The sequence below is a fragment of the Sulfurimonas sp. genome, from assembly GCF_047622445.1.
In the GTDB taxonomy this organism is placed as follows: domain Bacteria; phylum Campylobacterota; class Campylobacteria; order Campylobacterales; family Sulfurimonadaceae; genus Sulfurimonas.
The window spans coordinates 1-57,671 of sequence record NZ_JBLHOE010000007.1 but is presented as its reverse complement, the minus strand read 5'-3'; the positions used below and the strand labels follow the sequence as shown (position 1 = coordinate 57,671).

Genomic DNA, 57,671 nt, shown 5'->3' with positions numbered 1-57,671 from the left:
TTTAGCAGATGACTCCAAAGAACTTGAAGCAGACATGTACACATGGCTTAATCAGTACTCACAAAGAGGTAAGATGGCAGAGTTAAAAGATCATTATTATAGTAATGTTCATTATTTTAACTATTATGATTATAAGATGCTTTATAAGAGAATTGAAAGTCGTTTACCAAAGTACAAAAAGTTTTTTGTAAATGCTGGATTAAAGTATGGCATACAATGGAAACTTTTAGCCGCTATTGCGTACCAAGAATCTCATTGGAATCCAAATGCAAAAAGTTTTACTGGTGTACGCGGGATGATGATGCTTACTAATGCTACTGCGAAACTTTTGGGAATTAAAAATAGAGTTGATCCAGAACAAAGCATTGTAGGTGGAACACGACATATTAAGCAGATGATTAAGTTTGTACCACAAGAGGTGCAAGGCGAAAATCGTTTGAAGTTTGCATTAGCCGCATATAATATTGGAATGGGTCATGTTCACGATGCGAGAAAATTAGCAAAGAGACTGGGATATAATCAAAATATATGGAGTGATCTAAAGCAGGTACTTCCTCTTTTGTCAAAGAAAAAATATTATAAAACTCTTAAGTATGGCTACGCACGCGGTGAAGAACCGGTGAAGTATGTTGAATCTATTTATGACTATAGAGATATTTTAGAAAATCATCCTAAAGATATAAAGTAAAAAGCTAAGTATTAATTATTCTTTTATATAATAATATATATAAAAAATATATATATAAGAATAATATGAACCTATTAAAACTAATCTCATTATCTTTGTTTGGCCTCGTTAGTGTATCTCATGCTGTTTTAGTAAATGAGAAAATTACATTAAAACCAAGCATGGAAGTAAAATACAATACTTTACCATCTTCTGTTGATTCAATCGGTGAAGTTTTTAGTGAGGGAATAATCTACGGTCGCCTCAGGACAAATGCTTTTTTATGGAACTGGAAAAATGAAGCTGGATTTGATAACAAAGCTTTAGGTCTAGGTGGTAGTTTATTCTATAAAACAGCCCCATTATCAGGAATAAGTGCTACGTTAGGCATTTACACAACACAAAATCCATCTTGGATGAGAGAAGATGCAAGTAATGTGAGTAGAGTAAAAGCTGGTAAAGATACATTTAGTCGTTATAGAGTTACGACTTCAGGGCAGTTTGGTATGAGTGTCTTAGGGCAGGCTTATTTACAGTATGATGTAAGTAAAACATCTATTTTCTTTGGTCGTCAAATGTTCGAATCAGTATTTACGAGGTCTAACGATACTAAAATGATTCCAAACACTTTTGATGGTCTAAGCGCTACGATAAAAGAGCTTCCAAACACTACGATTAGACTTGCATACTTAGATAAGCAAAAACTACGAGACCATACACTTTCTCATGATGTTATAGCTTTTGCTGGCGGCTCAAGCCCAGATAAATGGCTACAAAATGATGACTCAGGAGTGAATAGAAACTTAACTGTAGCGAGGATAGGAAATGATAATGAGCTACTTATTGCATCTGTTAAAAATACTTCTATACAAAATATAAAAGCACAAATTAGTTATGCGATGGTTCCTAATGTCTTAAGTAATCTAACACTTGAAACCCACTTGAAACTACCTCTCACAAAAGACTGGAGCCTTTCGGCAGGATTTAGGTATATGCAACAGTTTGATAACTTAAATGCAAACTATAATGTTTCAAATCTTTTAACGAGTCATGATGGGTACAAGGAGAATGCAAAAAAAAGTTTGGATACAAATCTTTTAGCACTTCGATTAGATTTGAAAAATCAAGCTTTTTTAGGACGTCTTGGTTATTCACATATTGCAGATAAGGCTGACATTGTAACTCCATGGAGGGGGTTTCCTACTGGTGGGTTCACTCGAGCAATGGCACAGTATAATTGGTATGCAAATACAAAAACATATATGGCGAGAGTAGGCTATTACTTTTCTAAGGCAAAGTTATTGGATGGATTTAGCATTATGGCTCGATATGCGATTCAAGATAACGATGATAAAAAAGCAGGTGTTCCAGGAGATTCTAATATTGTGCATATAGATGCAAGACAAAATCTTGGGGATAATCTTGAGTTGAAGTTAAGACTTGGATTTGTTGAATACAAAAAAGGGATACAAGATATTAATGGAGATACAAAGGCGGATTTGTCTTATAACGAATACCGCTTTGAGATGAACTACTTTTTTTAAATCATTTAGAATAAGATTGAAAAGAGAGATAGTTTATAAAACTATTTCACCCTCTTTACCTTCTGCTAAATCAGAAAGAAATTTTTCCATATCATACTTGATTCTATACTCTGGAGTCATTATATGAATAAGAATATCTCCTAAGTCAGCAACAATCCAGTCTCCGCTTTCATCTACATTGTTAAAGTTTTCTTCTGGTTTAAGTCCATTTTTTAAATGGTCTAACAATGCAATAGTATGACGAGGCCCAAGTGAAGATGCGATAATTGCATAATCTACAAAGTAATTCTTTTGACGTAAGTCAAAAACTTCTATTGCCTCAGCTTTATTTGTATCTAGTACAGAAGTGATTTTTTCTATTCTGGTATTCAATTTTTTTCCTTGTAAAATTTTATTATTTCGTTTGCATAGATATTCGATAGTTTGGTAGAGTCCATCATCTCTCTTAATTGTGAAGAGGATATATTTTCTTCTATATTAATCGCTAAAAAATTGTGAGGAACTTTTATATCATCTCTTGTTGCTATAACAAAAGTGACTAAATGTTCCAATTCTCTGTATCTTTCCCATTTATGAAGTGATTCTAAATTATCAGCACCTATAATAAGATATATCCTCTGATAGCTGTGTAAAAGATGCTGTACACTTTCTATACTAGGAACTTTCTTTTTTAAATTTACTTCAAAACTAGAGATTTCTACATTTTTTTCTTTTTCAAAGATACCTTTAAGCCACTTTAATCTTAGCTCAGATGGTGCATGAGATTGAGATTTGAAAGGATTCAAAAAGGTTGGCATAACGATAACTCTGTCAATATTATCAAGCTCTAGCACTTCTTTAACAATACATTCATGGCCTATATGCGGTGGATCAAATGAACCACCAAAAAGTGCAATCGTTTCCATATATAAAGCGAATTATAACCAAACTTTGGGTAAAATCATCCAATTAAATAATTATAGGGAATATAATGGCACTTAAAATAGCAATTAATGGATTTGGTAGGATTGGTCGTTGTGTCGCTCGTATAGCAGCAACACGAAATGATGTTGAGATTGTTGCGATAAATGATATGGCAAGCATGGATATGATGATTTACCTGCTTAAAAATGATTCTGTTCATGGAACTTTTAAAAGTGTAATTGATGAAATTGATGAAAATACAATTAAAATTGATGGCCATAGTATTAGAATATTTTCTGATCGTGATCCTAAAAATCTAAAGTTTGCAGATTGTGGTGCAGATATGGTTCTTGAATGTACTGGTGTATTTTTAACTCAGACGTCTGCTCAAGTTCATATTGACAATGGGGTAGAAAAAGTTCTTTTCTCAGCTCCTTCAAAAGACACTGCAACTGATACATTTGTAATGGGTGTCAACGAAGAGTTATATGCTGGACAAAAAATAGTTTCAAATGCTTCATGTACAACAAACTGTTTAGGCCCAGTAGCTCGCGTACTTGATGATGCCTTTGGAATTGAGAAAGGTCTTATGACTACTATCCATTCATACACAAATGATCAAAATATCTTAGATGTAAAACATTCTAAAGATAAACGTCGTGCTCGTGCAGGTGCTATAAACATGATTCCTACAACAACAGGTGCTGCAAAAGCAATTTCACTTGTTATGCCACAACTTAAGGGTCGTCTTCATGGACAATCTGTTCGTGTTCCTACACCAGATGTTTCTATGGTAGATTTAAATGTTGTAGTAAAACGCGAAACTACTAAAGAAGAAGTTACTCGTGTATTTAATGAAGCAGCAGATGGAAGACTCCAAGGCCTTTTACTTATGGATAAAGAGATGAGAGTATCTCAAGATTTTGTTGGTAGTGAGTATAGCTCAATTGTAGCTGAGGATTTAACACAGGTTATTGGCGGAGATATGGTTAAAATCATGGCTTGGTATGATAATGAGTGGGGTTATTCAATGAGACTTATTGATATGGCTATCCATATTTCAAAATAGGAATAGATTTGGAACTTTTAAATATAAAAAAATTAGATTTAGAGAAAAAAAAAGTTTTTATACGATGTGATTTTAATGTACCTATGGATGAATTTGGAAATATCTCAGACGATAGACGCATTCGTTCAGCATTGGCAACTATCAATTTCTGTTTAGATCAAGATTGTGCGGTAATCCTTGCCTCTCATCTTGGTCGTCCTGAAGGTAAAGTAAATGAGAAATACTCGCTTATTCCAGTTGCTCGTAGATTACACCAACTTTTAAAAAGGGATGTAATTTTTGCTAGTGATGTTGTTGGAGAAGATGCAGTATCAAAAGCGTCAGCTCTTAAGGCCACTGAAATTTTACTTTTAGAAAATATTCGTTTTGAAGCTGGTGAAACGAATGATGATGAAGAATTGTCAAAAAAATTAGCAGCTATGGCTGATGTATATATAAATGATGCATTTGGAGTTTCTCATCGTGCGCACTCTTCTGTGCATGGAATTACAAAATATTTTGATGATGAACATCGTGCAGCAGGATTCTTACTTGAAAAAGAGATCACGTTCTTTGGAAAACTTATCAACGAACCTGTTCGTCCATTTGCGGCTATAGTTGGAGGCAGTAAGGTTTCAGGTAAGCTTGAAGCACTTGTAAATTTATTACCTAAGGTTGATAAAGTATTTATTGGTGGTGGTATGGCATTTACATTCCTAAAACAAATGGGTTACAACATTGGTGCATCACTCGTAGAAGATGACTTACTTGATGATGCTCAAAAAATCATGGATGAAGCAAAAAAACTTGGTGTAAAATTCTACCTACCAGTAGATGTTGTTGCCGCAGATAAGTTTGCAGAAGACGCAGTAAGTAAACTTGTAACTGCACAAGAGATACCAGATGATTGGATGGGTCTTGATATAGGTCCCGCAACCGTTAGACTTTATCGTGAAGGTTTAAGTGATGTCCAGACAGTTTTATGGAATGGGCCAATGGGTGTTTATGAAATGGATAAATTTGCTCGTGGAAGTTCTAAGATTGCTCACTTCGTTGCTGATAGTTATGCTACAACTGTTGTTGGGGGTGGAGATACTGCTGACCTTGTTCAAAGAATTGGACTTGATGAAGAAATGAGTTTTATTTCTACTGGTGGAGGAGCTTCTTTAGAGTTACTTGAGGGAAAAATACTTCCAGGTGTTTTACCACTAATTATTCAATAATTTAGGGATTTTACTATGATAATTGCGGCAAATTTAAAAACAAATCTTACGAGAAAAGAAACTAGTACGTATATAGAAGAGTTAGAGTCATATATAAAGGCAAAGAATATCTTTCAAGAAGTTTTAGTTTTCCCTGCAACTTCAAGTTTAAATGAACATAATGGCAAGGTAATTATTGGTGCTCAAAATGCCTATGCTACTAAGAATGGTGCATTTACTGGTGAAATAGGTTTAGATCACCTAGATGAATTTGGAATTAAAACTATACTCATCGGTCATAGTGAACGTCGTCATACTCTAGGTGAAACACAAGAAGAACTTGTATCAAAGTTTAACTATTATAAAGAATTAGGTTTCAAAATAGTGTACTGTGTTGGAGAACCATTAGAAAAACGTGAAGCTGGTAAAGAGGTAATGATGGATTATATTTCTACGCAATATGAAGGTATTGACACAGAATATAAAAACCTTATAATTGCATATGAGCCTGTTTGGGCAATAGGCACAGGTCTTACTCCTACTTTAGAAGATATAGAAGCAATTCATACAGATTTAAAAGGAAAGTCTACAGCTCCACTTTTATATGGAGGTAGTGTTAAAGTTACAAATGCTAAAGAAGTATTAGAGCTTAATAATGTAGATGGCGTATTAGTTGGTAGTGCTGCACTATATGCTGAACATTTCTGCAGTATGATACAGTACGCTCAAGAAGTTTAAACTTTCCTCTGTTCCACTTTTGTATGGTGGGAGTGTAAAAGTTACAAATGCTAAAGAAGTGTTAAAGCTTAATAATGTAGATGGCATTCTAGTTGGTAGTGCTGCACTCAAAGCAGAAGACTTTTGTAGAATGATTGAATATGCACAGCTAACAAAAGCTTAACCCTCTAAAAAGAATCAAATATATAAGTTATTAATTTGATCACTTATTCCCCTTAGTACCCTTTAGAACAAGATACAATTTTTTTACAAACAAAAGTGGATTAAGTGTAGTGGTAACTTTACTAACGCTAACTACTACATACTTGGCTGAAAAAGTCTCTATATACTTTAAATTGATTGTATTCTATTGATATGATTAAAATTTAATCATATTATTGATTAAAATATATCTTATTGGAGTACAATTAACTTAGAAAACATGTCAATGGGGTTTTAAACCTCTACAACTAATAAGATACCTAGGGTTCCGGTAAAGAAATTTACGTCAGGACCGAGAGCTATCGACCTCTTGAGTAGAGGTTACACGGAGGGATAAAAGCCCGGGAGGTTTTCACCTTTTTGCCGTGTTTATATTTAATCTACTCAGGAGTTTCTTATGAAATCACTCTTTAATACAACATCAAAACTTTTAGTTGCCACATCATTGGTATTAAGTATAGGTACTTCATCTCTTATGGCTGAAGTTAAAGACAAGTTTACAGTTTCCTGGACCATCTATGTTGGTTTTATGCCATGGGATTATGCTCAGCAAACAGGTATTGTTGATAAATGGGCCAAAAAATATGATATCGAAATTGATTTAGTTCAAGTAAATGACTATATCGAATCAATCAATCAATATACATTGGGTAAATTCGATGCTTGTCTTATGACAAATATGGATGCGTTAACAATTCCTGCTGCTGGTGGTGTTGATTCTACTGCACTTATTATGGGTGATTTTTCTAATGGAAATGATGGAATCATTCTTAAAAATACGAATAAACTTTCTGACATAAAAGGTCAAAACGTTAATCTAGTTGAGCTGTCGGTATCTCATTACCTACTTGCACGTGGCTTAGAGTCTGTTGGCTTAAGTGAGCGTGATGTTAGAGTAGTTAATACATCTGATGCGGATATGGTTGCAGCTTACTCATCTAATGAGGTAACAGCACTAGTACCTTGGAATCCACAATTAAGTGAGATTATGAAATCAAAAAGTGCAAATCTTGTTTTTGATTCAAGTAAGATACCCGGTGAAATAATTGATATGCTTGTTGTTAATACTACAACACTAAAAGATAACCCTAAACTAGCAAAAGCTTTAACAGGTGCATGGTTTGAAGTTATGGAACTTATGAAAAAAGGTGATGAAAAAGCACTTACATTTATGGCTGAAGGATCAGGGACTGATTTAGAGGGTTACAAAAGCCAACTTAAATCTACAAAGATGTTTTATGATGCAAAAGAAGCAGTTGAATTTGCAGATAGTGAATCACTACCAGCGGTTATGAAAAAAGTGAGTGAGTTCTCATATGATCACGGTATTTTAGGTGAAGGTGCTCCTAATGCTGAATTTATCGGTATGGAATTTCCAGGTGGTAAAACTTTTGGTGACAAGAAAAATATAAAATTACGTTTTACAGACACTTATATAAAACTTGCTGCTGATGGGAAACTATAGGTAGAACTATGAAACGATTTATGAACCTCCGACCGTCAAAATTGACGGCACTCTTTTTAGGATTGTTACCATTTTTATTTGTTGGAATGTTCTATCTCGTTGCGTCAAACGAGCGTCTTACAAATAATCCAAATGATAAGCTTTTGCCATCAATGGCAAGCTTTTCACAAGCGATTAATCGTATGGCGTTAACGCCTAGTAAAAGAACTGGTGAAATCCTTTTCATAGAAGATACAACATCCTCACTAAAACGTCTCGGTCTCGGGATTCTAATAAGCGCTGCCTTGGCAATGCTTATTGGTATCCCTTTAGGTTTTTTACCCTTTATACGATCCGGATTTTCACCATTTGTAGCGGCAGTATCTATGGTCCCACCTATGGCAATACTACCCATACTCTTTATTGTTTTTGGCATGGGAGAGTTAGCGAAAGTTGCTCTGATTGTCTTAGGTGTCACACCTTTAATCATCAGAGATTTACAACAGCGTGTTTCTGAAATTCCAGAAGAACAGCTAATTAAGGCACAAACCTTAGGTGCTTCAACATGGACAATAGTCATTCGTGTGATTTTACCTCAGATTCTACCAAGGCTATTTGACTCGATACGACTTACCCTTGGTACGGCTTGGATATTTCTTATTTCAGCTGAGGCTATCGCGGCTACTGAAGGATTGGGATATCGTATTTTTTTAGTAAGGCGTTATATGTCTATGGATGTTATTTTGCCTTATGTATTATGGATAACTTTTTTAGCATTTTTATTTGACTACTTACTCAAAAATATGACCTATAAACTTTTTCCTTGGTACTCTGCAGGAAAGGCTGAAAAATGAGTTTAATAACAATAAAAAATCTTTGGAAACTCTATGGCGATAATGTTGTACTTGAGAAGATTAATCTTAACATCAAAGAAGGCGAGTTTTGTACACTTGTTGGTCCTTCTGGATGTGGAAAAAGTACATTTTTAAAGATGTTATTAGGTCAGGAGACACCATCTCGTGGTACTTTTTTACTCGATGGTAAACCTTTTCCTGAAGAACCAAGTATCGAAAGAGGGATAGTCTTCCAGCGTTATTCAGTATTTGAACACTTAACTGTTTTAGGCAATGTATTACTTGCTATTGAACTAAAATCTTCAAAATTGATAGGAAAGCTATTTGGTAAAGAACGTACTAAAGCCAAAAAAATGGCTATGGATATGTTGGACTCAGTAGGTTTAGCTGATTCAGTAAATAAATACCCAAGTGAACTCTCTGGTGGGATGCAGCAACGGCTCTCTATTGCTCAATCTTTAGTTAATAAACCCAGAATTTTGTTATTGGATGAGCCTTTTGGAGCACTTGATCCTGGTATTCGTGCTGACATGCATATCTTAATATTGGATCTATGGAAGAAAAATAATCTAACGATAGTTATGGTCACACATGATCTGCATGAGAGCTTTTATCTTGGATCTCGTCTCTTAGTCTTTGATAAAATTCGACATGATCCGCATGAGCCTAATGCCTATGGTGCTTGTATTACTTATGATATACCCGTAGGTGAAAATGAAGGAGCAAAAATGACAAAAATTGAAAATATAATAGATAAAGGAAAATCAGCATAATGATTACAGAACATAAAAATATTAAATCCGACAGTATTCTCCTAGATGAAGTACTTCCAGGTGGTGCGAAATGGTCAAAGATTATTAAACGTGGTGACAAACTACGTATAACAACTAAGGATGGTTTAGTATCCCTTTCAGCTATGTTTTACAATGCTGATAACACAGCAGAGCGTTTTAACTCAGCAGACACAGTAAAACTTCAGCATAATGCTTATTTTTGTAAAGGAAGAGTTCTTTATTCAGAATTAGGCCGTGTACTTTTATCAATAACAGAAGATACAACTGATGGATTTTTTGATGCAATCACAGGTATAAGTAATCCTCGTATTGTTAAAGAGAATTTTGGTGAAGGTAGTTTTGAAAGTCTCCGTAATCGTTATTATAAAAGTGACAGGGAAAACTTCTTAATCGAACTTGGAAAATATGGTATGGGTAAGCGTGATATGATTCCTGCTATCAATTTCTTTAGAAAAGTAGATGTTAAAGAAGGGAGTAAACTTGAACTATCTTCTACTCGTCCAAAACCAGAGAGTTACATTGAACTACGTGCTGAAATGAATGTTTTACTGGTTCTTTCAAATACACCTCATGTGATGGAAAAGGGTGAATATAACCCTAGTGATGTTCAGCTTACATTGCATAAAGCAGAAGCATTAACACAAGATGATTATTGCATGAATTTTAGTGAACAATCACAACGTGCTTTTATCAATAACGCACGTTATTTTGCCTAAGGAGAAACAGATGAGCAAAACAATAGAAAATGCAATTTATAATGAAAAAGTAGCCGCAGGCGTACCATGGAGTTATGTTGTAAAAAAAGGTCAGACACTACGTATAATTGATCTTGAAGGATGTCAAGCTGTAGATACACTTTTTTACAATGCGAATGACCATGAAGAACGTTACTCAGCTAATGATACTGTGAGAGAACAAGGAAGTATCTTTGTTACAACTGGTACAAAGCTGATTTCTACTGATGATAATGTCTTGATGGAAGTAACTGCAGACACTTGTGGTAACCATGATACAATTGGAGGTCACTGTAGTGCAGAAAGTAATACCGTTAGGTATGCTCATGATAGAAAGTATATGCATAGTTGTCGTGATAATTATCTCTATGAGATTGGTGAACTAGAGATGGATCCTCGTGATTTGACTAATAATATCAACTTTTTTATGAATGTGCCTATTGAAGAAGATGGTTATTTAATTATTGTAGATGGTATTTCTAAAAAAGGTGCTTATGTTGATATGAAAGCAGAGATGGATACTTTAGTATTAGTCTCGAACTGTCCGCAGTTAAATAATCCTTGTAATGCTTTTAATCCAACTCCTGTACAGATGATTATCTGGGAAGACTAAGATCATGAAAACTTTAAGCACTCTTTTGCGTTTTAATGATGCACTTATACCAAACTTAGTCGCATGGATTTATATACTTGTGGCATATATCTCAGGATTTGCTGGGATAATGGCAGATGGTATTGCATTTAATGTACTTGGGGTAATTTTACTTGCCCACAGTATGGTAATTGCAGCATATTTTATCCATGAATGTGCTCATGATTCACTGTTTAAAAAAAATACTCATAATAAGTACTTTGGTGAGATTTTAATGTGGATTACGGGTGCTTCTTACAATACGTATGAAGCGATTAGACATAAGCATGTGCGTCATCATGTTGATCGTGGAGATATCGTTTCTTTTGATTACAGAGAAAAACTATTAAAATATCCTAAAACATTGAAACTTATAAAGGCTCTAGAATACTTATATATTCCAGCAGTAGAAATAATGTTGCATGCTTTAGTTCTTATTCTTCCTTTTATAAAGCCTTCGCGTAAACAATATCGCTTACGTGTTGTTAGTGCTTTGGTTTTACGTATTACTTTTTTTGCTATTTTGGCAAGCTATTCACTTCAGGTTTTATGGCTATATCCTTTAAGTTATCTTATTTTTATGACTGTGATGCGTTTTATGGATGTACATCAACATACTTTTAATCTTCATGAAACGCTTGATATGAAAAGGGGAACAGATGTTGGATCGTACGATAGAGCTTTTGAAGCACGTAATACTTATTCAAATCTAATTTCAGAATCTTATCCGTGGTTGAACTTACTAGTCTTGAATTTTTCATACCATAATGTTCACCATGATCAACAGATTCAGCCCTGGTACCGTTTACCTGCTCTACATGAAAAGCTCTATGGAGATAATACACAACAGGTTTTACCCTTTAGTAATTTACTCAAAAGTTATCATGATTATAGAGTAGCACGTGTATTACATGCAGATCCGGTTGATTTTGATGTTAAAACAGATGAGGGAAGACATTTTATTGGTGTTGATGGTGCCTCATTTTTAACGGCATTTTAAGGAGTCTGTAGTGACACAAGTAAAGAAACTTTGGCCAATACTAACAGGAACGCATAGATATGATAAATCTCTTTCTACTAGAGGACATGGAAAAGGTACCCTTATAGATGTACCTCTCTTAGCTTACCTTATTGAAACATCTAATGGACGCATCCTTTATGATACAGGTTGTGATTACAATAAAATCGCCGACGAAGTAAAACGCAAACAATTTTACGAAAGTGAAGGTTTTGCTTTTGGAGCACCGAGTATGAATAAAGAAGATCGTCTAGAAAACCATTTAGCAGAATTAGGTCTAAAAAAAGAAGATGTAGATTTAGTCTTTTGTTCTCATCTTCATTTTGATGCTGCAGGTGGTCTAAATGAGATGAAGCATGCAGAAGTACATGTACATCAAAAAGAGTTGGATTCAGCTAAGGCTTTAGAAGATGAGGCCTATTTTGCAGAGGATTTTAATGGTCCTATAAATTGGCGTACTTATGATAAAGAGTATGAAATCCTCCCTGGTGTTCGTGCAGTTGAAACGCCTGGACATTCTGCAGGTCATGCATCTCTATTTATTGAACTACGAAAGGGCAAACCAATTTTACTCGCAGGTGATGCAGCAGATTTAATTGAAAATATTGAAAAAGAGATTGCTCCTGGTTTATGTTGGGATAACAATGAAGAGATTGCTCTAGAAAGTATTAGAAAGTTAAAAAGGCTTTCTGTTGAGACTGGATCAGAGATCTGGCCAAATCATGATATGAAACATTTTAAATCAAAAAAACGTGTTTCAAATTATTTTTCATAAGGAGGATTAGATGACGCAAGTAAAGAAGTTTTGGCCAATATTGACAGGAACCCATCGTTATGAAAAAACGCTCTCAACACGTGGACATGGTAAAGGTATTATTATCGATGCGCCTATTTTAGCTTATCTTATCGAGACAGCCAATGGACGTATTCTTTATGATGTTGGGTGTGACTATAACAAGATTGCGGATGAGATAAAACGTAAACAGTTTTATGAGCATGATGGATTTGCTTTTGGACCGCCAAAGATGAGTGAAGAACAACGTCTTACAAACCGTTTAGCAGAATTAGGTTTGCAAAAAGAGGATGTAGATGTAGTTTTTTGTGGACACCTGCATTTTGATCATGCAGGAGGACTCTGTGAGATGTGTCATGCTGAAGTGCATGTCCATGAAAAAGAGCTTCAAGCAGCCAAAGCTTTAGCTGATGAAGCGTACTTTGCCCAAGATTTTGATTGTCCGATTAATTGGCGTATTTATGACAAAGAGTATGACTTAGCGCCAGGGGTTCGAGCCATTGAAACACCAGGACATACAGCAGGTCATATGTCTATGCTTATAGAATTACCAAAGGGTAAACCAATCTTACTCGCAGGAGATGCAGCAGATCTGAGTGAAAATATTGATAAAGAGATTGCTCCAGGTCTGTGTTGGAAAGATAATGAAGCAATGGCAATTGAGAGTATTAGAAAACTAAAAGATATCTCTATTCGGGCAGGTGCTGAGATCTGGCCCAATCATGATATGCGTTTTTTTGAATCAAAAAATTGTTTTCCAAAGTATTTTTCTTAAGGTAGAAGACCTTAGATCTTCACTTCATAAGACGGCTTATGAAAGTATATCGCTCGGGACGGCCCGTAAACTAAACTCTAAGGACAAAAAATGTTTACTAAAGTATTAATCGCAAATAGAGGTGAAATTGCCTGTCGCGTTATAAAAACACTAAAAAAAATGGATATAACTTCTATAGTTGTCTATACTGCAGCAGATGCGGATTCATTACATGTGAGTCTTGCTGATGAATCTTACTATATTGGTCAAGGCTTAGCTAGTGAGAGCTATCTTGATACACAAAAGATTTTAGATATTGCAAAACAAAGTGGAGCTCAAGCTATCCATCCTGGATACGGTTTTTTAAGTGAAAATGCTGCTTTTGCTGATGAGTGTGAAAAAGAGGGTATTACTTTTATAGGTCCTCGCACCGAACATATGAAAAAGTTTGGTCTTAAACATACAGCCCGTGAACTAGCAGAACTCAATAAGGTTCCATTACTTCCAGGTTCGTCTATCCTCTCAGGTTTAGAAGAGGCAAAGCTTGAAGCTAAACGTATTGTTTATCCGGTTATGTTAAAAAGTACAGCTGGCGGTGGCGGTATTGGTATGCAACTGTGTTACGATGAAGCTGAACTTTGTGATGCTTATGAGTCGGTTAAACGTCTAAGTGAAAACAACTTTTCTGATGGAGGAATGTTCTTAGAGAAGTATGTCGCACTTGCTCGTCATATTGAAGTGCAGATATTTGGAGATGGTAAAGGTTTTATAGCAACCTTAGGCGATAGAGATTGTTCAGTTCAAAGACGTAACCAAAAAGTGATTGAAGAGACACCAGCACCTGGTATTAGTGAAGAAACTAGAATCGCACTTTATAAAGCAGCTAAAAGTCTAACAGCATCAGTATCCTACCTCTCCGCAGGTACTGTAGAGTTTGTTTACGACACGACTACTGATGAGTTTTATTTCCTTGAAGTCAACACACGTTTGCAAGTTGAACATGGTATTACCGAAGAGGTAACAGGTGTAGATTTAGTGGAGTGGATGATTCGTCAAGCTTATGGTAAAAACCCTTCTCTATATGAGTATAAACATGCTCCAAAAGGTCACTCGATTGAAGTTCGTATTTATGCAGAAGATCCGGCTAAAAACTTTCAACCATGTTCAGGTATCTTAACTAACGTAAACTTTGCTAAAGATATACGATGTGATACCTTTATCGAAACAGGGCTTGAAGTTTCTGCTTTTTATGATCCAATGATCGCTAAGCTTCTTGTCAAAGCTGACAACAGAAAAGAGGCTTTAGAAAAAATCTCTCAAGCTATTGATGAAACAGCTATAGACGGTATAGAAAGCAACCTAAGATATTTAGGAGCTATTGTTAGATCAGATGTTTATAAAAAAGGTGAACAGACAACGAAATATCTAAACAGTTTTGAGTATCAAGCAAATTCTATTGATGTTCTTCGTCCAGGTACACAAACGACAGTTCAAGACTACCCTGGTCGTACAGGTTATTGGGATATTGGGGTTCCGCCATCGGGTCCTATTGATAACTTTAGTTTTCGTTATGCAAACAAGATCGTTGGTAATAGTGACAAAGCATCGGGACTTGAGATTGCTATTTCAGGGCCAACACTTCGTTTTAATTGTAATACTGTTATCGCTTTATGTGGAGCAGTAATCGATGCTTCTTTAGATGGTGAAGTTATCAATATGAATGAAGCGATTACAATTAAAGCAGGCTCTACATTAAAACTAAAAAAAGTTCATAGTGGAGGCTTTAGAACCTATTTAGCTCTTCGTGGTGGTTTTGATTTACCCCAATATCTTGGTTCATGTGCGACATTTACTCTAGGTCAGTTTGGAGGTCACGCTGGACGTACTCTTATCTCTGGGGATGTTTTACACCTTGGAACACAAACAGAAGGTGAAGTAGTAACAAAAGCCACAATACCTCACAAAGAATATGCTAACACTTGGAAAATTGGTGTTCTTTATGGACCTCATGGAGCTCCTGACTTTTTTACTAATGATGACATTAAAGCTTTTTTTGAAGCTGATTGGGAGATCCATTACAATTCAAACCGTACAGGTATTCGTCTGATTGGTCCAAAACCTCAGTGGGCGAGAACTGATGGTGGTGAAGCAGGACTTCACCCTTCAAATATTCATGATAATGCGTATGCTATTGGTGCAGTGGACTTTACTGGAGATATGCCTGTAATCTTAGGCCCTGATGGTCCAAGTTTAGGTGGTTTTGTTTGTCCTGTTACGATTGTCAATGCAGAATTATGGAAGATGGGACAACTCAGAGCCGGAGATAAAGTAAAATTTATTCCAATAGAACATGAGACAGCTAAGCAAATGATTGTCGCACAGGAAAAGGCTCTGTCTACGCTAACAACGTATGACGAGACGACTTTTTTAAATTCAAAACCCATAGGAACACCGATTTTATATACTGATGAAGGTGAAGAAGATCTTCCTTCTATTGTGATCCGTCAATCAGGCGATAGTAATATTCTTATTGAATATGGTGAAATGCAGCTAGATATTGAGTTACGTTTTCGTGTACATGTACTAATGGAAGCGCTTAAAGAAGCTGCAATTGAAGGTGTAACAGATATCACACCGGGTATTCGTTCTTTACAAATTCACTTTGAACCAAAAATATGCGACAGAGCAGATCTTATCGAACGTATTAAAAAGGTGGAACTTACTCTTCCTTCAACAGACGATATAAAAGTACCTGCTCGAATTGTACACTTACCATTATCATGGGATGATGAATCTACCCGTGTTGCGATTGACAAGTACATGAAAACTGTACGTTCAAATGCTCCATGGTGCCCAAGCAATATAGAATTTATACGTCGTATGAATGGACTTGAGAGTATAGAAGATGTAAAAAAGATTGTTTTTGATGCAAACTATTTAGTCATGGGTCTCGGTGATGTTTATCTGGGAGCTCCAGTAGCTACACCACTTGATCCAAGACATAGATTGGTCACGACTAAATATAATCCTGCCCGTACATGGACACCTGAAAATGCTGTAGGTATTGGTGGAGCTTATATGTGCGTATATGGGATGGAAGGTCCTGGTGGTTATCAGTTTGTCGGACGTACTGTACAGATGTGGAATCGTTACCGTCAAACAGCTAACTTTATTGAGCAAAAGCCATGGTTACTTCGTTTCTTTGATCAGATTAAATTCTATGAAGTAGACGCCGATGAGTTACATAAAATGCGTGAAGACTTTCCTCGAGGTCGAGTAGAATTAAAAGTCCAAGAGACAAGTTTTTCACTTAAAGAATATAAAGCATTTCTTGATACAAACGAAAGTTCTATTAAGAGCTTCAAAAAGACTCAGCAAGATGCTTTTGAAGAAGAACGTCAGATGTGGGAACGTACAGGACTTGCTAACTTCACAACTCAAAGTGCAGATGTTCAGACAGAGAAAATAGAAGTGATTGAAATTGGGGGTAATGCTGAAGCTATTGAGTCTCCGATTCAAGGAAGTCTTTGGAAAGTGATTGCTAAACTCGGTGATGTAGTTGAAGAAGGAGAAGTTCTAGCTATTGCAGAAGCGATGAAGATGGAAGTGGATATTGAAGCTCCAGAACATGGAAAGATTACTCAAGTACTTTGTAGTGAAGGTGAAAATATCTCAGCAGGAAAGATGCTTTTTGTTATAGAACCGATTGAGAAGGAAGACTAATGAAACTCGAAAATTTTAAAACAATGTGGGGTTTCGAAGGAAACTTTGAAATAGCTTGTATTGAAGCTAAAGAAGCTGGATTTGAAGGTATTGAAGGACGCGCACCTTTGGATCAAGATCAACGAGATTACTGGAAGCAATGTCTTGAAAAATATGAACTTGCATTTATTGGTGAAATAGTCACAGGGGGCGATTTTGTACCTTTACGCCATCACAGTGTAGAAGAACATATTAATGATGTTGCAACAGGTATAAACAACTCACTAGAACTTAACCCTCGTTTTATGAACTGTATGGGCGGCTGTGATGCTTGGAGTGAAGAAGATAGCATTATATTTTTTAAAGGGGCTATTGAGATTGCTGAGTCTTTTGGTATTGAAATCTCATTTGAGACACACCGTAGTAGATCACTCTTTACTCCATGGGTAACTAAACGTATGGTAGAAGCAGTCAAAAATATGAAATTAACTTTAGATATCAGTCACTGGTGCGTGGTCTGTGAACGCTTAATGGATACAGAGCTAGATACTATTAAAGCAATTGCCCCTCATGTACACCATTTTCATGCCCGTGTAGGTTACGCTCAAGGAGCACAAGTTCCACATCCTGCTGCACCTGAATATCAAGAAGCACTGCTTTCTCATCAAGAGTGCTGGGAGATTGCATGGGATTCACAAAGGGCCAAAGGTATGAATATTATAACTATGACACCTGAATTTGGTTCAGATGGATATCTACACACACTCCCATTTACCAATGTCCCTGTAGCAGATCTTTGGGAGATAAACACATGGATGGCAAAAACTGAAAATACTCATTTCAATGATTATCTTCAAAAGCAGAACTAAGATGCAAGAAAAACTTCCTATTTTTGCTTTAATTGGTGCTTCTATACTTTGGGGATTATCATGGTTACCTTTAAAGGGAATTAATGAGATGGGTATTGATGGAATAGCACTGATCTTTTGGGCATATGCTCTTTTAAGTTTAGTGATTACGCCTTTACTTATTAAAAATTTCTCTATCTGGAGAGAACATATAAAAATGATGCTTCTCATTGCATTTTTTGGTGGTGGAGCAAATCTAGCCTTTACCTATGCCATAATAAATGGAGAAGTTATTCGTGTGATGGTACTCTTTTATTTACTCCCTGTATGGGGTGTTGCTGGTGGACGTATTTTTCTTAAAGAACATATTGACAGATGGAGATATTTAGGTGTCTTTTTAGCTATAAGTGGTGCTTTTTTAATTCTTGGTGGTTTTGAGGCACTTAATGCCGTTCCATCATGGATAGACCTTATTGCCTTAGTGTCAGGACTTTTCTTCGCTATGAATAATCTTCTTTTTAGAGCTGCTCAAGCTATACCCGTAAGCTCCAAGTTAGGAAGTATGTTCTTTGGCTGTTTCACACTTGCTACATTATTTTTACTAGCAGGTGTAGAACAGTTTCCTACAGAAGTTGAAGATAATGCATGGCTTATGCTTTCACTTTATGCTTTGTTATGGCTTCTTGTAGCAAACATTGGATCACAATGGAGTGTGACACATATGGAAGCAGGACGTTCTTCAATTATTATTATTTTAGAGCTCATTGCTGCGGTAATTTCAGCGACACTTATTGCAGGTGAAATCATGACACCTCTTGAATATATGGGTGGAGGACTTATTATGACGGCAGCTTTTATAGAAGCTTTTCGCACCAAAAATGATGACGCACCAGTGACAACACTTAATTAAAGGACAGATAATGAATATTTCAGACTTAAGAAAAGCCTATAAAGAGAAAAGCCTTACAGCGAGATCTCTAATAATGCAGATCAAAGAACGTATTAAAATACATGAAGATAACCCTATCTGGATTTATACTCTTAGTGATAGTGAATTAGAGCCTTACCTAACACGACTTGAAGAATGTGAACCAAGTTCTTTACCTTTATATGGGATTCCATTTGCTATTAAAGACAATATTGATCTTGAAGGTATTCCGACAACAGCAGGGTGTCCTGATTATAGTTATGTGCCAAAAGAATCTGCCTATGTTGTTAGCTGTCTTATTGAAGCAGGTGCGATACCTATTGGAAAGACTAATCTTGATCAGTTTGCAACAGGACTTGTCGGCACTCGTTCACCTTATGGAGCATGTCAAAACAGTATAAATGCTAAATATATCTCAGGTGGTTCTAGTTCAGGGAGTGCTGTGAGTGTTGCTTTAGACATGGCAGTTTTTTCACTAGGAACAGACACAGCTGGTTCAGGACGTGTGCCAGCTGCATTTAATAATCTTGTAGGGATAAAACCATCCAAAGGTATTTTAAGTACTTCGGGTGTTGTTCCTGCGTGTAGAAGTCTTGACTGTGTTTCTATCTTTGCAAAAGATACCAAAGATGCAAGAGAAGTTTTTGATGTAGCAGTCTCTTTTGATACCTTGGATCCATACTCAAGAGTGATGCCAAAAACACAAAAGAGTGTGGAGACAACTTTTTCTTTTGCCATACCAAAAGAAGATCAATTAAAGTTCTTTGGAGATAAAGAGGCTGAGGTATTGTATAAAAATGCTATCAAGCGTTTTGAAGAGATGGGAGGAGTAGCAGTTGAAATAGATTTTTCTCCAATGCTTGAAGCTGCAAACCTTCTCTACTACGGACCATGGGTAACAGAGCGTTATGTAGCTCTAAAAGATATGATAGAAACAAAACCCGAAAGTTTTATAGAAGTGACAAAAACTATTATTTTATCTGGAAAAACAAAAAGTGCTGAAGATTATTTTAATGCTGAGTATAAACTCAAAGTTTATAAACGTCAAGCGGATATATTAATGGATAAAGTCGATTTTGCTTTAACTCCTACAACAGGAACTATTTATACTATTGATGAAGTCAATGCAGATACTGTTGAACTTAATTCAAATCTTGGTTATTACACAAACTTTATGAACTTACTTGATTTTTCTGCCTTTGCTATTCCTGCAGGATTTAGAAAAAATGAGATGCCGTTTGGAGTAACACTTTTTGCAGAAGCATTTGAGGATAGAAAGCTTATGGAGTTAGGAGAAAAATTTATCTTAAAGGATTCCAATGTCTAAAAAAATAGAAGTAGCAGTATGTGGTGCACATATGAGCGGATTAGCTCTTAATTATCAACTTGTGGAGTTACATGCAACTTTACTCAAAGCCACAAAAACAGCTAAGGGTTATAGACTTTTTGATATTCCAGATAAAGTCCCAGCACGTCCAGGAATGATTAGAGATCAAAAGAGTGCAGTATCCCTTGAGTTAGAAGTATGGTCTATGCCTTTGGAAAATTTCGGGGCTTTTATGATGAAAATTGTTTCACCTTTATGTATAGGAAGCGTTATACTTGAAGATGAGAGTGTAGTGTATGGTTTTCTTTGTGAGAGTGATTACCTTATTGGGGCTAAGGAGATTACAGGTTATGGTGGTTGGAGAGAGTATCTTACGACAAAGTAAACTACTCATCTTTATATAGTGGAAGTGTGAAAGTTACAAGTGCAAAAGAAGTACAAGAATTGCACTTGTAGATGGCTTTTTGGTTGGGGGGGGGAAAAGTACTAGATGTTAAGACTTTTCTTCTATGATTCAATTTACTCAAATATCGAAACCTTTTAAATAAGCAGTTAATTGATTAATTTTTAATCATTTTTCTGTATTCATCTTCTCTCCAGTCAGCTATAATTTTCCTATAACAAATATACTAAAGGAAAGTAAATGAAATCAATCAAGTTAAGTATAGTAGCTGCTTTATTAGCAACAACAGGTGTAGTAACAAGTGTATCAGCAGATGATTTAGAAGTAAGTGCAAATGTTGCATTAACAAGTAACTATGTATGGAGAGGTATGACTCAAACTGCTAATTCGCCAGCTGTTCAAGGTGGAGTAGATTTAGGATATAAAGGTGTATATGCTGGTGTATGGGGTTCAGCTGTAGATTTTGGTAATGGTAGTACTGGTGGTAGTACGGCATCATCAGAATTTGATATTTATCTAGGATATGCAGGTGAAGTTGATAAGTTTTCTTATGATGTAGGTCTTATTCAATTTATGTATCCAGGCGATACTGATAGTTTAAACTTTGCAGAAGCGTATCTAACTTTAGGGTATGACTTTGATGTTTTATCTGTAAGTGCAATGTATGCTCTTGGTCTAGATACTGATAAAGTAGCTAATGACGCTGGAAATGGTTGGGAGCCAGGTGATGCTTGGGAACTTGGTGTATCTATTCCATTACCAGCTGAGATTACTTTAGATGGTGCGTATGGTGAGTATGATGATAAAGGTACACTTAATACAACTGTAAATAATTTTGGTGAATACTATTCAGTTAGTCTTGCAAAATCATTCGGTAAGTTTGATTATTCTTTAGCTTATACGGGTATGGATTTCGAAGTGTCAGAAGCTAATGGTGGTTCAAAAGACCAAGACAACCTAGTATTTACAGTAGCTACAAGCTTCTAGAATAAATAAACCTAGTACTCAATTCTTTTCCCTTGTACGGGTTGAGATACTAAATAAGATTAAATATAATTTTTCAATCGTTTTCGTATATGAGAAGTAGTATCGAGACATACTACTTCTTTTCCCCTTGTTTTAGGAGTTGTAGATAGTCGCTACCGCTTCTTTTTTTCAAACAATTGAATATACTTTCACAATTTTGTTATAATCCCTTTATGATAACACTTCTTAAAAAACTTTCATATATTTTTTTCATGCTAGTACTAATATCAATTATCTCATTTTTAGCTATCCATTCCGCACCAAATAGTTTTTTTGGAGCAGGTGAACTTAATCCAAATATGACAAAAGAAGCCATTGAAAAATTAAAAGCTGTGTATGGTTTAGATAAATCTCTAAGTATGCAGTATATTGATTGGGTAAAAAATATCGCTACACTTAATTTTGGTATCTCTTTTGTATCTGGTCAAGATGTAAGTACTGAGATACTTAAACGTCTTCCAGTTACTTTGATTATGAATATTACTGCGCTTATTGCAGTGTTTGGTATCTCATTGTTTTTAGGTGTAAAGGCAGCTTTAGAATATGAGAAAAAAACAGATTATATTATTCGTCAAATTTCTTTAGTCTCTTTTTCTATGCCTTCTTTTTATCTAGCACTTTTATTTATTATATTTTTTGCAGTTAACTTAGATTTCTTCCCTATATCGGGTTTACATTCCATCGAAGAAAAAACAGGAGTATCTTATTATACAGATATGGCTTGGCACTTAGTGCTTCCTGTAGGAGTTATGATTTTTGTTGGACTTGGAAGTATGATTATTTATGTACGTTCTCTCACTTTAGAAATTCTCAAAAGTGATTATTATTATTTTGCACTTTCTCGAGGTTTAAAAAAGGATCAATTACTACGATATTATATATTGCCAAATTTACTTCCACCTATAATTACACTTCTTGGGCTTTCTTTACCAGGACTCATTGGTGGAAGTGTAATACTTGAATCAATATTTGGAATTGAAGGGATGGGACAGCTCTTTTTTATGAGTGCTTTATCTCGAGACTATCCAATAATTATGGGGACTTTGATGATTACTTCGTTTCTAACATTACTTGGAAATATGTTAGCGGATTTAATCCTTTTAAGATTAAATCCTTATATGAAACGAACGTAAATAATTTAGCTAAATAAAGCCTCTAGTGCATCAACGCCATCTTTACTTTCTTGGATTTCACCAGTTTCTTCATTTGTGGTAGCATCATTTTCAACTAGCTCGATATTCATACCAGTCAGCATAGATGCTAAACGAATATTGATACCACTTTTTCCAATCGCTTTAGATTTTTGATCAGCGGGAAGAGTAATGATAGTTTTTTCATTTTCGCCCTCTGCATTTTTCACAATTTCAACATGGGAGATAATAGCTGGACTCATTGTACGAGAAACAAATAGCTCTGTAATGTCAGTATATTCGATACAGTCAATATTTTCGCCAATTAGCTCATCACTTACAGCGTTAATACGAACACCTTTAACACCAACAGTAGCACCAACAGCATCTACTTGAGGATGTGTTGAGATAAGTGCGATTTTAGCACGCTCACCAGGAATACGAGCAGATCTCTCAACGATAACTGTACCATCAGCAATCTCAGGAACTTCAAGTGCTAGTAGTGCTTCTAGAAATTTAGGTGAAGTACGTGAAAGCTCAATCTGGATACCATTTTCTTTGTCCATGTTTACACGACGAACGACTGCTTTAATATGATCTCCAACATCAAATATTTCGCCTTTGATACGGCTTTTCATAGGTAAAACAGCTCTTACTTCATCTACTTCTATATATGTAGACTGTTGTCCATCAACTCGTGTTACACGACCAGAGACTAGATTTCCTATTTTAGATTTATACTTGTTAAAAAGTTCATCTTCTACAAGTCTTTGGATGTGAAATTCAATCTCACGGTGAAGTTGTGAAGCTCCTGTTCTACCATAGTCTTCTAATGAATGCTCATCTTGAAGTTGATCTCCAACTTCTACTTGGTCATCATATGCTTTTGCATCACTAAGTGACATATAAGCAGGGTCTACATCACCTTCTTCTGTGTATAAATCTTCATTGTCATCAGCTAGTACAGTAATAATTTGGATAAGATTAATAGTTTTTGTATCTTCATCTATTTGTGCTTCAAAAGCGAAATCTTTATTAATAACTCTTTTGGCCGTTTGTACAAATGCTGTTTTAAGTGATTCAAGAACTTTTTCTGGTTCAAGACCTTTTTCATGTGCGATTGCATCTGCAATATCTAATATTTTTTCCATTAATATGCCTTTATTCAGGTTGTTTCACAAAAAATAAAATGTTAAGTTTGGGGGATTTCTTATGAAGTAGGAGAATTATATCCAAAGTAGTATAAAAACATCTTTAATACATTTTTTAGTAGATTTAAAGTATAATGCAAAACTTTTAAAATGATAAAGAACTAAGGATATATTTGATGAACTTAAAATTCGCAAGAACAGAGATTGAACAAAAACCAAAAAAGGCTGAATTAGCTAAAATTGAAGCTAGTGTTGAAAAAGAAGAGAGTGTAATTTTTTACTTTGATAGAGATAATTCTCACAAAGACTTACTTGAACTTCAAGGACACTTTGAAGAAAAAGGTAAAAGTTTTTACATGAGTGAAGTAAAATATGGTCTTTCAGACAATGAATACATGTACCAAGTACACATCGTAAACTAGGGAAACTATATTGAGTAAGTTATTATTTATTGAGACTCTTGGTTGTGCTATGAATTCTCGTGATTCAGAGCATATGATTGCTGAATTGCATGAAAAAGAGGGCTTTGTTACTACTGAAGATTACAAAGAAGCTGATTTGATTTTAATAAACACTTGCTCAGTTCGTGAACGTCCAGTTCATAAACTTTTCAGTGAACTTGGTGGATTTAACAAGCATAAGAAAAAAGGTGCCAAAATAGGTGTCTGTGGTTGTACAGCTTCACACCTAGGTGAAGAAATAATCAAAAAAGCACCTTATGTAAACTTTGTTTTAGGTGCTAGAAATGTTTCTAAAATAAGTGAAGTTTTACATAAAGATAAAGCTGTTGAGATAGATATAAACTATGATGAGAGTGAATTTGCTTTTAAAGATTTTCGCTCTTCACCGTTTAAGGGTTTTATTAACATCTCAATAGGATGCGATAAATCTTGTACTTTTTGTATCGTACCAAAGACTCGTGGGGATGAGATATCTATCCCTGATTCTTTAATCATTAAAGAAGCCCAACGTTTAGTTGGTGCAGGAGCTAAAGAGATTTTTCTTTTAGGTCAAAATGTTAATAATTATGGTCGTCGTTTTTCCGGAGACCATGAAAAAGTAAATTTTGCAGAGCTTTTAAGAAGGCTAAGTAAGATTGATACTTTAGAGCGAATTCGCTTTACTTCACCACATCCTTTTCATATGGATGATGAATTTATAGAAGAATTCTCATCAAACCCGAAAGTTTGTAAGTCAATGCATATGCCATTACAAAGTGGTTCTACAAAAGTTCTTAAAGATATGAAAAGAGGCTATTCTAAAGAGTGGTTTTTAAATCGTGTAGGAAAATTAAAGACCATGTGTCCGGAAGCTACGATTTCTACAGATATTATTGTAGGTTTTCCAGGCGAAAGCGATGAAGACTTTGAAGAAACTATTGATGTTATGAAGCAAGTACAGTTTGATCAAATATTTTCATTCAAATACTCTCCAAGACCACAAACTGAAGCAGAGCATTTTACTAATGTAGTTGATGATGAAGTTGCCTCTGATAGACTTGCTTTCTTACAGTCACTTAATAATGAAATCGTAGACACAAACCATGAAAAACTTCTTGGCAATACTTATAGAGTTTACTTTGAAACTCTTCACCGTGATGGTCATGTAGCTGGAAGAAGTGATAATAATATTGTTATAAAGGTAAATGGAAGCGAAGAACTTCTTGGTCAATTTAGAAATGTTAAAATTACCACAATAGGAAGAACAATTTTAACTGGCGAAGTTATTGCTTAAAAAAACTTTTCGCTTTCTTGGAGTTATTGTTCTACCTGTAATAGCTTCTCTTCTCATTCGACTTCTCTCTCTAAGTAATAAAAAGGTTTTTCATGCACCAGAAAACCTTGGTAAAGAGCAGTTCATTATGGCCTGTTGGCACGGTGAACTCCTAATGATTCCTTATGCATATACAAAATACAGAAAAAAGCCTCATGTGAAATTACTTATCTCAGAACATTTTGATGGAAACTTAATTGCAAAAACATTGGGTTTTTTTGGATTTGGGACTATTCGAGGTTCAAGTACAAGAGGTGGAGTGAAAGCTCTTATCTCAGCGATTAAAGAGATAAAAAATGGCTATGATTTAGGGATAACTCCTGATGGTCCTAAAGGTCCAAGACATGTTGTTCAAGATGGTATTATTGTTATGGCACAAAAAGCAAAGGTTAAAATTACACTTGTAGAGATTAAACCAAGCTCGTATTGGCAATTAGGTTCTTGGGATAAATTTGTAATTCCAAAACCATTTGGTATAATAAACTATTATATCAGTGATTTAATAGATGTGACTGATATCCCCTTAATTGAGGCTAAAAAACTAGTGCAAGAAGGATTGTTATCTCATGAGTAGTAAATTAATGGTTCCAGTTGTTGCATTATCAATTATGTTGTTGATGGGAATATACTTCTTAGTAAACCCATCGTATGAGAAATCAATCAAAGCAAAGTATTACTTTGAAACTGGAAAATATAAAGAGGCTTTAGTCCTCTCTCGTGAAGCTTTCTCTGAGGATCAATACAATCGTATGGCAGCAACTGTAATGGCACAGTCTATAACGTCGCTTAAGTATGTAAAGTATATTAATATGGGTAAAAGCTATATCACTCAGATTGATAAGATTGCACAACATAAGTATATATCAGATGCAGATAAGGCAAAGATTAGGATTATTTGTGAAATTATGATTGCTTCCTATATTAAGCTTGCTCCTAGTGTCATAACGGATGATAAACTGGTTGAAGATTCCGCGTATTATTATCAAAAGTTTGAGAAACTTCTTGAAAAAGTTATTAAGTAAATATAAAAAACAATTTTTAGAATCATTAGAAAACTTAAGAGGTTATTCTGACCTTACTATTAAAAGTTATGATGAAACACTTCAAGAATGTGCATTATATGTGCAGCTAATAGAAGAAAATAATACCATTTTAATAGACTTAATGCCATATCGGATACAAATAGCAAAGCTTAATGCAAAGACTATCTCGAGAAAGCTAAGTAGTATTCGAACCTTCGTTTCATATCTCAATGACAATAAAATAAAGTGTACTTTAAAAGCAGATGATACAATAAAAGTAGCCAAAACACTTCCTAAGCCAATTCCGCATAAACATATACTACAAGCTTTAGAAAAATCAACTAAAGAGGAATGTTTAATCATAACAATACTCTATACTCTGGGTTTAAGAATCTCAGAACTCTCTTCACTCAAACTTGAAGATATATCAAATGAATGGATTCGAGTTCTAGGTAAAGGTAACAAGCAAAGAGATATACCACTTTTACATGAGACAAAAAAATCAATTGACGAGTATTTAAGTGAAAAACAGCCAAATAAATTTCTTTTTGAAAAAAGTGGCGAAAGATTAAGCGAAAATAGTTTAAGATATATAATTACTAAAGTCTTCAAAAGGGTTGCCTTGAAAGTTACGCCACATCAACTTCGCCACTCTTTCGCAACTTCTCTATTAAACAATAATGCACGTATTTCTGATGTCAGTGAATTACTTGGCCACTCTTCTATGGCAACAACCCAAATATATACAAAATTAGGGAGTGCATTAAAGCAACAAAATTACAATAAAGCTCACCCTTTATGTATGAGTGAAGATGATGTTTAGCAAGTTTTATGAAGGGCTGTATCTCAAAGCTCTTGTAAACATTGTTATAGGCCCTTCTAAAACTCTTGTATACATTGAGATGCTAAACAAAGAAGGTATTGTACATTCATACGAAGAAGAATTTGATACAAAGTATTTGAGTACTGAAATGCATGCATATATTCAATCGAATATAAAAGAAACACCATATTTTTATATAAGTATTTTAGATAATTCAACTTCGCAAGGTGCCTTGCCAACATGTTCAAAGCACAGGACTGGATACTTTTATGATTTAAGTGCAAGTGAGTATAAGTGCTATAATGATAAATGGACATATTATACTTCAAAGATTGATGTGTACGAGATGGAAAAAGTATATAAAAAAATTGGTGTAGATTTCATCTTTTCACCATTTTTGATTTTGGCAAACTTTTTCAAAGATAAAATAAATACACACTTAGCGATGTTTATTTTGATAGAAGAAGGTGCGCTCTCTCTTAGTATATTTGAAAATTCTGAGCTTTTATTTGCAGAGTATCTTGACTTGCAAGTAGAAGTTTTAAGTGATGATTTAGTTATCGATGGGAATGATATTGAAGATGGGATGCTTGATGAAGAAGATTCTATTGATTTGGATGATATTGATTCTATTGATGGAATAAATGACTTAGATGAACTTGACAGCTTTGGAGATATAGCAGACCTTGATTCTATAGATGAAATTGATGAGTTTGATGATACAAAAGATGTAGAAGAAGAACTCGCTGAGAGTGAAGATACTCAAGAATTTCCTACTCAAGAGAGTAGTGGTCTCAATGAGGACTATCAAAGGTTCTCACTCATCCAAGATTCAGTGAACCATTTTTACCAAAGTGAAAAATTTGAGAGTGAGTTTATAGAAAATGTTTATGTCGGTGATGGAGTTGGTGTAAGTGGAGATTTGAAAAAGTATCTTGAAGAAGAGATGTTTTTAAATGTGTATATACGCCATGTTAATTTAGCAGCAGAGCTTTGTGATATGACAAAGATGGAATTGTCATGAAATATAGTTATATAAAGCCAAGAAAAAAGTCACTTTTTACTCCAGATATGCAGCTCCTTGGAGTCTTTTTCGGAATTACAATTTTTATGTTACTTTGCACATATCTTTTTTTAGTATTTAAAGATTATAGATTTACTCAAGATAGAATAGATATTATTGAACTCAGAGAAGAAACATCTAGTGAAATTAATCTCATAGAAAAAAATATTCTGTTTATTCAAGAAGAACAAGTTCTTTCTGAAAGTATATTTACAAAAAATACGGTCTTAAAAGATTCTATATCAAATATGTTTGATTTAGTCCCACAAAGAATCACGCTCTCCGAAGCAAAGCTTTTGGAAAACGGTTTAGTTCTTTATGGTATTACTCCAAATAAAGATATTTATAACTTTATGCTTCAAGCTCCTCTTCGTTCTATATTTCACCGTACATACAGTAGCTTCTATCCAGTTAAAAATGGATGGCTACGTTTTGTGTCGACAAACTATATAGATAAAGAAGAAGAGAGTGAAGAAGAAGAATATGAAGAGGATGTAGAATATGAAGATTAATATTTCACGACAAAATTTATATCTATTATCTCTATCTGTATTTCTGCTTCTTTTCGTACTTGTATTTGCTTTTGCACTTTTAATTCCAGAGGGAAAAGAGTACCGTAATAAACGAGCAGATCTAAAAAAAGAGAATAAAGAACTCAAAAAGTATCAAAACTTTAGAGATGATGTTTTAGATCAACTAACAGATCTTAAAAGTGAAAACAGAAATGTAATAGCTGCCTTTGATAGAAGTTTCGATGCTCTAAGATTTGAGAAGATGCACAGAAATTATTTTAATTCTCTAAAGGTAGAAGAAAAAATCCAACTTGAAAATGATAATACATTTTCAGTATATGAAGTAAACACAACATCTCAGATTAATTCACCAAAAAGTTTTTATGATTTTCTTGATGCAGTCAACAAAAGTGATTGGATTATTAGTATAAACTTCCCAATCCATTTTAAGCGAGAAGCTGAGATGATACGTTCAAGTTTTACAATGAAAGTGTATGGTATTGCAATGGATAGTAACACTACAGACTCAAACTTGAGTAAGTAGTTCTTTTACCCTTTCAAAGGCACTCTGATTTTTATACAGAAAGCTTCGTAGTTTCGGTTCAATTTTTAAAACTCTACATTCTTCTTTAAATTCTTTTGGAATAGTATGTACTTCAGTAATACATGGAAGTATAAATACAAATCCATGTTGTTGATTGACTAAATACCTTCTCCCAAGGTTTGCTACTGCTTTATTTTTCAAAAGGTCTCTCTCGCTAGAACTTGGCATGTAAGAGTTTTTTTTGAGAAACTTGTCTATGGCGAAAATATCAGCACGTTTATTTTGGGTACTTTGAAAATAGGCTAGTTCACCAATCATTTGAATCTCAATCTCCTGGATTAAATCTTCTTTATCTTCATCAATGTACTCGAAGCTTTTTTTAATTCCACTTAGAAATTTTTTTAAAAGTGGATTTGCGAACTTATGTCTGAATGTATTTCTTTTTATTGTTTCGTCCAAGTTTGTTTTGTCCTCAAAGTATTTTATATTATGTTCTAGTAAGTAAGGTATTAATTCTTGTTTATCAAGGTGTAAGAGAGGTCGTATGAGCGTATAGGCCTCTCGTTTGTCGCTTTCTTTCATGCCTGCGAGCTCGACACAACCAGCACCTTTGCAAAACTGCATAAGCATCCATTCGAATCTATCACCTAAATGATGTGCTGTGATAAGATTGTGATATTTTTCTTCTTTTATAATTGTAGCGAAAAAATTGTATCTAATCTCTCGTGCAGTATTTTCAAAGTTTTTTTGAATCTTTTTTGCCTTATGAATAAAGCATTGTATATCATATGTTTGAGCTAGCTTTTTGGCATAGAGAACTTCATCTTTACTTTGTTCACGCACACCGTAGTCAACAATTGCTATATCAAATCTGATGTTAGCATCACGAAGTAAAAAAAATAATGCAGTTGAGTCTACTCCTGCAGAAAATGCTAGGAGGTTTTTTTTATTTTTAAGAAGTGTGAGGGAAGAATTTTTAAGCATTATCCACAGTAGCAGTTAAAATATTTCCTACTAATTCAGTTACTTTAGCTTTATATATTTTTCCGTAAATTAAATCTTCATCTTTACTTCTATCATTTATATATATTTCACCGTCAATTTCAGGTGCCCATAGAGTTTTTCTTGCACTTAAAAGGTACTCATGCTCATCGCTTTGGCCATCAATAACAAGTTCAATCTCAGTTGCGATTTCTTTGGATAAAGATTTTTGCATACACTCATCTGTAATAGCACCCAAAATATCAGCACGCTCAGCAATAACTTCAGCAGAAATCTTATCTTCCATATCAAAAGCAGATGTAGTCTCTTCATCAGAGTATGAAAATACATTTACTCTATCAAAGCCAAAATTTTGAGCAAAGTCACACATTTCATCAAACATCTCTTGCGTTTCATTTGGGTGTCCAACAATAAAGCTTGTTCTTACAAAAGAGTTTGGAAGACTTCTCATAAAGTTTAAAAGTTCAAGTGTCTTATTTTTACCAAACCCACGTTTCATCATACGTAGCATATCATCATTTATATGTTGAATTGGCATGTCAAAATAATTGTGAAATACTTTACTTTTCGCTATGTTTTTAAGAAGAGCCATACTTGTAGTACTTGGGTATAGGTAAAGAATTCTTGCAGATTTTACACCATCAATTAATTCTATTCTTTGGATTAAAAGACTTAGTCCATCTTTGACATTTTGATCTCGTAGGTAAGAGCTTGAATCTTGAGATACAAAAGAAAAGTCATAATAACCTTTCTTTACCAAGCCTTCAACTTCTTTAGCAATGGAATCCAGGTTGCGAGAGTTTAGTTTACCTTTAAAAGAAGGAATTGCACAAAAGCTACATGTTTGATTACAACCTTCTGAGAGTTTTATATATGCATGATACGAAGAACCAGTAACTACACGTTCAGCACCATCTATAAGGTATACTTTATCAGAAAATCTACTTTTTTTCTCTGTTAAAAGTTCATCAATATTTTCATAGTCCCCAACCCCTGTGAAGATATCAACTTCGGGTATTTGTTGCATTAAGTCATCTTGATATCTTTCACTTAAACATCCAGCCATTACTAAAAGAGAGTCTTCTTTTCTCGCTTCATGAAGAGAAAGAACAGTGTTTACAGACTCTTCTTTTGCCGCGTCAATAAATCCACACGTATTTACGATGATAACATCAGCATTTTCACTTTCATCAGTAAGCTCAAAATGCTGAAGCTTACCCATCATGACTTCTGTATCGACAAGATTTTTTGTACACCCTAAAGAAACGATGTGGAGTTTGTTTGACATAGTTACTACTTTGAATTAAATTATTTTCTTATTATATCTAATTATCTTTTTTTGCTTCTGTATAAGAAGTGAAAAGCCTAATTTATAACTTAATGATATAATTTAATTATTCTTTTGTTATAATATTCCTTCTAAAGAAGGAAATACTATGAAGATATATAATTTTAATTTAATAAATATAAATGGTAAATATTAATGAAAGAAAAAAAGAAAATTTGGAGTATATATACAAGGATATTCCATATCATGTTAATAACGAGTGTTGTAACAGCTTATCTACTAATAGAAAAAGAAAATCAATTAACGTCTCATGTTTTAGCAGGTTATCTTGTCGCTTTATTGATTTCATATAGAATTATATGGGGATTTCTTAGTGTTAAATGCTCTCAACATCAAGATTTACTAAGAAAAATACCAGACGTACCTAGGTATTTTCTAAATTACTTTAATAAGGAGAGAGGAGAATATATGGGACATAATCCCGCTTCAGCTCTTTATGTATTGTTAATAATGAACTTATTGATTCTTGTTACTGTGAGTGGAAGTTTACTCTATGGTATCCAAGAAAACAGTGGTATATTTGCAAGTTTAAATAAAAACTATAGTGACTGGATGCTTTTTACTGAAAGTTTTCATAAAATAACCACGACGGTACTCCTAATTTTTATTATTTCTCATATTACGGGAGTTATATTAAATTTAATCTTTAATGGTTCAGATGTCATACTCGGAATGGCAACGGGGAAAAGAAGAGGAACAGACTTTGATGTTATCTTACTTCCAATACAACATCTTTTTGGAGTTGTATGGATTGTTTCTGCACTATCTTTGGCAGCATATTTTTATGAAAATCCAGATAATATTTTGACTGAAGATAAAAACGAAAGAATTGATTTTAGAAGTGAATCTTATGAAACATCTTCAAGCTGTGGTTCGTGTCATTTGGTATATCCAGCATACTTACTACCTGAAAAATCTTGGAGTAAGATGATGGATAATCTTGAACATCATTTTGGAAAAGATGCTTCTCTGCCAGAAGAAGAAACACAAATAGTGAGAGAGTATTTAATGAATAATGCAGCTGAACATTCAACAAAAGAAGCTGCTCTTAAAATATTAGATAGGATGAAAGATAATGTACCCCTAGCTATTACACATACAAACTATTGGGTAGAGAGACATAAAGATATTACTAAAGAGCAGTTTGCAGCAGACTATGGGATTAAATCTGATTGTAGAACATGCCATAAAACAATAAGAGATGGATTGATACAAGATACTGAGATTAAATTTAAGTATTAAATATATTGTATTTTCTTGTATAATTATGAAATGAAAATATATGATGTCCTAATTCTTGGTGGTGGTGCAAGTTCTCTTATGTGCGCCTCACATCTCAAAACCTCTTTAAATATCGCCATAATAGATAATAACCCAAAACTTGCCTCAAAGATAAAAATCTCTGGTGGTGGTAAATGTAATATCACAAATGTTGAAGTAAGCTCAAATAACTTTGATGGTGAAGTAGAACTCGTAGATCATGCTTTGAAAGCATATTCCAAAGATGATTTACTCACATTTCTAGAAAGAAATAACGTTGAACCGGTTATCCGAAAAAACAGGTACTACTTTTGTAGAAACTCTTCTGATGAGATCATCGATGTTTTAAAGAAAAACTCAAAACATTCAGAGTATTTGCTAAATACAACGGTACAGAGTGTGCAAAAGAAAAATGAATTGTTTGAAGTTCATACATCCCGTGGAATTATCAAGTCTAAAAAACTTGTTGTAGCAACGGGTGGAAAGAGTTTCAAAACATTAGGGGCTAGTGAGATAGGTCTTAGTATCGCAAAAAATTTTGGTATTGGTGTGAAAGAATTTACACCAGCTCTTGTTGGGATGACCTTACAACCTGCCCAATTTTGGATGAAAGAGTTAAGTGGACTCTCTTGTTATGTAAACATTAAAGTAGAAGAAAAACTGCTAAAAGAAGAGATGCTTTTTGCACATAAAGGTATAAGTGGACCAGCGATTCTTTCTGCGTCTCTTTATTGGAAAAAAGCAAAATTGAGTATAAACTTTTTGCCTAATGAAAATATTTTTAAACTTATAAGTGGAAGTAAAAAATTGCTAAGTTCAGTTATCCCACTTCCTAAACGACTCTCTAAAGCATTACTTCAAGCGATAGAAGTTCAAGACATAGAATGTAAAAAGATAAGTAAAGAGATAAAGCTAAAGCTAGAAGCGATTCATAACTATGAATTTGCCCCAGCTGGAAACTTTGGATTTACTAAAGCAGAAGTATCACGTGGTGGTATTTTAGCTGATGAATTACATCACACTACTTTAGAATCAAAAAAAGTAAGTGACTTATATTTTATTGGTGAAGTAGTAGATGTTACGGGTGAACTTGGTGGATACAATTTCCAATGGGCATTTTCTAGTGGAGTTGTTTGTGCTCGAGATATTAATAAATAAGCTTTAAGAGATACTAGTACATTAATATAGTAAAATACCCCGAAATTAATATAAACGAAGGATATAAATGAAAAAGATTTTGACAGTTTTTATAGGTGCATTTTTAGTGCTTGGTATGAGTGCATGTTGTGCGAGTCCCGCAGATACACAAAACCTTAGAATATTTAGTGTTGAGAATTCAAAAGGTGCTATTAACGCTAAGAGTATTGAAAAAGCTTTTAATGCTAGCGGTGTAGTGGTTGATGTAAATAATAACATGAACTCAATATTTGAGAAAAGATATGGCTTTATTCATCATAAAGCATACAACTTAGCTATCTTCACCAATAAAGAATTGCTTACAAAGTTAATGACTAAATATCCTAGCATAGGCCTTATAACACCATTGTCTATGTCTATTTATGAAGATGGGGCGAAAAATACTATTAATGTTTCTACATTATCTTTAGTAGGTATGGCTAGAATTACTAAAATTCCAGTAACTAATCCAGATTTAATTGCTTATGCTGCTTCAGTTGATAAAGCACTTCATAAAGCATTACCAAATGGTAAATATCTTGAAGTAAGTCATAATGTACAAGTTTCAACTAAATCTTTAACGACTGATTTTGAAATGGAATTAGAAGTTGAAGAAGATATGACAATTGTAGATGCAAAAGATGCTTTTAAAGAAGAGTTTGAGGGTGAACTTGGACCTGTTGGTTTTTTAATACCGAAGTCTTATCAGTTAGAGCATGAGGGCTATGACTTTTTTGATACATATTCAATTATTAGATTCAATGCTATTTTCCCTGTGTCAAAAGAGCATCCAGATGCAGGTGCATATGCCCCTTTCTCAATAGTTATGTATAAGAAAAAAGGTGAAGATATGATGCATATCGCTTTTCCATCAATAGATAACTGGATAACTGATCTTGATATTACTGATGATAAGTCAGCTAAAGTTGTTCGTGAAACTCATGGTATGATTCAAGATATTCTCACGGAGCTTACTGAATAGTTAGTTTTTATTTTCTTAGATAATATATACTTGTGTAAAGATGAGTATATATTTTCAACTACTCTAAACCTGCAATCAACATTTTTTCCATCTCATTTGCAGGCATTGGTTTAGCATAAATATATCCCTGAATATTTTCACAACCATTTGCAACTAAAAAATCTTTTTGCTCTTTTGTCTCAACTCCTTCAGCTATAACTTTTAGGTTTAAACTTTTAGCAAGTGCTATTATTGCTTTCGTAATACCAATATCTTCATCATCATCAGGTAAATCCCGAATAAAAGCTTGGTCAATTTTTAATTTATCTAGAGGTAATTTTTTGAGATATGCTAAAGAAGAATAGTCTGTTCCAAAATCATCAATCGCTAATTCAATTCCGATATCACTTATTTGTTGAAGAATATTTGTCGATTCTTCTGGATTATTCATAATTTGGCCTTCTGTAACTTCAAATTCAAGCCACTCAGGCTTACATCCTATTTCTCTCATTAAATCCTGTAGTATAGGTATACAATCTTTATGTTGAAGTTGCTTAACTGCGAGATTCATTGCAAGTATCCCAGGGCTCAATCCTTCTTTATACCAATTGGTTATTTTTGTCATTGCGGTTTTCATTACATATCTATCTAGTTCTACAATAAGGCCTGTTGATTCAGCCAGTGGTATAAATTTAGCTGGATAAACAATTCCCATCGTTGGATGATTCCATCTTACAAGTGCTTCCATACCGATAATTTTGTTACTCTTTGCATCTATTTGAGGCTGATAATAAACTAAGAACTCTTCGTTTGTTATTCCAGTTCTAAGGCTTGTCTCCATGACAACTCTCTCAAATGCAAGTTCAGTCATTTTAGAATCATAGTACTGGTAATTATTTCTTCCTTCATCTTTGGCTTTATACATTGCAGAATCTGCAAATTGCAACAGACTCTCTGAGTATGTGCCATCATCAGGATAAATACTTATTCCAATACTACTTGAAATATAAAGGCTATGATTTTCTACTAGCATTGATTTCGACAAACTTTTTAGCAGTTTAGTACATATAAAAGAAGCATCTTGTATTTGCTCTAAATCTTCGAGTATTACGCTAAACTCATCTCCTCCTAATCGAGCTATTGTATCTTTATCGCGTACTGTATTTTTAAATATTGACGTAACTATTTTTAAAACTTTGTCTCCAACATTATGACCAAGAGAATCATTAATTTCTTTAAAATGGTCGAGATCTATAAAAAGTAATGCTACTTTTGAATGATTTCTTTTTGCTTTTTCTATTGCTTGTTCCAGTCTATCGTTAAATAGTATTCTGTTTGGGAGTCCAGTTAATAGATCATGGTGTGCTTGGTGATGTAAAATTAACTTTTGTTCTTTTAGTTCATTCTCTACTTTTCTTTGTTTAGAAATATCAACATATGTACCTAAAATACCAAATATAGCGCCACTTTCATTTTTTAAAGGAACTTTCGAGGTCAAAACTGTAATAATATTTCCGACATCATCTGTTTGTGATTCTTCAAAATTAATTTTTGAATTATCACTATTCATAACAGATAAATCATCGTCTCTATAGAGCTGTGCTTCAGCTTTTCCCCAAGGCATTTGAAAATCGTTTTTACCAATAATTTCATTAACTGACCCCAATTGAGCGTCTTCTAAAAATAGCTGATTTGCTCCAAGGTAAGTACCTTCTCTATCTTTCCAAAATATACGCACAGGAACAGTATTTATAATATGTTGGACTAGATTTAATTGATTTGCTAACTTTTCTTTACTTTCATAAAGTTTTTGAGTGGTTGATTGTAAGTTAAGTATCGTGTTTTCTGGTGTTCGAATTTCAACAAAAACGACTATATGATATTCATTAGATATAGGATAACCAAGACTAGTAGTAATTTGAAACCAGCGTTCTTTTGTATCTTGACACATTATTTTAGCTGGGAATCCAAGTAAGTTTGTATTGTTTAGCGCTGCCTGCTCAACTAGTCTATCCCATTCTTTCATAATATACTTACGATAATTTTTATCAGGGTAAGCTTTTTTAAACCATACTGAACTGCTTGGTAAATCTTCTAAGTCATACCCAATAAAGGTATTAAATGCTTTGTTTATATATATTATTTCATCAGAAGAATTACCATATGTGTCGATTACTTTTTTATTTAAGGTAATAGGGTTAGGTAAAGTATTTAATATATGATGCCAAGTTCGCAAGTCAATATTTTCTAAAGTCTCCATATTCCCTATCTTCTTTTAAATTTTTATGTTTATATAATTATATTGCGATGCACCTTAAATAAACAATATCTAATTTTTTATGTTTAAATATAAGAGAGAAAACTAAACTAAAATAATTTATATATATAAGAAGAGTAATGAATTAGATTTAAGTTATCGATACTTCGTTGTCAATATCCTTTCTTTTAAGCTAAATTCAATTTTAAGGAAATATAATGTACTAATGAAGTTAAATTTAGGGAGCAAATGTGGTATACGCAAAAGAAATTTTAGATTCTAAAATTGAACAAGCACAGAGAGATGTAGATAGACAAAAAGTAAATCATATTTTACACTTTTTGTTATCCATATTTACAGCTGGAATCTGGGTGTTTATTTGGATAATTATTACAATAATTTCCAAACTTGAAGTACGTAGGCTTGAAGAGAATATTCAAGGGTATTTTCAGGAAAAGATAAAAACAGCTAATACAGATATATATAAAGTAAAAACTGATTCAGCAGATAAACTAATAAAGCTCTCAGGTATGTTAGAAAAAGGTTTGTTAACAGAAGAAGAATTTCACACTGAGAAAGAAAAAATAATTAAATCTTAAAACAATATAACAAAGTCACTTAGCTTTGTAAGGTAAGTGGTATATTGCAAGCATTTTTACTACCACTTTTATGTTAAAGAGAGAGTAAAAATAACTGTGTTAACTTTAAAATGTAGATTGTCTCTACTCATTCTATACTTATTGTTTTAACTTCCTTAAGAGTTAGCATATCTTCTGCAGATATGTAAATAATTGAATTTTCATGCTTCCCAATAAACTCTAAGGCTTTTTTATCGTCTTTAAAAATTTTTGGCGCTATGCCATAACCTGCAAATACTTTTTTTAACCAATACTTTTTAAATCGACGTTGAGTTTGTCCTATATTATTAGTTAAAAATTTATTTAATTTTTCTGGATTTTGTAGACTAATGCCGACTCGGATAGGTTCTCCATTATCCCATAAGGTTTTTCTACCTAAAAATATATTTTTTAATTCATTTTTTGTTAGTTTAGTTATCTCAATATCTGCACTCACTCCAATGACATTTTCATTCGCATAGGCAGAAATAGAAATGAGATTAATAATAAAAGTAATTTTAATGAGTTTCATAATAATATTTTTCATCTTAAAATCCTATCGACAAAGCAGCTCTAAATTCAGTGTACGAATCACCTTTATAGAGTGTATTATTTTCTTGAGATTGTACATTAAAGAGATCCGCTTTTATAAAAACATTACTTGCAACTTCAAAGTTGGCACCTAGAGCTATATTTGTAGCACCATCTTTCTTCTTGTTATGATTAGGATCAGCTGCACCTAAAAGTAAATAGAGGTTTATATCTTGTGTAATATAATAGCTTGGTACAATACTAAAACCTGTTCTTCTAAAGGATGTAACACCTTGGACATTAAGAGTACCTGTTATAAATTCTGCCTCAAGTCTAAAATTATCACTAGGGTACCAGATCATCTGAAGACCTTGTGAGTTGATAATCATTTGACCTACAGAGTCATCATTAGAATTATAATTTTCCATTACATCGTAATGAACTGAAGCTCCTACTTCTAGTTCACTTGTTAATGATGCTCTCACTCTTGCCGTAATTGCTTTGTGGTCATTATCATCTTTATCGAACTCATTACCCTCAACTCCATAAGAAAGATCACCATTTGAAATTTGAAGTACATAGTCAATAGGAATTTCACTAATCTCTGTATTTCCTAACACAGCAACACCTGTCGACCATCTTGGATACAATGTTGTCTGTTCGTATTTATCTTTGGAGATGAAGTACATCTTATTTGTAGGGTTAGGCTCTTTTAATATGATAATAGATGGCTTTGCCGTATGAATCTCATTGTAAATTCCAAAGGGAGTAAACATCTTTCCTGCACGGATTTTGACTGCATCACTAAATGTGTATTCAGCAAAAGCATACTCATAACCAACATTACCTTTATCTAACTCACTTTGGCTTCCATGTTCCCATGAAAAGTCAATCGCAATTCTTACCTTATCAGTCGCTTGAATATTAAATACTAAATCAAGCATATCAGAGTCAAATGATGCATGCTCATCAAGAAAACGACCACTATAGTCGCCTGCAACTTTATCTTCAAACTCAACATTAAAATAACCATTAACAGTAATTTTATCGGTCCAATCAGCATGTAAGTTTATATATGACAGAGAGAGGAGAAAGAGGCTAGTTAATATAGTTTTCATTCTATTCCTTAATTTGGATTATTTATATGTTAGCATAGAAAAGCTAAAGAGCACTATTAATATGTTAAAATTAAAATTAAAATAAATATATGGGAGTAGTATGAATTCTTTTAAATTTAAATTGTTTTTTGCCGGTATTCTACTCTCTGTATTGCCGATGGTTATATACCAATATGTTACTTTTACTCAAAGTTCACAAACACTCAAATCAACATATGCTAAAGAATTAAAGCAGAAAACAGACTTAGTGACATTATTAGTTAATCAATCAATTGCGTACACTATAAAAGACTTGAAAAGTATGTCTTACAATACGATTGCTTGGTTAAATATTGATAATATGGCACAGGTTGAAAGTCATTTTGATAATTTTGAAGAAATGCATTCAAACGTATCCTCAATAACCTTAATTAACGACTCTTCTGAGATTATTTTTTCGACATCTCGAAATACTAATAAATTAAAAGTTTTAGATGCTATTGACAATCAATATTTCCAAAAAATGAAAGATGTATATGTTTATGAATCATTAAATGGAGATGAAGTAAGTGTTTATTTATTTCATAAGACAGAGACATTGAAGCCTTTCTATATAATAATGGAGATGAATTTTCAAAATATAGAACTTCTCTTATCAAGCTTTGAAGATGAAATACTTGGAGATAAGTCTATTTTTATATTATCGAAAAAAGACAAGCTTGTTTTTTCTACCAATGGTACACAACAAGCAAAAGATTTTTACCATAAAATTAGTATATTTGATGATACAACAAAAATATATGAGTATACAGACTTTGATAATGACAAAGTTATCTCAGCATATGATACTGTGTTTGCATTTGGGGAAAATGAAGCCTTTGGATGGAAAATAGTTACATCTATACCCTTGGATGTAATAAATAACAAGGTACATAAAACACTCAAAAATAGCATTAATTTAGGTATTTTCATTACTTTTTTAGTGTTTTTACTCATTATATTGGTTTCAGTAAATATATCAAACTCAATAAAAAAATTATTGCATTTTGCTAAAAATTTAAAAGAAGGCAACTACGGTGAACGAGTACATGCTAAAAATAGTATTCGAGAATTTGAGGAGCTAAGTACTATCTTAAACGATATGTCAAGCACGATTGAGAAAAGAAATAATGAACTTAACAGTAAAAACAAGCTCTTACAAAACTTGGCTCATTATGATGCTTTAACACAAATTCCAAACCGTATACTTTTTCAAGAGCGTTTAGATCTTTCAATTATTCGAGCAAAACGTCATTCTACCTCAATTGCACTATTCTTTATTGATTTAGACCAATTCAAACATATTAATGACTCTTATGGGCATGATTATGGAGATGAGATATTAAAAGTTACTGCAAGGAGATTAAAATCAACTTTAAGAGAAAATGATACTGTCGCTAGATTGGGTGGTGATGAATTTACAATTATTTTAGAAGAGATAAAAGACACTAAATATATAGACACTATAGCAAGTACAATAATAGAAACTGTTAAACAAGACATACCTATTAAGGGAAATAAGTTTAATGTTGGATGTAGTGTAGGGATAAGTCTATTCCCTCAAGATGCAGATAATAAAGATGACCTTATTATGTATGCTGATACTGCGATGTATAAGGCCAAAGCATTAGGAAGAGCTACTTATCAGTTTTACTCTTCAGACTTAACACAGATAAGTTTGACTCGTACTAAGTTGGAAAAAGATATACATTTAGCATTAAAGAGTGAAGAATTTGTTGTATTTTACCAACCTCAGTATAATTGTAAATTGAATAAAATCACTGGAGCAGAGGCACTTGTGCGTTGGAGAAAATCTGATCAAACTCTTGTTTCTCCTGCTGAATTTTTACCATTAGCTGAAGATATTGGAGTCATAAACTTAATTGATAAATTCGTTATAAAGTCAGCCTTACAAGAATCAGTATTATTACATTCAGAGGGTTATGATACATTTGTAATATCTCTTAATCTATCGATGAAATTGCTAGAAGAAGATGATTTTGTTGAAGAAATAATGGAATTACTACTAGAGACCGGGTGTAAGCCTCAATGGATAGAACTTGAAATCACAGAAGGCCAAATCATGAACAAGTATAAGAGTTCAATAGAAAAACTTAATAAGCTTAATAAGCTTGGGATTAATATTGCCATTGATGACTTTGGTACTGGTTATTCATCTCTCTCTTATTTGAAGCATATGCCAATTAATAAACTTAAAATTGATAAATCTTTCATTGATGATGTTCCAGAGGATATAGACGATGTAGAAATATCTAAAACAATCATTTTACTTGCTAAAGGTTTAGGTCTTGATATTATTGCTGAAGGTGTTGAAACAGAGATTCAACGAGACTTTTTAGTAGAAAATGGATGTGATAATATTCAAGGTTACCTATACTCAAAACCATTATCTGCATATGATATGAGGAATTTTTTAAAAAACAATTAAAACTTTTATTCACAGTACATGTACACTCCAAACAGTATATTTAATGAGTTAATAGTTACATATGGCTATGCAGTTGCTAAAGGTACTTTGGGGATAAGTAATATGTATGTACGGGGTATACTAAAAAGCCAGATATTGATGATTATTAGGAAGCAACCCTTAGTCATGATGCTCTCCACGGTAATTCTCAAAACTTTAAATAGCTAACAGGTAAAAAAGAAATAGGTTCCATTGAAAGGTGATCTAATCATTTAGTAGAAGTAATTTTTGTTAAGGTAAATAGTAAAAGTCCTATTAAATCCCAATAGTAAGGTTATGCATGGTGCTCGATACTGATTCGAACTAGTGACCACTTCCATGTCATAGTAAAACAAACCCCCTATTATAGGGGTTTTGGATGTTAAGCCACCCACTTTTAGTAGATAATAGACGATATAGGGTTACATTTTGGGTTACTTTTTTTCACTGAAAATACTTGTTTATACTAAAATATTTGATTAAATAGCTTTAATTGTTATTAATTAATAATTTATATGATACTATATTCTTAAAAGAGATTAATGAGAATACTTCATACTTCTGATTGGCACCTAGGTCAAAGTTTCATGGGAAAAAGTCGTGAAGTAGAACATCAGGCCTTTTTAACTTGGCTTCTTGAAACAATTGAAAATGAAAATATCAATGTGCTTATTGTTGCAGGAGATATCTTTGATACAGGTACACCTTCTAATTATGCTCTTGAACTTTATTATAACTTTTTAACAAAGTTAAGCCCAGTTTGTCAAAATATAATTATAACAGCAGGTAATCACGACTCTATTGCTACACTCAAAGCTCCAAAGCAACTTTTAAAAGCTTTGAATATTCACGTAATTGCATCTGGAGACGAAAATGAGAATGAGCTTGTAGGTATCTATCATAATGAAGAGCTAGAAGGGATTATCTGTGCTGTACCCTTCTTACATCCTTATGTAGTACGTCAGTCTATGAGTGGCGAAACTATGAATGAAAAAGAGACCTCATTATCTAATGGGATTAAAGAACATTATAACAATGTCTACAAAGAAGCTCTAGCTCTTTGTAAAGAAAATGATGTACCAATTATTGCGACTGGTCATCTTACAACTGTAGGAAGTAAAACAAGTGAATCTGAACGTGAAATATATATGGGTGGTACTTTAGATATAGATAGTGATTTTTTTGCAAAAGATTTTGACTATGTAGCTTTAGGTCATCTTCATACGAATCAAGTTGTAGGGAAAAATCATATTCGTTATAGTGGTTCACCAATCCCCCTTAGTTTCAGCGAGTCAAATTCAAAGAAAAAAGTAAATATTATAGAGTTTGATAAAAAAAAGCCAATAGTTAAAGAGCTAGATATACCTCTTTATAGACCTCTTTTAGTCGTTCGAGGGGATGTTGGAACTGTCATAAAAGCTTTTGAGGCAGTGAAAAATAAAGCCACATGGATAGAAGTACACTTGAGTGATGAAAATCCTGTTCATGCGAATCAAACAGTGAGAGAAAAAGCAGAAAAATTAGAACTTATACTTTTAGCGGTAAAGATAGATAGAATTGAGCAAGCTCTTTATGCAGGAGATTTTGATGTGCTCAGTTTAGATGAATTAAATCCACTTGAAGTGTTTGGTCGTCGCTTAGAACAAGAAAAGTTGGAAGATGAAACTTTTACAAAAGAGTTAATCAGTAATTTTAATACTATTGTAAATGAGGTTCAAAACTCATGAAAATACTATCCATAAAAGCACTTAATGTTAATTCTCTCAAAGGTACGACCGAGATAAACTTTGAAGAACTTACCAAAGATAATGCACTATTTTCAATTACGGGACCAACTGGTTCAGGAAAAAGTACCATACTGGATATTATATCTTGTGCCCTTTATGGTCGTACCGCAAGACTTAAAAATCCAAATGACTTAATGTCACGACATTGTGGCGAATCTTACTGTGAAGTTGAGTTTGAGATTAAGGGTAAAAGGTATCGCTCATCATGGACTCAAAAAAGAGCACGAAATAAACATGATGGAAAGTTTCAAACTGCAAAAATGGAGCTTAGCGATTTAGCTGATGCTAAACCCTTAGCTTTAAAATCACGTGACGTTCCAAAAAAGATAGAAGAATTGTCAGGTTTAGACTTTGGACGCTTTTCACAGTCTATGATGCTTGCTCAAGGTGGATTTGATGCCTTTTTAAAGGCAGATGAAAAAGAGCGTTCGGCATTACTTGAAAAGATAACGGGAACACAGATATATGCAGAAATTTCAATAGCTATATTTGATAAACATCGTGATTTACAACAAGATATGGATTCTGACTTGAAAATTTTAGAATCCATAGAACTTCTAGGTGAAGAACTGGTCCAAGAGAAAGAAAATAATCTTGAACATAATATTGCCCAAAAGAAAAAGACTGACGAAGAACTCAAAGAGCTCAACAGTGCATTGCATTGGGTTCAAAGACTTTCAGAACTCATTTTGGAAGTTAAAAAGTATGAACAAGAATTTATAGAAGCTACTAAAGTAAAAAAGGAACATAAAAATTCTTTTGCAAAGTTGTCTTTAGCAAATAGAGCATTAAACGTCTCTTCCACTTTTACATCTCATACGCAACTTCACCATAGTATTACAACAGATAGAACCACCTTAACTAAGCTTAGTAAAGAGATTGAGGCTTTAAACGAAGATATAAAGAAAGAAAATGAAGAGTACTCTCTTGTAAAAAAAGAGTTTGAAAATGAAAGTACAGCCTTTGAAATACAAAAGCAAAAGCTAAAACTTGCTCGTGAGATTCAAACACAAGAGAAACAAACTGAGCAAACTACTGTTAAAACACAAGTTTTACTAAAAAGTAAACAAGAAAATTTAATAGAAACTACTAAGTCACTAAACTCTCTTATTGAAAAATTTGAGTCTAGAAAAAAGCAAATAGAGACTAAAACATCTTATTTTCAAAATAATGCTAAAGATGAAAAATTAGCATCAACTATTGGAATTATTGAACAAAACATTGCACACTACAAGGAAGAAGAAAAAAGTCTTGTAGCAAATCAAAAAAAGCTCAAATTATTAGATACTGGACTTCTTGAAGAACAGACAAAATATAAGCTTATTAAAGAAGAAGTAAACAAGCTATCTGTAATTTTTACAGAAAAAGAACTTGCGTATCAAAAGCTTGATGAAAACAGTTCAAATGACTTAAAGACACAAGAGAGTATTCAAAAAAGTTTAGAAGATTCACAAGCATTACTTAGAGCATTAGATAGTTATACTTTAGTTGTTAAAAAAAGAGATGACGAACAAAAAGAAAAAGAAAAGAACGGGCTTGAAGAAAAATCTCTTCTTCAAACACACCAAGCATTGCAAGAACATATAGAGGGTATAAAGAAACATATTGAGACTCTTAGAGATAAAAAAGAGAAAGAACAACTGCTGAAAAAATATGAAGACGATAGAAATAATCTTCTTAATGGTGAAGCATGTTCTTTATGTGGTTCTACAGATCATCCTTATGCAAATGGCTTAAATGAAGTTCATATAGATGAAACCCAAGCAATGATAACTAGTCAGATTCAGGCATTACAAGAAAAAGAAAATGCATCAAAAGAGCTAGAGTCACGTTTAGTAAGTACACAAACAAAAATAGAAACATCAAAACTAGAGCTTCAAAAGTTAGAGCAAGAGATACAAACGCTACAAAATACATTTAAGCAATACTCATTTGAAGTGACAGATGAGAGTGAGCTAAATCTCAAAGAGAAAGAAGAAGCTCTTCATAAACAGCTTCATGAGCTAAAGCTTCGTCGCGCAAAAAAAGATGAACTACTTAAACAAAGAGATAAGGCTAGAGAAGTACTTCAAGTAGAAGAAAAATCATGTAGTGAGCTACATAGTACAATACAAAAGAATACTGTTGAAAAAGAGCATATAGCTTCAAATATCAAGTCTAAGCAATCAAATATTAAAGAATATATACAGAGTTTAAAAGCACACTTCAAAGAGTTTGACTTAGAACTGGATGTAGAAAAAATAGATACTCAGTATCTAGAACTTGTAAATAGAAAAGAGATATATTCTCAAACCCTAGAAGCTTTAAAAGTCTTAGAATTAGAGCAAAATAAATGTGAGCTTGATAAAAAAGAGAGTCAAACTCAAGTAGCTTCAACAACTACAGAAATTGAAACAGATACTAAGAATCTAAAAGAGCTCGAATCAAGCATGATAGAACTTACTGCTAAGCGTATAGAGATACTTAATGTAGCTGATTTAGATGCTCATGAAAAAGAAGTCACAAGCAAGTATGAAACTACGCAAAATAAAGAACAACTCTCAAAAGAGAAACTTAATGAACTCATAACAAAAAATGAAGAGCGTTCTACTTACAAGAAAACTCTAGATACAAAAATATTAGAGGATGAACATAAGCTCAAGCAACTGACTTCTAAACTAGAAGAGTTGTATAAAGAGAATGACTTTAAAAATGAGCAAGAGTTACAAAGCGCGTTAGTAAGCAATGAAGAAAGAGAAAAACTAGTCGCTCTTTGTAAAGCTGTAGAAGACAAGTATACGCAAACTCAAACCTTAAATACTCAAAGCACTCAAAAACTACTAGAGCATCAAAAAGAGCCTGTTAGCGATAGACAGAGTGCAGAGTTGAAAATCATGCAATCGCTACTAGAGCAAAAAACGAACGCTCTTCAAGAGAGCATAGGTAGTGATAAAAAAGAGTTAGAACTAAACAAAGAAAACAGTGACAAACATAAAGGAAGAATTGCATCACTTGAGGTAAAAAAAGAAGCTTTTAAAGTCTGGGTAAAACTCAATGAGCTTGTAGGCTCGGCAGATGGAACAAAGTTCAAAAAGTTTGCACAAGGCATAACATTAGATCAACTCATAAGCTTAGCAAATCAACACTTAAATAATTTAAGTTCTCGTTATACCTTGGCAAGAAGCCCAGACAAACTCTTAGAACTTGAGGTAATCGACGCTTATCAAGGAAATGTAGTTCGTCCTGTAAGCACGTTATCTGGTGGAGAAAGTTTCATAGTAAGCCTCGCACTCGCTCTTGGTCTCTCAGAACTTGCAAGCCAAAAAATAGCCATCGACTCACTCTTTCTAGACGAGGGTTTCGGAACGTTGGATGAAGAGAGTTTAGAAACTGCATTAAATGCTTTAAACCTTCTTCAAAGTGGTGGAAAAATGGTCGGTGTTATCTCACATGTGGAGGCTTTAAAAGAGCGGATACCTTTACAGATAAAGGTTGTTAAGAATGGGGATGGGACAAGTTTTGTTGAGGTTGGATAGATATTTTTAAAATGTCAGGTAAACATAAAATATAAATAAGGGAGAGTACAAATGAGTGACAGAAGTGCTGAAGCATCTATAAAAGGTTATAACTATCAATTTTTACATACAATAAAAGATATACTAGAAAGTGATTCTGATGATCAATGTACTGTTGAAGGAATCGAAGATTTTGATATAGAAAAAGACAGTGAAAAAGATTTAATCCAATATAAATATCATGAAGATCAATCATTTACCAATTCAAAAGTTGCTAAACCAATATCTTTAATGTTTAAATATTTCAAAGATAATCAACAAGAGGTAATTAATTATAAATTATTTATTTACCTAAATGATGAAAATTTACCTGATAAAACTGTTGAGAAAATTACTGAGATATTAAAGATAAAAGAATCTAGAAAAATTTTATCAGTGACAGAAACCGAAATCACGAAAGAAGAAGTTGACTCCTTAAGTAATTTAATTAACATATTTGTAGAAAATTTTTCATGGGAATTAACAAAAAAATATAATGAATTAGAGATTGAACTAGCTGAAACTTTTCAAACTAATTTTGGAGTTACAAATGAAGAGTCTAAAATTTTATATTTATCAAATGCTATTAAAATTATTAATGATTTAGCTATTAAACAAGATGGGGAAAGAGGAATAACAAAAAGACAATTTGTAGATAAACTAAAAACTTATGAGAAAATAGTATTTTCATCATTTATTTTTAGAACAAAAGGATTTAATAAATTAAAAACTCTTTATAAAAAACAAAAAGCTTCATTAAGTATAAAAAAAAATACTTCAAATTATATTGTTCAATGTAATAATAAAAAGAGAGAAGACTTAACGCAACTGATAATCGAATTATCCAAGAAATTTTGCTATCACAACAATAAGTCAGACTTCAAACCAATAACATTTATAATTAATTGTTCTTTGGCGGATTATACAGAACTCAAAAAAAGTATTTATTTGTATACTTTATCTATAGATGAAAATATAAAAATAAATGATGGATTTGAAGATTATGCATTTAATATAAATATTTTTAATGAAAAACTACTAAGTAGCAAAAACAATGCTGGTAATAAATTCAATAAACTTAGTTTTAATTTTAAACTTTTACATCAGGACGTATTTATAGCTAATTTTGATCAAATGAGTTATTCCAATATAGGATTGTTTATCCTTGATGAAAGTGAATCATCATTAAGTTATATAACAGAAAAACAGTTTTATTTGAATAATTTAACAAACACACAAATAACAGAAATCATAGGAGAATAGTATGGCAGAAGAAGAGCAAGATAAATCAAATCAGTTAAGGGTAGTAAGTTTTGAGCCACACTTAGTACAAATAGAAATAGTGGATTTTAAACAATGGAAAGAAGAGAATACTGATAGTGATATAAAAATTGGTTCATTCCTAAAAATAGAAGATGGGAATGAAAAAAACATTCTAGTTTTAGTTCAGAGCTTTAAAATGAAGCCTAAACATGAAGATAATGGTGAAGCTACCGAAGAAGACCAGTACCTAGGAACATTTATAATAAATACACAGCCTATAGGGCAACTAGAGAAACAACTAGATGAATCATTTAAATTTATTAAAGGAATTAAAAATATAAGTATACCCCCTAATGGTGTATCAATCGCAAGCGATGAAGAGATAAAAAACATCTTTTCTGTAGATGAAGAGGCTAGATTGGTTTTTTCTGAACACTTAGTTAATCCTGATATAAAAATAGAAATAGATGGCGATAAATTTTTTTCTAAGCATATCGCAGTTGTTGGTTCTACTGGCTCAGGAAAATCATGTACAGTTGCTAAAATTATTCAAGAAGCAAAAAAATTAAAAGAGAGTCAACAACTGAATAATACTCATATCATTATATTTGATATTCATGGAGAATATGAAAAAGCTTTTCCTGAAGCGAATGTATTATCAATTGAGCATAATAGTTTAAAACTACCTTACTGGTTAATGAATTCTGAAGAACTAGAAGATATGTTTATTGAAAGTAATGAAAATAATTCACATAATCAAGTGTCTCAATTTAAGCATACTGTTATTATGAATAAGAAAAAACACAATTCAAATGTACAAGTCACATACGACAGCCCTATTTATTTTAGTATAACAGAAGTGAAAAATTATATAACGAATAGAAATAACGAAGTTATTAACAAAATTGCTGGACAAGAGCAAAAACCTAAATTAAGTGATGGTGAACTGATTAATGATGAAAACAGATACTTTAATGAAATATTTACTTTTGCACCAACTTCAACTGCTGCAGCGACTAAAGCTAGTAGTGGTACATTTAATGGTGAATTTAATAGATTTATATCTAGACTTGAAACCAAGCTGAATGATGATAGATTAAATTTTTTACTATATCCCATGAAAACAGAAACCGAAGTTTATAAAACTGACGATTTAAAAATTCTAGTTGAACAACTTTTAGGATATGTAGATGGAAACAAAAATATTACAATTGTAGATTTGAGTTCTCTTCCATTTGAAGTTGTATCAATTGTTGTATCAATTGTCTCAAGAATAGTTTTTGACTTTGCCTACTATTCAACAAAAAATGCAAGTGGTGATAGTAAAAATGAAACACCTTTTATGTTAGTTTATGAAGAAGCTCATAAATATATCCCTAAAAATGCAGAAGCAAGGTATAAAAACACTCGCTTAGCAGTTGAAAGAATAGCAAAGGAAGGAAGAAAATATGGAGTCTCATCTATGATTGTAAGTCAAAGACCTTCTGAAATTTCTAGTACAGTATTTTCGCAATGTAATAATTTTGTTGTAATGAGATTAAATAACCCTGATGACCAGTCTTATGTAAAAAGATTATTGCCTGAGGCAGTTGTGAGCTACGGGGATGCTTTATCCTCTCTAGAAAAAAGAGAAGCTTTAATCGTAGGTGATTCTATAGCTACTCCTACAATTGGAAAAGTTCTTGATGCTAATCCAACTCCAAGATCAGAAGATATTGATTTTTATACTGAGTGGAAATATGATTGGAAGAATATGGCATTTGATGACATTATAAAATCGATAAATAAGGATATAGAATGAAATTCAACTTTAGTGGATTAAGCAATATTTACAATCAGTCAATTGAAGATAATGAAAGAACATTAGCCTTTCAAGTTAACAATGGAAATGGAAGGTTTGTTTTTATGATGTTTTTTGATGAAGATGATAATACCTCAAAAGATACATTATTTATTTTCCTAAGAAATATAAATTTTCTAGTCAAATTAAAAATGTATGGTAGTCATAAAAATGGAATATTTGATGTTTACTTTAATGAGTTTGTACAAAATAAATTTATTGAAGAATTACAACTAGAACACAATAATGGAAATTTTGCTTTTGAGGATTTTTTAGAGATAATAAACTCACAAATACCAAATATGTTTCAGAGAGCAGAAAGAATTCAAACTATAAGAGATATATGGAATGTACTAGATACTGATTTTAAACGTGATATCATTGAAGAAGAAGACAAAACAATATTAAAAGGTATTGTAAGACTTCCTGATGATAAAAATCCTCGAGAGAAAACTTTAAGAAAATTATATATTTATATAGACGCAGAATCATCAGATATTTCTGATTTAATAAATATGCTTAAAGATAGAAATATTACTTTATCGTGGACTAATAACCCTGATTTAGAAATATCGTTTGCTGATGCTTTAATGCAAGTGAATTAATGAACCTATCTAAATCCCTATACACAAAAGCCATCCAATGCCCAAAAGCCCTATGGCTAAAAAAGTACAATAAAGAAGTACCCACACCTCCAGATGCAACAGCATTGGCAAGGTTTGAAACTGGTAATGTCGTTGGGGAGTTAGCTTGTCAACTTTTTCTAAATGCAAAAGAAGTTATCTATAATTTTGATGACTAATAGTATGGTTGAAATTACAAAATATATGAGAGAGGACTATCTACCTCTATAATATTAGATACATAAAATTATTGACTATAAAACGATATTCGGTTATAATTTAATAAAAAGGAGAGTATTATGACAGATGTAGAAATTAGTAATATGCTCGATATTCCTTCCAATACAGTTTCAGATTGGTCAAAAACAAAAAGTAAAAGAAATACATTATATACTTTTCTATCAAAAATGAATTTAGATGAAGTAAAGACAATCGACTCTCGTAAAAACAAAATAGATAATGAACCAAAGTTCAACAAAAAAGCTAAAACAGTTAAGCTTGATAAGAGTTGGTTTTATACTGATTTACTCTGGTCTAGTGGAAATGAGCAGAGAATAGGTATAAATCGAATAATTAGTATTTACATGAGTAATCCCCAGCAGAGAAATACAGACTCTCTTATAAAGTTATTTGGTGCTGAGCGTATTGAAACAGTTATAAATAAAAATTTTGATTTTGACGATAGAACAAAAAATGTTAAAGCAACAGCATTAGAACAAGTTCATTATGGATTTACCCCTATAAAGATAGAAAATAGAAAAAAACTTGTCATTAATACAGATAAACTTTCAAAACAACTCACAGGAGCATCGCAAAAACGAATAGATTCGATTGTAAGTAAAGTAGGTAAAAGTATTATTTTAGAAGCTGCTAAGAAAGTTAGATTTCCAGAGTCATATATTATAGAAGATAAAATAGAATATGCGATTGGTAAAATTATATGACCCCACAAATAAAGAAAATACTACCAGATATACAAGGTCACTATGTATTTAAAGATTATGACTTTAGATTAATTGGATGATTAATCATGTAAAAGTCACATTTTTTGATGGTTCAGATAACAGAGGTGTGCGAGATATATTTGATAAGGATGAATACACTAAAATAGGTGATATTGAGATTTGCTCAGTAGACTCTATTTTTGCAATGAAATCTTTGATGTTTTATAATCGTGCAAAGTCAAGAGACTACTATGATTTATTTTATCTATACAAATATAATAGTACTAAGTATTCAATCGAAAAAACAGTAACATTGATTCAAAAATATGAGTTTTCATATCAAGATAAGCGCGGCTATGAACTCTTTATTGAAAAAATTAAAAATGCTAATTACAGTAAGATGTATGATGAACCACTAATGGGTTTAGTAGAAGAACCTGAAGAGTTTCCCATTTTACAAAAAAGAATGATAGAACTTTTAAATAGTTTAGTTGTATAAATCTATGAACTTATCTAAATCCCTATACACAAAAGCCATCCAATGCCCAAAAGCCCTATGGCTAAAAAAGTACAAAAAAGAAGTTCTTACACCTCCAGATGCAACGGCATTGGCAAGGTTTGAGACTGGGAATGTCGTTGGGGAGTTAGCTTGCAAACTTTTTCCAAACGGAAGAGAAGTTATTTATAATCCTGATGATTTTGAAGGTATGGTTGAGACTACACAAGAGTGGATGGAAGAGGGCATAGAATATATCTACGAAGCTACTTTTCTTTATGATGGTATCCTTGTTTTAGTAGATGTTTTAAAAATAACACCTAATGGATTAGAAATATATGAAGTGAAAAGTTCAAGTAGTGTTAAAGATATTTACTTGCATGATGTTTCTATACAGTTGTATGTGCTTAAACAGCTTGGGTATGGGGTAACTAGTAGTTATGTTGTGCATATCGACAATGCATATGTTAGAGATGATGAACTTGATATAAATAAACTTTTTAAGATTGTGGATGTTAGTGGTGAAGTTGATGCTTTGCAAGTTGATATTCCTAATAAACTTAAAGAGTATGAAACGTATTTAGCCGATAGAGAAAATGAACCAAATATTGACATAGGAAGTCATTGTAAGAAGCCTTATGAGTGTGATGCAAAGGAGTATTGTTGGAAAGTTCAGAGAAACATACCTGAGTACTCAGTTTTTAACATCTTTAATCTTGGAAGTAAAAAGCAGATAGAACTTTATGGACAAGGAATAGTCAATATAGAAGATATTCCTGAGAGTTATGCCATGACGGCTATACAAAAACAGAAGGTTCAAAACTGGAAAGATCAAGCAACTTTTATAGATGAAGATAAGATAAAAGATTTTCTTGACACACTTAACTATCCTATTTATCATCTTGATTTTGAGACATTCCAGCAGGCTATTCCTGAGTGGAAAGGTATTAGCCCATACCAACAGATACCTTTTCAGTATTCGCTTCATATAGAACACTCTGATGGAACTATAGAGCATAAGGAGTTGCTCGGTGAAGATGGAGTTGACCCTCGTTATGAATTGGCGAAGAGGCTTGTTGAAGATATTCCTACGGATGTTACAGTATTAGCTTATAGCATGAGTTTTGAAAAAGGTGTGAATGCCAAATTAGCTGATAGTTTTCCAGAGTTTAGTAATCATCTTCTCTCCATTAATGACAATGTAAAAGACTTGATGTTTCCATTTCAAAAGAAGTACTATGTTACACCACAAATGCAAGGTAGTTATTCTATTAAGTATGTATTACCATCATTAGTTCCAGAGATGGCAGAAGCATATAAAAGTTTAAATGGCATTCAAAATGGTAGTGATGCCATGAATGCTTTTCCTAAGCTTTCTAGCATGAGTGTAGATGAAAAAGAAAAAACTCGGACTGCATTACTTGAGTACTGTAAGCTTGACACATTGGCTATGGTTGAGGTTCTTAAAAAACTAAAAGAGGTAGTGGATGATTGATTATAGTAAAAAGTTTACATTAGACAGGGAGTTTTATCCTTCTAAATTTATAGATGCATCTATTGAAAGTGATAGAGGACGAATACTCTCAGCTCCTGCATTTAGAAGATTACAAAAGCGAACTCAAGTTTTTGCGTTAGAGCTTAATGCTTCTATACGTACGAGACTTACGCATTCATTGGAAGTAGGGCAGACTGCTAGATTTATTGCTAAAACAATATTTACAAAGTTGAAAAAGGAAGGGCTTGAAAAGTATAAACTAGATGAGTTAGAAAATGCTTTTGTCTCAACGGCTGAAATGACAAGTCTTCTTCATGATATAGGAAATCCTCCCTTTGGACATTTCGCAGAACAGACGATAAATAAGTGGATGAACAACAATGCACTACCGATACTAGAAGGCTTTGAATCATCTTCCACACAAATGAAAGAACTCAAAGGTATGCTTGCAAAAGATATCTGTAACTATGATGGTAATGCACAAGCTATACGAGTTATAACTAAACTACAGAGACTAAATTTGTCGTATACTCAAATACTCTCGGTACTTAAATATACTAGGGGTGCTTTCGAAGATAAAGTTAAAGGTGGTGAATTAGATTACTTGAGAAAAAAGCCGGGATTTTATTACAGTGAGAAAGATTTTATAGAGAAAATTCAAAAAACCTTAGATGTAAAACCAGGACATAGGTTTCCTATAACTTACATCATGGAAGCAGCTGATGATATATCATATCTAACTGCTGACTTGGAAGACTCAGTTGAGAAAGGAATTCTTAGCTTAGATGAAGTCTATATCATGATAAAAAAAGAGTGTGAAAAAGAGGGTGAAGATTATTTACTTGAACTCATAGATGACAAGTATGAAAAAGCAAAAAAGAATGAAGCACCGTACCAATTTAGTATGTTTTTTACTCTTTTTCGAGCGCAACTTGTTACCTCATTGGTTTACCATGTTGTAGATATCTATATAGATAATCATGAAGCTATATTTAATGGAGAGTTTAATTCTGCATTACTTGAGTATGATAAAAAAAGTAAGTACTATAAAGCTATTGAAATATTACAAAATATTTCAGTGAAATATATTTATCAAAACAAGGATGTGCAAGAGTTAGAGTTACAGGGTTATAGTATTGTAAATGGATTATTGAACATCTACAAACCACTTATAGAACTTAGTTCAGATGATTTTAGTGCATTGTTACAAGATGAAAGAATAGATTGTTTTTTATCAATGAGACTTATTAAAAGGGTGTCGGAGAAACAGATAGTAGCATATCAAAATGATGTAAAACTATTAGCTAAAGAAGAGACAGAACGATATGAAATACTTGAGTGGTATTATAGAGTACGCTTACTAACTGACTATATAAGTGGTATGACAGATGATTTTTCTTTAAAAGAATTTCAAATTTTATCGGCTATATAGATATGAAAAATAGTAGTTTAGCCTCCCTTCAAATCGAAATGATGCAAAAGCTTTTAGATTCAGGCAAAAAAGTTTTTTGAAGATCAAATTGCATTTGCAAAGAGTAAGGGAACTACTTTTTTATTTAGTTTCTCCAATGGAATACGCTTAAATGATATAGCGGATATCAGAGGTAGCGCTGATAGAAATGGTCCACGGTATGCTTTGATTAAAAAATCCAAAGTGCAGATGAGAGATTTAAGACAAACGAGACATACTTTTGCTGTTCAGGCTATAAAGTCTGGGATGTACACATTGCAAGAGGTTTCGGCAGTTTTGGGTCATAGTTCACTAAGTATGCTTTTTAGACATTATGGTAAGCACCTAGGAAAATCACATCTTAAAATAAATCGTTCTGTAGACATATTTGATGGTTTGGGTTACTTTTTAGGTTAGTCTGAAAAAAGTGTAGATGATGAAAAATAATTGAAAATTCTTAAAAGACCGTAGTGTAGGTAGATATGGATGGTGCTCGATACAAGATTTGAACTTGTGACCACTTCCATGTCATGGAAGCACTCTACCACTGAGTTAATCGAGCAAGAGTGTAATAATATCAAAAAAATCTTAAACTAATTTTTCTGCATTGTTTATTAAATAGTGTCTAGCTTTATATTTAATTTATGTTTATTAAGTGTATAATTTCGCTATTAAAAAAAATACTTGAGAGTAGATCATGAATTTAACTGAATTAGAAGAGTTAGGACTTAAAAATGTTGGTCAGGTTTTTCATAACCTAAGTTATGATGAATTGATCAAGCATGAGCTTGACAATGGTGAAGTACAGCAGACAAATAAAGGTGCTACCGCAGTAGATACTGGTATTTTTACAGGACGTTCTCCTAAAGATAAGTACTTTGTAGATCGTGATCCGTCCAATAAATACATTGCTTGGGGTGATGTGAACAAAAAAGTTACTGCTGAAGTTTTTGAAGAACTTCTTATTGTTGCGCAAGACCAGTTGTCTAGTAAAGATTTATATGTAACAGATGTTTTTTGTGGCTCATCAGTAGCTTCTAAAAGATCTGTTAGATTTGTTTCTGAAATTGCTTGGCAGTCTCACTTTGTAAAAAATATGTTTATCCGTCCAACAGAACCAGAACTTGAAGTGTTTAAAACTGATTTTGTTGTTTTAAATGCATGTAAAGCAGTAAATGACAAATGGAAAGAGCATGGTCTAAATTCAGAAGTATTCGTACTTTTTGATGTTGAAAAGAATATGGCAATTATTGGTGGTACTTGGTATGGTGGTGAAATGAAAAAAGGAATTTTTTCAATGATGAACTACTGGTTACCACTTGAAGGTAAGCTTGCTATGCATTGTTCAGCTAATGTTGGAGAAAAAGGCGATACAGCACTTTTCTTTGGACTTAGTGGAACCGGTAAAACTACACTTTCTACTGATCCTCACCGTGCTTTAATCGGTGATGATGAACATGGTTGGGATAATTACGGTGTGTTTAACTTTGAGGGTGGATGTTACGCAAAAGTGATTGACCTTGATGGAAAGAGCGAACCAGAAATTTATAATGCTATTAGAACAGATGCTCTTTTAGAAAATGTTGTAATGTATGGTGAGGGTGAAGTAGATTACGAAGATAGTTCTAAAACGGAAAATACTCGTGTTTCTTACCCGATAGAGCATATTGAAAATCATAAACATGATTTAATGGCAGGGCACCCTGAAAACATCATTTTTTTAACGGCTGATGCTTTTGGTGTTTTACCCCCAGTGTCTAAACTTTCAAAAGAACAAGCTATGTACTACTTTTTAAGTGGTTACACTGCTAAAGTTGCTGGAACTGAGCGTGGAATTACTGAGCCGGTTGCAACTTTTTCTGCTTGTTTTGGTGAAGCTTTCTTACCACTTCACCCAACTGTTTATGC

At 33.1% G+C, this 57,671-nt stretch carries 53 protein-coding genes, 1 tRNA gene, 1 pseudogene and 1 riboswitch (1 of these 56 running past the window's edge); of the genes and pseudogenes, 46 read left to right on the top strand and 9 right to left on the bottom strand.

The annotated features are described in order from the left end of the window. Positions 1-688, top strand: the 3' end of a protein-coding gene (mltF, locus tag ACI9TV_RS02970; RefSeq protein ID WP_415249269.1) for a membrane-bound lytic murein transglycosylase MltF. It extends 716 nt beyond the left edge of the window; the window shows 688 of its 1,404 coding nt (coding positions 717-1,404); the start codon falls outside the window, past its left edge; its stop codon occupies positions 686-688. 65 nt (positions 689-753) lie between these two features. After that, positions 754-2,211, top strand: a complete 1,458-nt coding sequence (locus ACI9TV_RS02965; protein WP_415249268.1) for an OprD family outer membrane porin — start codon at positions 754-756, stop codon at positions 2,209-2,211. Positions 2,212-2,244: 33 nt separating this feature from the next. Here ACI9TV_RS02965 and rsfS read toward each other — a convergent pair whose 3' ends face one another. Together rsfS and nadD are read right to left on the bottom strand one after the other, a co-directional pair. Beyond that, the gene (gene rsfS / locus ACI9TV_RS02960) at positions 2,245-2,583 is read right to left on the bottom strand and encodes a ribosome silencing factor (RefSeq protein WP_415249267.1); all 339 of its coding nucleotides are present in this window, start codon (positions 2,581-2,583) and stop codon (positions 2,245-2,247) included. After that, the gene (gene nadD / locus ACI9TV_RS02955) at positions 2,580-3,116 is read right to left on the bottom strand and encodes a nicotinate (nicotinamide) nucleotide adenylyltransferase (RefSeq protein ID WP_415249266.1); all 537 of its coding nucleotides are present in this window, start codon (positions 3,114-3,116) and stop codon (positions 2,580-2,582) included. The genes rsfS and nadD overlap by 4 nt, the downstream gene beginning before the upstream one ends. A gap of 65 nt (positions 3,117-3,181) precedes the next feature. Between nadD and gap the strand changes: the two genes are divergently transcribed. From gap to ACI9TV_RS02860, 19 genes and pseudogenes are all read left to right on the top strand, one after another. Continuing rightward, positions 3,182-4,183, top strand: coding sequence for a type I glyceraldehyde-3-phosphate dehydrogenase (gene gap / locus ACI9TV_RS02950; protein ID WP_415249265.1), 1,002 nt, complete (start codon positions 3,182-3,184; stop codon positions 4,181-4,183). Between the two features lie 8 nt (positions 4,184-4,191). Beyond that, on the top strand, positions 4,192-5,385 hold the full coding sequence (locus ACI9TV_RS02945) for a phosphoglycerate kinase (protein ID WP_415249264.1): 1,194 nt from the start codon (positions 4,192-4,194) through the stop codon (positions 5,383-5,385). Between the two features lie 15 nt (positions 5,386-5,400). Continuing rightward, positions 5,401-6,102 carry a triose-phosphate isomerase gene (locus tag ACI9TV_RS02940; protein WP_415249263.1) on the top strand — a complete coding sequence of 234 codons (702 nt, stop codon included), beginning with the start codon at positions 5,401-5,403 and terminating at the stop codon, positions 6,100-6,102. 13 nt (positions 6,103-6,115) lie between these two features. Continuing rightward, positions 6,116-6,265, top strand: a pseudogene (locus ACI9TV_RS02935) (triose-phosphate isomerase); the annotation flags it as partial. A 287-nt stretch (positions 6,266-6,552) separates the two neighbouring features. Continuing rightward, positions 6,553-6,653, top strand: a riboswitch (guanidine-I (ykkC/yxkD leader). A 47-nt stretch (positions 6,654-6,700) separates the two neighbouring features. Next, positions 6,701-7,768, top strand: a complete 1,068-nt coding sequence (locus tag ACI9TV_RS02930; protein ID WP_415249262.1) for a putative urea ABC transporter substrate-binding protein — start codon at positions 6,701-6,703, stop codon at positions 7,766-7,768. 8 nt (positions 7,769-7,776) lie between these two features. Then, positions 7,777-8,601, top strand: a complete 825-nt coding sequence (locus tag ACI9TV_RS02925) for an ABC transporter permease (protein WP_415249261.1) — start codon at positions 7,777-7,779, stop codon at positions 8,599-8,601. Then, positions 8,598-9,374, top strand: a complete 777-nt coding sequence (locus ACI9TV_RS02920; RefSeq protein ID WP_415249260.1) for an ABC transporter ATP-binding protein — start codon at positions 8,598-8,600, stop codon at positions 9,372-9,374. The genes ACI9TV_RS02925 and ACI9TV_RS02920 overlap by 4 nt, the downstream gene beginning before the upstream one ends. Next, positions 9,374-10,111: an urea amidolyase associated protein UAAP1 gene (locus ACI9TV_RS02915; RefSeq protein WP_415249259.1), complete on the top strand. Its 738-nt coding sequence runs from the start codon at positions 9,374-9,376 to the stop codon at positions 10,109-10,111. The genes ACI9TV_RS02920 and ACI9TV_RS02915 overlap by 1 nt, the downstream gene beginning before the upstream one ends. A 10-nt stretch (positions 10,112-10,121) precedes the next feature. After that, positions 10,122-10,742: an urea amidolyase associated protein UAAP2 gene (locus ACI9TV_RS02910; RefSeq protein WP_415249258.1), complete on the top strand. Its 621-nt coding sequence runs from the start codon at positions 10,122-10,124 to the stop codon at positions 10,740-10,742. Positions 10,743-10,746: 4 nt separating this feature from the next. Further along, positions 10,747-11,760, top strand: coding sequence for a fatty acid desaturase family protein (locus ACI9TV_RS02905; protein ID WP_415249257.1), 1,014 nt, complete (start codon positions 10,747-10,749; stop codon positions 11,758-11,760). Between the two features lie 10 nt (positions 11,761-11,770). Next, entirely contained in the window at positions 11,771-12,553 is a 783-nt protein-coding gene (locus tag ACI9TV_RS02900; protein WP_415249256.1) for an N-acyl homoserine lactonase family protein, read from the top strand. A 10-nt stretch (positions 12,554-12,563) separates the two neighbouring features. Continuing rightward, positions 12,564-13,346, top strand: a complete 783-nt coding sequence (locus tag ACI9TV_RS02895) for an N-acyl homoserine lactonase family protein (protein ID WP_415249255.1) — start codon at positions 12,564-12,566, stop codon at positions 13,344-13,346. Between the two features lie 90 nt (positions 13,347-13,436). Beyond that, the gene (gene uca, locus ACI9TV_RS02890; RefSeq protein ID WP_415249254.1) at positions 13,437-17,048 is read left to right on the top strand and encodes an urea carboxylase; all 3,612 of its coding nucleotides are present in this window, start codon (positions 13,437-13,439) and stop codon (positions 17,046-17,048) included. After that, on the top strand, positions 17,048-17,896 hold the full coding sequence (locus tag ACI9TV_RS02885) for a sugar phosphate isomerase/epimerase family protein (RefSeq protein ID WP_415249253.1): 849 nt from the start codon (positions 17,048-17,050) through the stop codon (positions 17,894-17,896). The genes uca and ACI9TV_RS02885 overlap by 1 nt, the downstream gene beginning before the upstream one ends. A gap of 1 nt (position 17,897) precedes the next feature. Then, positions 17,898-18,785 carry a DMT family transporter gene (locus tag ACI9TV_RS02880; RefSeq protein WP_415249252.1) on the top strand — a complete coding sequence of 296 codons (888 nt, stop codon included), beginning with the start codon at positions 17,898-17,900 and terminating at the stop codon, positions 18,783-18,785. Between the two features lie 10 nt (positions 18,786-18,795). After that, positions 18,796-20,130, top strand: a complete 1,335-nt coding sequence (atzF, locus tag ACI9TV_RS02875; protein WP_415249251.1) for an allophanate hydrolase — start codon at positions 18,796-18,798, stop codon at positions 20,128-20,130. Next, a complete protein-coding gene (locus tag ACI9TV_RS02870) occupies positions 20,123-20,515 on the top strand; it encodes a hypothetical protein (protein ID WP_415249250.1) in 393 nt (130 codons plus the stop codon). Before atzF ends, ACI9TV_RS02870 begins: the two co-directional genes overlap by 8 nt. Positions 20,516-20,773: 258 nt before the next feature. Then, on the top strand, positions 20,774-21,520 hold the full coding sequence (locus tag ACI9TV_RS02865; protein ID WP_415249249.1) for a TorF family putative porin: 747 nt from the start codon (positions 20,774-20,776) through the stop codon (positions 21,518-21,520). Positions 21,521-21,732: 212 nt separating this feature from the next. Continuing rightward, positions 21,733-22,692, top strand: a complete 960-nt coding sequence (locus tag ACI9TV_RS02860; RefSeq protein ID WP_415249248.1) for an ABC transporter permease — start codon at positions 21,733-21,735, stop codon at positions 22,690-22,692. A 5-nt stretch (positions 22,693-22,697) separates the two neighbouring features. Here ACI9TV_RS02860 and nusA read toward each other — a convergent pair whose 3' ends face one another. Continuing rightward, on the bottom strand, positions 22,698-23,840 hold the full coding sequence (gene nusA / locus ACI9TV_RS02855; protein ID WP_415249247.1) for a transcription termination factor NusA: 1,143 nt from the start codon (positions 23,838-23,840) through the stop codon (positions 22,698-22,700). Between the two features lie 176 nt (positions 23,841-24,016). Between nusA and ACI9TV_RS02850 the strand changes: the two genes are divergently transcribed. From ACI9TV_RS02850 to ACI9TV_RS02815, 8 genes are read left to right on the top strand one after another with little or no spacing between them, the layout of a single operon-like run. Continuing rightward, positions 24,017-24,262: an HP0268 family nuclease gene (locus ACI9TV_RS02850; protein WP_415249246.1), complete on the top strand. Its 246-nt coding sequence runs from the start codon at positions 24,017-24,019 to the stop codon at positions 24,260-24,262. Positions 24,263-24,269: 7 nt separating this feature from the next. Further along, the gene (gene miaB / locus ACI9TV_RS02845) at positions 24,270-25,574 is read left to right on the top strand and encodes a tRNA (N6-isopentenyl adenosine(37)-C2)-methylthiotransferase MiaB (RefSeq protein ID WP_415249276.1); all 1,305 of its coding nucleotides are present in this window, start codon (positions 24,270-24,272) and stop codon (positions 25,572-25,574) included. Next, positions 25,567-26,187: a lysophospholipid acyltransferase family protein gene (locus tag ACI9TV_RS02840; RefSeq protein ID WP_415249245.1), complete on the top strand. Its 621-nt coding sequence runs from the start codon at positions 25,567-25,569 to the stop codon at positions 26,185-26,187. Before miaB ends, ACI9TV_RS02840 begins: the two co-directional genes overlap by 8 nt. After that, positions 26,180-26,635 carry a hypothetical protein gene (locus ACI9TV_RS02835; RefSeq protein ID WP_415249244.1) on the top strand — a complete coding sequence of 152 codons (456 nt, stop codon included), beginning with the start codon at positions 26,180-26,182 and terminating at the stop codon, positions 26,633-26,635. Before ACI9TV_RS02840 ends, ACI9TV_RS02835 begins: the two co-directional genes overlap by 8 nt. Further along, positions 26,616-27,458, top strand: coding sequence for a tyrosine-type recombinase/integrase (locus ACI9TV_RS02830; RefSeq protein ID WP_415249243.1), 843 nt, complete (start codon positions 26,616-26,618; stop codon positions 27,456-27,458). Before ACI9TV_RS02835 ends, ACI9TV_RS02830 begins: the two co-directional genes overlap by 20 nt. Beyond that, positions 27,451-28,482, top strand: a complete 1,032-nt coding sequence (locus tag ACI9TV_RS02825) for a hypothetical protein (RefSeq protein WP_415249242.1) — start codon at positions 27,451-27,453, stop codon at positions 28,480-28,482. The genes ACI9TV_RS02830 and ACI9TV_RS02825 overlap by 8 nt, the downstream gene beginning before the upstream one ends. Then, positions 28,479-29,033, top strand: coding sequence for a hypothetical protein (locus ACI9TV_RS02820; RefSeq protein ID WP_415249241.1), 555 nt, complete (start codon positions 28,479-28,481; stop codon positions 29,031-29,033). Before ACI9TV_RS02825 ends, ACI9TV_RS02820 begins: the two co-directional genes overlap by 4 nt. Further along, positions 29,023-29,577 (top strand): hypothetical protein, encoded by a 555-nt coding sequence (locus ACI9TV_RS02815; RefSeq protein WP_415249240.1) that lies wholly within the window; start codon positions 29,023-29,025, stop codon positions 29,575-29,577. The genes ACI9TV_RS02820 and ACI9TV_RS02815 overlap by 11 nt, the downstream gene beginning before the upstream one ends. Here the strand turns inward: ACI9TV_RS02815 and tilS are convergent. Beyond that, entirely contained in the window at positions 29,560-30,561 is a 1,002-nt protein-coding gene (gene tilS / locus ACI9TV_RS02810) for a tRNA lysidine(34) synthetase TilS (RefSeq protein WP_415249239.1), read from the bottom strand. The genes ACI9TV_RS02815 and tilS overlap by 18 nt on opposite strands. Beyond that, positions 30,554-31,867, bottom strand: a complete 1,314-nt coding sequence (rimO, locus tag ACI9TV_RS02805) for a 30S ribosomal protein S12 methylthiotransferase RimO (protein WP_415249238.1) — start codon at positions 31,865-31,867, stop codon at positions 30,554-30,556. The genes tilS and rimO overlap by 8 nt, the downstream gene beginning before the upstream one ends. A gap of 195 nt (positions 31,868-32,062) precedes the next feature. Here rimO and ACI9TV_RS02800 point away from each other — a divergent pair, with 195 nt between their 5' ends. The 3 genes from ACI9TV_RS02800 to ACI9TV_RS02790 all read left to right on the top strand — a co-directional run bounded on the left by ACI9TV_RS02800 (position 32,063) and on the right by ACI9TV_RS02790 (position 35,345). Further along, entirely contained in the window at positions 32,063-33,169 is a 1,107-nt protein-coding gene (locus tag ACI9TV_RS02800; RefSeq protein WP_415249237.1) for a cytochrome b/b6 domain-containing protein, read from the top strand. 30 nt (positions 33,170-33,199) lie between these two features. Next, positions 33,200-34,345 (top strand): NAD(P)/FAD-dependent oxidoreductase, encoded by a 1,146-nt coding sequence (locus ACI9TV_RS02795; RefSeq protein ID WP_415249236.1) that lies wholly within the window; start codon positions 33,200-33,202, stop codon positions 34,343-34,345. 67 nt (positions 34,346-34,412) lie between these two features. Further along, positions 34,413-35,345 carry a hypothetical protein gene (locus ACI9TV_RS02790; protein WP_415249235.1) on the top strand — a complete coding sequence of 311 codons (933 nt, stop codon included), beginning with the start codon at positions 34,413-34,415 and terminating at the stop codon, positions 35,343-35,345. 58 nt (positions 35,346-35,403) lie between these two features. Here ACI9TV_RS02790 and ACI9TV_RS02785 read toward each other — a convergent pair whose 3' ends face one another. After that, complete coding sequence (locus ACI9TV_RS02785) at positions 35,404-37,584, bottom strand: EAL domain-containing protein (RefSeq protein WP_415249234.1); 2,181 nt, start codon at positions 37,582-37,584, stop codon at positions 35,404-35,406. Between the two features lie 248 nt (positions 37,585-37,832). Between ACI9TV_RS02785 and ACI9TV_RS02780 the strand changes: the two genes are divergently transcribed. Further along, positions 37,833-38,180 (top strand): hypothetical protein, encoded by a 348-nt coding sequence (locus tag ACI9TV_RS02780; RefSeq protein WP_415249233.1) that lies wholly within the window; start codon positions 37,833-37,835, stop codon positions 38,178-38,180. 127 nt (positions 38,181-38,307) lie between these two features. On the opposite strand, the gene ACI9TV_RS02775 is transcribed toward ACI9TV_RS02780, so the two are convergent. Beyond that, the gene (locus tag ACI9TV_RS02775; protein WP_415249232.1) at positions 38,308-38,745 is read right to left on the bottom strand and encodes a hypothetical protein; all 438 of its coding nucleotides are present in this window, start codon (positions 38,743-38,745) and stop codon (positions 38,308-38,310) included. 1 nt (position 38,746) lies between these two features. Beyond that, on the bottom strand, positions 38,747-39,847 hold the full coding sequence (locus ACI9TV_RS02770) for a hypothetical protein (protein ID WP_415249231.1): 1,101 nt from the start codon (positions 39,845-39,847) through the stop codon (positions 38,747-38,749). Between the two features lie 100 nt (positions 39,848-39,947). Between ACI9TV_RS02770 and ACI9TV_RS02765 the strand changes: the two genes are divergently transcribed. The 12 genes from ACI9TV_RS02765 (at position 39,948) to ACI9TV_RS02710 (ending at position 56,180) form a co-directional block, all read left to right on the top strand. Further along, the gene (locus ACI9TV_RS02765) at positions 39,948-42,314 is read left to right on the top strand and encodes a putative bifunctional diguanylate cyclase/phosphodiesterase (protein ID WP_415249230.1); all 2,367 of its coding nucleotides are present in this window, start codon (positions 39,948-39,950) and stop codon (positions 42,312-42,314) included. A gap of 560 nt (positions 42,315-42,874) precedes the next feature. Beyond that, a complete protein-coding gene (locus ACI9TV_RS02760) occupies positions 42,875-44,059 on the top strand; it encodes an exonuclease SbcCD subunit D C-terminal domain-containing protein (RefSeq protein WP_415249229.1) in 1,185 nt (394 codons plus the stop codon). Next, complete coding sequence (locus ACI9TV_RS02755; protein ID WP_415249228.1) at positions 44,056-47,634, top strand: SbcC/MukB-like Walker B domain-containing protein; 3,579 nt, start codon at positions 44,056-44,058, stop codon at positions 47,632-47,634. The genes ACI9TV_RS02760 and ACI9TV_RS02755 overlap by 4 nt, the downstream gene beginning before the upstream one ends. 51 nt (positions 47,635-47,685) lie before the next feature. Continuing rightward, complete coding sequence (locus ACI9TV_RS02750) at positions 47,686-48,915, top strand: hypothetical protein (protein ID WP_415249227.1); 1,230 nt, start codon at positions 47,686-47,688, stop codon at positions 48,913-48,915. A gap of 1 nt (position 48,916) precedes the next feature. Beyond that, entirely contained in the window at positions 48,917-50,716 is a 1,800-nt protein-coding gene (locus tag ACI9TV_RS02745) for an ATP-binding protein (protein ID WP_415249226.1), read from the top strand. Next, on the top strand, positions 50,713-51,360 hold the full coding sequence (locus ACI9TV_RS02740) for a hypothetical protein (protein ID WP_415249225.1): 648 nt from the start codon (positions 50,713-50,715) through the stop codon (positions 51,358-51,360). Before ACI9TV_RS02745 ends, ACI9TV_RS02740 begins: the two co-directional genes overlap by 4 nt. Next, on the top strand, positions 51,360-51,557 hold the full coding sequence (locus tag ACI9TV_RS02735; protein ID WP_415249224.1) for a hypothetical protein: 198 nt from the start codon (positions 51,360-51,362) through the stop codon (positions 51,555-51,557). Before ACI9TV_RS02740 ends, ACI9TV_RS02735 begins: the two co-directional genes overlap by 1 nt. A 120-nt stretch (positions 51,558-51,677) precedes the next feature. After that, positions 51,678-52,322: a hypothetical protein gene (locus ACI9TV_RS02730; protein WP_415249223.1), complete on the top strand. Its 645-nt coding sequence runs from the start codon at positions 51,678-51,680 to the stop codon at positions 52,320-52,322. 76 nt (positions 52,323-52,398) lie between these two features. Continuing rightward, on the top strand, positions 52,399-52,821 hold the full coding sequence (locus ACI9TV_RS02725) for a nucleotidyl transferase AbiEii/AbiGii toxin family protein (RefSeq protein WP_415249222.1): 423 nt from the start codon (positions 52,399-52,401) through the stop codon (positions 52,819-52,821). Positions 52,822-52,825: 4 nt separating this feature from the next. Further along, complete coding sequence (locus tag ACI9TV_RS02720) at positions 52,826-54,313, top strand: DUF2779 domain-containing protein (RefSeq protein WP_415249221.1); 1,488 nt, start codon at positions 52,826-52,828, stop codon at positions 54,311-54,313. Beyond that, positions 54,306-55,745, top strand: a complete 1,440-nt coding sequence (gene dgt / locus ACI9TV_RS02715) for a dGTPase (RefSeq protein ID WP_415249220.1) — start codon at positions 54,306-54,308, stop codon at positions 55,743-55,745. Before ACI9TV_RS02720 ends, dgt begins: the two co-directional genes overlap by 8 nt. A gap of 204 nt (positions 55,746-55,949) precedes the next feature. Further along, complete coding sequence (locus tag ACI9TV_RS02710) at positions 55,950-56,180, top strand: hypothetical protein (RefSeq protein ID WP_415249219.1); 231 nt, start codon at positions 55,950-55,952, stop codon at positions 56,178-56,180. Between the two features lie 70 nt (positions 56,181-56,250). Here ACI9TV_RS02710 and ACI9TV_RS02705 read toward each other — a convergent pair. Continuing rightward, a tRNA-Val gene (locus ACI9TV_RS02705) sits at positions 56,251-56,325 on the bottom strand. Between the two features lie 135 nt (positions 56,326-56,460). On the opposite strand from ACI9TV_RS02705, the gene pckA reads away from it, so the two are divergent. Next, the coding region (pckA, locus tag ACI9TV_RS02700; RefSeq protein WP_415249218.1) for a phosphoenolpyruvate carboxykinase (ATP) at positions 56,461-57,671 on the top strand (1,211 nt) is incomplete at its 3' end.

Excerpts from the sequence above, each read along its gene's own strand:
- nusA (WP_415249247.1), bottom strand. The coding sequence starts at position 23,840 with ATGGAAAAAATATTAGATATTGCAGATGCAATCGCACATGAAAAAGGT.
- ACI9TV_RS02775 (WP_415249232.1), bottom strand. The coding sequence starts at position 38,745 with ATGAAAAATATTATTATGAAACTCATTAAAATTACTTTTATTATTAAT.
- ACI9TV_RS02885 (WP_415249253.1), top strand. The coding sequence starts at position 17,048 with ATGAAACTCGAAAATTTTAAAACAATGTGGGGTTTCGAAGGAAACTTT.
- tilS (WP_415249239.1), bottom strand. The coding sequence starts at position 30,561 with ATGCTTAAAAATTCTTCCCTCACACTTCTTAAAAATAAAAAAAACCTC.
- ACI9TV_RS02770 (WP_415249231.1), bottom strand. The coding sequence starts at position 39,847 with ATGAAAACTATATTAACTAGCCTCTTTCTCCTCTCTCTGTCATATATA.
- ACI9TV_RS02790 (WP_415249235.1), top strand. The coding sequence starts at position 34,413 with ATGAAAAAGATTTTGACAGTTTTTATAGGTGCATTTTTAGTGCTTGGT.
- uca (WP_415249254.1), top strand. The coding sequence starts at position 13,437 with ATGTTTACTAAAGTATTAATCGCAAATAGAGGTGAAATTGCCTGTCGC.
- atzF (WP_415249251.1), top strand. The coding sequence starts at position 18,796 with ATGAATATTTCAGACTTAAGAAAAGCCTATAAAGAGAAAAGCCTTACA.
- ACI9TV_RS02920 (WP_415249260.1), top strand. The coding sequence starts at position 8,598 with ATGAGTTTAATAACAATAAAAAATCTTTGGAAACTCTATGGCGATAAT.
- ACI9TV_RS02905 (WP_415249257.1), top strand. The coding sequence starts at position 10,747 with ATGAAAACTTTAAGCACTCTTTTGCGTTTTAATGATGCACTTATACCA.
- ACI9TV_RS02720 (WP_415249221.1), top strand. The coding sequence starts at position 52,826 with ATGAACTTATCTAAATCCCTATACACAAAAGCCATCCAATGCCCAAAA.
- rimO (WP_415249238.1), bottom strand. The coding sequence starts at position 31,867 with ATGTCAAACAAACTCCACATCGTTTCTTTAGGGTGTACAAAAAATCTT.
- ACI9TV_RS02735 (WP_415249224.1), top strand. The coding sequence starts at position 51,360 with ATGAACCTATCTAAATCCCTATACACAAAAGCCATCCAATGCCCAAAA.
- ACI9TV_RS02910 (WP_415249258.1), top strand. The coding sequence starts at position 10,122 with ATGAGCAAAACAATAGAAAATGCAATTTATAATGAAAAAGTAGCCGCA.
- ACI9TV_RS02895 (WP_415249255.1), top strand. The coding sequence starts at position 12,564 with ATGACGCAAGTAAAGAAGTTTTGGCCAATATTGACAGGAACCCATCGT.
- ACI9TV_RS02860 (WP_415249248.1), top strand. The coding sequence starts at position 21,733 with ATGATAACACTTCTTAAAAAACTTTCATATATTTTTTTCATGCTAGTA.
- ACI9TV_RS02870 (WP_415249250.1), top strand. The coding sequence starts at position 20,123 with ATGTCTAAAAAAATAGAAGTAGCAGTATGTGGTGCACATATGAGCGGA.
- ACI9TV_RS02800 (WP_415249237.1), top strand. The coding sequence starts at position 32,063 with ATGAAAGAAAAAAAGAAAATTTGGAGTATATATACAAGGATATTCCAT.
- ACI9TV_RS02745 (WP_415249226.1), top strand. The coding sequence starts at position 48,917 with ATGGCAGAAGAAGAGCAAGATAAATCAAATCAGTTAAGGGTAGTAAGT.
- ACI9TV_RS02825 (WP_415249242.1), top strand. The coding sequence starts at position 27,451 with ATGTTTAGCAAGTTTTATGAAGGGCTGTATCTCAAAGCTCTTGTAAAC.
- ACI9TV_RS02725 (WP_415249222.1), top strand. The coding sequence starts at position 52,399 with ATGATTAATCATGTAAAAGTCACATTTTTTGATGGTTCAGATAACAGA.
- ACI9TV_RS02865 (WP_415249249.1), top strand. The coding sequence starts at position 20,774 with ATGAAATCAATCAAGTTAAGTATAGTAGCTGCTTTATTAGCAACAACA.
- dgt (WP_415249220.1), top strand. The coding sequence starts at position 54,306 with ATGATTGATTATAGTAAAAAGTTTACATTAGACAGGGAGTTTTATCCT.
- ACI9TV_RS02930 (WP_415249262.1), top strand. The coding sequence starts at position 6,701 with ATGAAATCACTCTTTAATACAACATCAAAACTTTTAGTTGCCACATCA.
- nadD (WP_415249266.1), bottom strand. The coding sequence starts at position 3,116 with ATGGAAACGATTGCACTTTTTGGTGGTTCATTTGATCCACCGCATATA.
- ACI9TV_RS02915 (WP_415249259.1), top strand. The coding sequence starts at position 9,374 with ATGATTACAGAACATAAAAATATTAAATCCGACAGTATTCTCCTAGAT.
- ACI9TV_RS02785 (WP_415249234.1), bottom strand. The coding sequence starts at position 37,584 with ATGGAGACTTTAGAAAATATTGACTTGCGAACTTGGCATCATATATTA.
- ACI9TV_RS02765 (WP_415249230.1), top strand. The coding sequence starts at position 39,948 with ATGAATTCTTTTAAATTTAAATTGTTTTTTGCCGGTATTCTACTCTCT.
- gap (WP_415249265.1), top strand. The coding sequence starts at position 3,182 with ATGGCACTTAAAATAGCAATTAATGGATTTGGTAGGATTGGTCGTTGT.
- ACI9TV_RS02795 (WP_415249236.1), top strand. The coding sequence starts at position 33,200 with ATGAAAATATATGATGTCCTAATTCTTGGTGGTGGTGCAAGTTCTCTT.
- ACI9TV_RS02750 (WP_415249227.1), top strand. The coding sequence starts at position 47,686 with ATGAGTGACAGAAGTGCTGAAGCATCTATAAAAGGTTATAACTATCAA.
- ACI9TV_RS02940 (WP_415249263.1), top strand. The coding sequence starts at position 5,401 with ATGATAATTGCGGCAAATTTAAAAACAAATCTTACGAGAAAAGAAACT.
- ACI9TV_RS02740 (WP_415249225.1), top strand. The coding sequence starts at position 50,713 with ATGAAATTCAACTTTAGTGGATTAAGCAATATTTACAATCAGTCAATT.
- ACI9TV_RS02850 (WP_415249246.1), top strand. The coding sequence starts at position 24,017 with ATGAACTTAAAATTCGCAAGAACAGAGATTGAACAAAAACCAAAAAAG.
- ACI9TV_RS02835 (WP_415249244.1), top strand. The coding sequence starts at position 26,180 with ATGAGTAGTAAATTAATGGTTCCAGTTGTTGCATTATCAATTATGTTG.
- ACI9TV_RS02965 (WP_415249268.1), top strand. The coding sequence starts at position 754 with ATGAACCTATTAAAACTAATCTCATTATCTTTGTTTGGCCTCGTTAGT.
- ACI9TV_RS02815 (WP_415249240.1), top strand. The coding sequence starts at position 29,023 with ATGAAGATTAATATTTCACGACAAAATTTATATCTATTATCTCTATCT.
- ACI9TV_RS02730 (WP_415249223.1), top strand. The coding sequence starts at position 51,678 with ATGACAGATGTAGAAATTAGTAATATGCTCGATATTCCTTCCAATACA.
- ACI9TV_RS02880 (WP_415249252.1), top strand. The coding sequence starts at position 17,898 with ATGCAAGAAAAACTTCCTATTTTTGCTTTAATTGGTGCTTCTATACTT.
- ACI9TV_RS02760 (WP_415249229.1), top strand. The coding sequence starts at position 42,875 with ATGAGAATACTTCATACTTCTGATTGGCACCTAGGTCAAAGTTTCATG.
- ACI9TV_RS02755 (WP_415249228.1), top strand. The coding sequence starts at position 44,056 with ATGAAAATACTATCCATAAAAGCACTTAATGTTAATTCTCTCAAAGGT.
- ACI9TV_RS02925 (WP_415249261.1), top strand. The coding sequence starts at position 7,777 with ATGAAACGATTTATGAACCTCCGACCGTCAAAATTGACGGCACTCTTT.
- ACI9TV_RS02820 (WP_415249241.1), top strand. The coding sequence starts at position 28,479 with ATGAAATATAGTTATATAAAGCCAAGAAAAAAGTCACTTTTTACTCCA.